The following is a 57671-nucleotide window of genomic DNA, read 5'->3' on the forward strand; positions in this document are numbered from 1 at the left end:
CATAATTTTTAATCTTTTAAGCTCCGCGTGGATTCACCCGCGGAGCTTTTTTTATTACACTCCCCTTAGATATTTTGCCCCTGTGCTCCGGATACCAGGCGTTTCAGCGTTGTTACCAATCGTCAGAAACTGTGTAATCTCCCGAGCCTGGACAGATAAATTAGAGGAGCTTTTATGAATCCGACATTGTTACGCGTAACACAGCGCATCGCTGAACGCTCGAAAGAGACCCGTGCTGCTTACCTTGCCCGCATCGAACAGGCGAAGAGTGAAACTGTCCACCGCTCACAGCTGGCCTGCGGGAATCTGGCCCACGGCTTTGCGGCCTGCCAGCCTGGTGATAAAGACGCGCTGAAAAGCATGCTGCGTAACAATATCGCCATCATTACCTCCTATAACGACATGCTCTCTGCCCATCAGCCTTATGAGGTCTACCCGTCTATCATCCGCAATGCGTTGCACAGCGTAAACGCGGTAGGTCAGGTCGCAGGCGGCGTGCCTGCCATGTGTGACGGCGTAACCCAGGGCCAGGACGGTATGGAACTGTCGCTGTTGAGCCGCGAAGTGATCGCCATGTCGGCGGCGGTTGGCCTGTCGCACAATATGTTTGATGGCGCACTCTATCTGGGCGTGTGCGACAAAATCGTCCCGGGGCTGGTGATGGCCGCGCTGTCGTTTGGTCATCTGCCGGCGATTTTTGTGCCGTCAGGCCCAATGGCAAGCGGGTTGCCAAACAAAGAAAAAGTGCGTATCCGCCAGCTTTACGCTGAAGGGAAAGCGGATCGTCAGGCGCTGCTGGAAGCGGAGGCCGCGTCCTACCATGCGCCGGGCACCTGTACATTCTACGGTACGGCCAACACCAACCAGATGGTGGTAGAGTTTATGGGGATGCAGCTGCCTGGCTCATCGTTCATCCAGCCTGATGCGCCACTGCGTAAAGCGCTGACCGAAGCCGCGGCCCGGCAGGTGACGCGCCTGACCGGTAACGGCAACGAGTGGATGCCTATGGGCAAAATGGTGGATGAAAAAGTCATCGTCAACGGCATTGTCGCCCTGCTGGCGACCGGCGGTTCAACCAACCACACCATGCACCTGGTCGCGATGGCGCGCGCGGCGGGCATTCTGATCAACTGGGATGACTTCTCTGATATCTCCTCTGTGGTGCCGCTGATGGCGCGTCTGTACCCGAACGGTCCGGCGGACATCAACCACTTCCAGGCCGCGGGCGGCGTGCCGGTGCTGATGCGCGAGCTGCTGAAAGGCGGCCTGCTGCATGAGGATGTCAACACGGTGGCGGGCTTTGGCCTGCATCGCTATACCCTTGAGCCATGGCTGAACAACGGTGAGCTGGACTGGCGCGAAGGGGCGAGCGATTCGCTCGATCCGCAGGTCATCGCTACCTTCGAACAGCCGTTCTCTCCTCACGGCGGCACTAAAGTGCTGAGCGGTAACCTTGGGCGTGCAGTCATGAAAACCTCTGCCGTGCCGGAAGAGAATCAGGTTATCGAAGCCCCGGCGGTGGTGTTTGAAAGCCAGCACGACGTTTTACCTGCCTTTGACGCGGGCCTGCTTGATAAAGACTGCGTAGTCGTGGTGCGTCATCAGGGACCAAAAGCGAACGGAATGCCAGAATTACATAAACTTATGCCGCCGCTTGGTGTATTATTGGACCGCCGTTTCAAAATTGCGCTGGTGACCGATGGACGCCTCTCGGGTGCATCCGGTAAAGTGCCTTCAGCGATTCATGTCACACCGGAAGCCTACGACGGCGGCCTGCTGGCGAAAGTCCGTGACGGTGACATGATCCGCGTTAACGGTCAGACAGGCGAGTTAACCCTGCTGGTGGATGAAGCTGAGCTGGCGGCGCGTCAGCCCCATATTCCTGACCTGAGCGCATCGCGCGTGGGTACCGGACGCGAAATGTTTGGTGCGTTGCGTGAAAAACTCTCCGGTGCGGAGCAGGGCGCAACCTGTATTACGTTTTAAGACGACTTGATTTTAACGATCTGGCGAGAGAAAACTCTGATGAAAAACTGGAAAACAAGTGCAGAAGCAATCCTGACCACTGGCCCTGTCGTGCCGGTGATTGTGGTAAACAAACTGGAGCACGCTGTCCCAATGGCGAAGGCGCTGGTGGCGGGTGGCGTTCGTGTTCTGGAAGTGACCCTGCGTACTGCCTGTGCGATGGACGCGATCCGCGCTATCGCCAAAGAAGTGCCGGACGCGATCATCGGTGCAGGTACGGTTCTGAATGCGCAGCAGCTGGCAGAAGTGACCGAAGCGGGCGCGCAGTTTGCCATCAGCCCGGGGCTGACTGAGCCCCTGCTGAAAGCCGCAACCGAAGGTTCGATTCCGCTGATCCCAGGTATCAGCACCGTTTCTGAACTGATGCTGGGCATGGACTACGGCCTGAAAGAGTTCAAATTCTTCCCGGCTGAAGCGAACGGCGGCACTAAAGCGTTGCAGGCGATTGCGGGTCCATTCTCCCAGGTGCGTTTCTGCCCAACGGGCGGCATCTCTCCGGCCAACTACCGTGACTACCTGGCGCTGAAAAGCGTACTGTGCATCGGCGGCTCCTGGCTGGTTCCTGCGGATGCGCTGGAAGCGGGCGACTGGGATCGCATCACTAAACTGGCTCGCGAAGCGGTAGAAGGCGCGAAACAGTAAGCGATTCACAGTGAGAAAAACGGGCCATTTGGTCTGATGCTGGTCACTCTATGTGACCAGCAACTCTACGTTATTTTTCTTCCCCCGATACGGTGTTCCTGCCAAAGCTACCATACAATTTATTTGCTCCGCAAAAATTCTTTTCCCGGTTCGCAAGGCTCTTATTACTCATCATAATTGAATTATCTACGCCCTCTATATATTGAATTAATCAGTTATAAATTTATTTGTGGTGAAGTTATTTAATGCATTTTTTATTTATTTCATGAATGATATTGTTTTAGCGAATTAATTTAAGGTGAACTTGGGTGTTTTAATGGCTGGGCGATGGGTGTATTGTTTTTAATAAACATTTTGTTTGTTAAAGGAATATCTTACGATGAGAGGGAAATCCGAGGCGGCTCAGCGGCAGGATACATTAAATCGGTATTTATTGTATTTTCCACGTAGCAAAAATGTTATTTCTGATGTTCATTCTTTTACAGGAAAAGAGATATTAAACGAGCCTTATCGCTATACCATTCGTTTTACCAGTCCGGATCAAAACATCGCCGTTGATACCGTACTCAATCAGAGGGTTGAGTTTATTCTGCGTGCACCCAATCTGGAAGCCTCATGGCATGGGCACACCTCCTGGCTGCCGGTGCGCCAGATTAATGGCACGATCACCCAATTTTCCCGCCTGATGTCTTCTGGTGACGAAGCACTGTATGAATGCGTGCTCGAGCATGAGCTGGCGCTGCTGGATCAAAACTATCGTTCAGCGGTGTACATGAATATGGCTGTCCCGGAACTCGTTACAAAGCTGATGAAGGACAGTGGTCACTTTGAAGGCTACAACATCGATTTTGACCAACTGAGCCACAGCTACCCGCGCCGGGAAATGATTGTTCAGTGGAAAGAAACCGATTTGCGGTTCATCCGTCGGCTACTGGCAGAGATAGGGATCTGGTTCCGTTTTGAGAATCACAACAAAGTGAAAACGGAAACCGTCGTTATTTTTGGGGATTCTGCTCGTCGTTATAACTTCAGTGACAAACAAATGCCTTATGTCCGGCATTCAGGTATGACCAGTTATAACGAATACATTACCGATCTTGAGGAACAGCACGGCCTGATCCCAAAAAAGGTGTTGGTTCGCACCTACAACTACCGTGACCCGCAATCTCCGCAGACGGAAAGAGCAATTCAGACGAGCAATATTCCCGTCGGTATAACGTCAGGCCATCACTACCACTATGCCGATCACTATCTTACTGGCGGGGATTTTCACGGCGAAGAGGCGGAAACCGCCGCATTTTACGCCCGGCTCCGTTATGAACGCCTGTTGACCGGACAGCGTGTTCTTGGTGCGACAACCAGCGATCCCGAGCTTCAGCCAGGCATTATGTTTTATCCCGCAGGGCCTGTACCTGACGGGTTTAAGTCCGGGTTTGTGATAACTGCGATGACTATCCGCGGCAGCCGTGCTGAACACTATCGCGCCGTACTTTCGGGGATCCCCTGTCTCCACGGCTATAGCTTCCGTCCTGAATACTTATCCCGGCCTGTGATAGCCGGAACGGTGCCCGCCAGAGTGATGGCTATCGGGAGAGATAAAACCTATGCCGGACTTGATGCGGTTGGGCGCTACCGGGTTAAGTTCGATTTTGACCTGGATGAAAAACGGGTCGGATTCGAAAGCGCCCTGGTACGCCTCGGTAGATTGTACGCCGGTGACACTTTTGGTATTCACTTTCCGCTGTTGGAGGGGACTGAAGTTGCCGTTGGTTTTGAAGGCGGCGACCCGGACAGACCCTTTATCGCGCATGTCATGCACGACGGCAGCCACCCGGATTTAGTCACAAACCGTAACGATACCCGAAACGTGATCCGCACAGCCGCGTTGAACAAGATCCGTCTCGAAGACCGTCGCGGGCAGGAGCACATCAAAATCTCTACGGAGTACGGCAAAGGTCAAGTGAGTGTGGGCCACCTGGTTGATGCTGAAGGCAAAAAGCGCGGGGAAGGCGTGGAGGCTCGCACCGACGACTGGATGGCGCTGCGTGCTGCCAAAGGCGTGATGATCACCACGGAGGCCCAGCCCCGCGCGGGGGGTAAGCAACTGGATATGACAGCGGCTATTGCACAACTTGAAAAGGCTTTGTCGCTGGCGATGACCCTGCAACAAAGTGCGCTTACGGCAGGCGCGAGTAATGTCGAAACCGATCGGCAAAATGCGCTCAACCAGACGCTGAGTCATCTCGCGGAGCCCGGTATTGTGGCATATGGCAAAAGTGGAATTGCGCACGTTACGCCGGACAGCCTGCAATTGTCAGCCGGGAAAGACCTGATTGCCACAGCGGGCGGGAATGCCAGCGTGAATATGGTGAAAAAATTCTCGCTGGCCGTAGGGGAAAAACTGTCGCTGTTTGCCCGCAAACTCGGCATCCAGATGATTGCGGGTGCCGGGGATATTACGACGCAGGCGCAGCGGGGCGAAATGCACATGCTGTCGCAGCAGGATTTCACGCTGACGAGCACCGACGGGAAAATGAACGGCAGTGCCAGAAAGGGAATGCAGTTTGTCTGCGGGGGCGGCGGGATCCGTATCAGCCCGACCGGACTGGTCACCATTTTCTCGCCGACGGGCATTGAACTCAAAGCGCCGAGCCTGAAATACGACGGTGCGGAAAGTGTCTCGGTACCGACGCCATCCTTTGAGAAAGGCGCCTTTAAACTTCGCTACAAACTGCACGCTGGTGATGATCCGGAGCAAATTCTGGCAAACAAAAAATTCAGGCTGACCAGTACATCCGGTCAGGTGGTGGAAGGCGTAACGGACAGCGCCGGTCATTCGCCGCTGCTCGATGCTGACGACCTCGACAGCTATAAAATGGAGATAATGGAATGACGGAGGCGAAGACAAAACCCTACGCCCCTCGGGTGGTATCCGAAGGTGATATTCCGGTACACAAAACCCTGGGCGAAGTCGCCCAGACGCGTAACGTGGCGGTGCCGCGCCCGATGCCTGGCATTGTGATCCTCGTCCATGGCGTGAACGATGTGGGTGAAGCCTACCAGAATCAGGAGAAGGGAATACTGGTCGGGTTAGGTAAGCGACTTAACAGGCAGGATTTTTACGCCCACGAATGGAAAGACTACAGAATTATCACTCCCGGGCGTTCCCCTATTATCCCGTTTTACTGGGGGTATAAACCGGTTACGCATGATGACTACCGGGCGGACCAGAAGCGCTACCGGGAAGAGGTCGGGAAGCTGAGTGACAAAGCACATCTGCCCTATGATGCGTACCAGGAAGATAACGAGACGAATAAAAAGGCGCTGGGTAATGACGGGAAAGGGCCGTTCCAGTACCAAAACGATAACTTTAAGAACGCACTTGATACGAATTTTGCCAAGGGTGGCGGGACGTTTGCCAACGCGACGACGACGATCCCGGATATGCTGGGCCCCGGCGCCGGTGGCTTCGGCGTTGCCGCTGCGGGATTTGCCTCGCTGCACTTCAATGATGGCGATTTTACCCATCCCATTTATGAAAACCCGCACCGAATTTATCAGTTTTTTGCCGCTCAACGGCTGGCGGATTTGATTATTCAGATTCGTCAGCCGTTAGTGACTCAAAACGATGTTATCAATATCGTCGCTCACAGTCAGGGCACGATTATTACTATGCTGGCAAATATGCTGGTGAAACAGGCCGGATACGATCCGGCAAACTGTGTCATTCTTAATCACTCACCGTATTCTCTTGAGTCGCGTGTGGCTGAAAATATTCAGCCGGGTTATCAACAGACCGACGACGCCAGACAGCAGACATTTAAAAATTTCTGTCGCCTGATGCATACGCAATGGAAAGGTGGCGGGAAAATGGCAGAGCGCGAATTACTGGCTCTGGAGGCCTCCTGTACCCTGCGCAAACCTTCCGATAATCCGCTGCGAACGGATGACAGATATTGCCGAAGCAACGACGGCAAAGTGTATAACTACTTTTGCCCGAACGATGGCGTCGTGTCGCTGGAGAATGTGCAGGGGTTTGGCTGGCGGGGCATTCCTCAGAATATCGCCAGTGATATACCTAATCTGTTTCAGCGCGTGTTTTACCAGCATGGTGAAGTAGGAAACATCCCTGACGCTAAACCCTTTGAGCTACCACCGCGAAATGAGGGGGATGCAAAATATGCCTTTTTAACGAACGCCAGTTACAGCGCTCGCGATGTGGTAATAAACGGTGAGGAGTTACCGGAACCTTTTATTTTCAAACTCCAGGGGGAGGATAATCATCCGGATAACGATCCTAAAACCAGTGATAAACCATATACCTATTATGTCGATCCGGACAGCCCGGACGCCTACATTTCCTATTCCGCCAAAGCCAGCGCCATTAAGCGCACAGTAACGACAACCTTTGCTGTGAACCGCTATCAAAATATTGGCTGGCAGCCTGGTCACGTTTTGTCTGCTTCAGAGCTTAAAGAAGAGAGTTTTGAACGCAAGCATGAGGTTATTTATGGTGAGGTGTCAGGTTCGCGTGATTTTCAGTTAGTTACCCTTACCTGGAAGAAAACACCGGAAGAACTGCAAGCGGAATGGCAGAAAATCGACCCGGTAGGCTACAGCCAGCACTCCTCTATTGTGATGAGCGAATTTGTACCGTCGCACGCAATGGCTTTTGATCTGGCTATTGGCCAGTGCAAATCATTCGATTATCAGGCGGGAAAATTTTGGGAAGGGTTGTTACATCGTGCGGACTGGCGCGATCCGCAGAACGGTAATCAATTTGCGAAAGATTATTACAAAACGGGGCGCCTTAATGAGCAATTTACAAAAAACTACATGAACAAACCTGACGAGGTTTTACCGACAGGAGAATTTGGCGTAAAGAACCAGTTTAACATTTCTACGACGGTTAAACCGTCTCGCGATCTGGCTATTGGAAATCAGGAAATAGCAAACCTGCAATGGGCTATGCCGAAACCCAAGAGTGAGAGTCAACTGGCTTAAGGATTGAGCATGAAAATATTATGTATGGCTCTGTCAGCAGCATTAGCTGTGGTGGCGACTGGATGCCAGGCGAAAGAACCGCCAACGCAGGTAATCTACCGATTTGATGATCATCGTTATCTCGAACTGAAGGGCTGGGGTTGCGAAGGTGAACTCTGGTTTAGCGATACTAAGCAAGGTATCCATTCTCAAATTGCCAGTCAGTTTTATCGAATCTTCACCAAAAGATTCGTGCATCCTTCAAAGCACTATCTTGCTATTCCATGGTGGGGAAATGTTACTGGTGGTTTTTCAGTATCAAAAGACTATGGGAAAACGTGGGAAAGAGGGGGGGCATCTATGTCACCTGGGAGCAATGAACCTGATGGAAGTAATGCTCCTTATTATGATGATGTCATATCTTTCACCGTCGTCAACGATCAGGGCTTTTTACTAACCAAACACCGGCTGTATATGTCGTCAAAACCGTTTGAAGACCCGCGGATTCTGCCCGGTGGGCCGGGTATTGCCTATATCGTGGATGACGGAATGGGGAATAAAGTCAGCGGGAAGCTGGAACCGCGTTCCCCTGGCTGGGCCTGGGGAATGGTCTACATGACTAAGCAAGGACTTGAGGGCAGCACGCAGCAACTTAAGACAAACTGGCAAAATTTACCCGACAGTGTACCCGAAGTGAAGGGGTACACCGGCTGGGATCATATGCGCTGTGATATGGATGCGGGGCGATAACTGATGAAAGGATTATATACCGTTCTCGCAGCTACGTCCGTTGTGCTGGCGACCGGATGCCAGGCGAAAGAACCGCCAACGCAGGTGGTGTACCGGTTTGATGATCATCGTTATCTCGAACTGAAAGGCTGGGATTGCGAAGGGGAACTATGGTACACAGATACTCGGCGGGGTATTCATACCAGACCCGTCAGTCAATTTTATCGAATTTTCACCAAAAAATTTGTTCATCCTTCTGAACAGTATATTGCCATACCCACCTGGGACGACCCAGGAACAATCATTTCAAAAGATTATGGTAAAACATGGTCTCCACAGTTTTTTTCGGTAGGCTCTAATGAGCCCGATGGTACTAACCAACCATCCTATGAGGATATTATTTCTTTCACCGTCGTCAACGATCAGGGCTTTTTACTAACCAAACACCGGCTGTATATGTCGTCAAAACCGTTTGAAGACCCGCGGATTCTGCCCGGTGGGCCGGGTATTGCCTATACCGTGGATGACGGAATGGGGAATAAAGTCAGCGGGAAGCTGGAACCGCGTTCCCCTGGCTGGGCCTGGGGAATGGTCTACATGACTAAGCAAGGACTTGAGGGCAGCACGCAGCAACTTAAGACAAACTGGCAAGATTTACCCGACAGCGTACCCGACGTGAAGGGCTACACCGGCTGGGATCATATGCGTTGTGATATGGATGTGGGAAAATAGGGAGATAAAGCGATGAAAGGCGTCATTCGATTAAACGATCCGTTGATAAGCGGAGGAAAAGTCACTAAGGCCTCTGGTGCAGACTTTATGGGTCAGCCCGTGGCCTTAAAAGATGATCTGGTGCAGTGCCCGCTCCATAAAGGGACATTCCCAATCAACGAATGTCACCCAAACTGGACAATGCATGGCCGTGGGGTTGTGGTAGAGGGCTGTCGCGCGGCGTGTGGATGCGAAATCAAAAGTACCTTATCTGTGGCAGGAGCTTCGTAATGAGCGCGTGGTGGTTATATAAAAAACAGCCAGACACAGATACTACAGTACCTGTCGCCATGATTGTTTTCCTCTATGTGATAGTCGTCGCAACGGGCCTCGCGATCCGGGCTCTCACCTGGCCTGAACAAGAACACGTAACGGCTATCTTTTTTGTACCTTCAGTTATTCTGCCCATCTGTCTGGTGTCGTTTTTAGTATTTATTGGTTTTATATTTCATGATGCCAACATTCATTATGCTGAAACCCGAAAATTCATAGCAAAAGAGCAAGAGATTAATTTAAAGGCGTATGCGCGGAAAAATATGGCTATTGCAGCATGGTCTTCAATCACTCCCCTGGAGCAACCCGCACTGAATATGTTGAAGCTGGAAGGCGAATTTCCGCTGGCACCGAAAACACCAGTTAAAATTCAGCTGGAAGATCGCTTCGATCAGACCAGGAGTGAACAGATGTTTTACCGCTTGCTGGCCCCGATGGCAGAAAAATTGAAGGGTAATAACTATCGTATTTTTGAAGCTGTTGTTTGGGTTCGCGGAGGGAGTGAGTCCGTCATTGATGAACTGAGGCGCACTCTGGAGCGGTTGGGTGTTGAAACTGCCAGCACGTGTAAAATTGAGTCCAGCATGGAATGCCCTGACTACGCGATCGTTAGCCAATGGATGAACTTATCAGATTACAGAGCCGAGAACCGGTTGATTATTATCGTTGATCTACATGAAGAAAGCGGCGAATCAAAGAGTATGGAAAATGCGTGTGCGTTCCTGCTGACCAGCCATTATGTCCAGGAGGAGGGCAAAAAACCGGTATATCTTTATCAGCCTATGTCTGACGTGACCGATGTAGAGGAAAAGATGGCGATTTATCTGATGGCAGGTTCGGTGCTTACGCCGAAAAATCTCTGGTATACCGGGCTGTCCCGTATTGAAAAATATCCATTAATGCAGGCACTGGACGAAAAAGCACTCTCTATGGAACGGCTGGATATAGATGCCTCTCTGGGTGCAAAGAGTGCCGGGTATCGGTGGCTGGCACTGGCATTTGCAGCGGATGCGGTAAAATATGCCCAAGGGGAGCAACTCGTAGCTTATTCTGACAAAAACAAATTTTGTATTACTGCGCTTTCCTCCAGGAAGACCGCTATTCCGAAAAAGCTTGTCTGGTGCAACTGGAATCATCCCCTTTATCCTGCGGGGATGGCGGCTTTATTCAGCGTATTATCCCTCATTGCCTATCGTATCAGTTTCCCGGCGCAAAATGATCCGCCGGCAATCTGGGCGCTGATGGCGAGTATATTTATTCCCTTCGTAATTTTTATTGGCATGGGTATTTTTATTTTCATATCGAAAACTAATGCAGCCTATGAGGATATGGAATTCTAATGGGAGCGATGGAATGATAAAAAGTTAATAATGCAATGCGGCTGGTCACCAAGGTGACCAGCCTTTAGTTATTTATCCTGTCACGTTCACCGCTTTGGCCGCTTTTTTCGCTCTCGCGACGGCGTCGCCCACGTTATCCCCGGTGGCTAATGCCACGCCCAGACGGCGGCTTCCGTCGATCTCCGGTTTGCCGAACAGTCGGACCTGCAAACCTGCACCAACCGCACCTTCGACGTTATCGAAGGTGACATTCTGGCTGGTCAGCTGCGGCAGGATCACCGCCGAGGCTGCCGGGCCGTATTGACGGATACCGCCAACCGGCAGGCCGAGGAAAGCACGTACGTGCAGCGCGAACTCGGAGAGATCCTGTGAAATCAGCGTAACCATCCCGGTATCGTGCGGGCGAGGGGAGACTTCACTGAAAATCACTTCGTCGCCGCAAACAAACAATTCCACACCGAACAGGCCGTAGCCGCCCAGCGCCAGCACCGTCTTGCGGGCGATCTCCTGCGCGCGTGCCAGCGCCAGCGCGCTCATCTGCTGCGGCTGCCAGGATTCGCGATAATCGCCGTCTTCCTGTCGATGCCCAATCGGGTCGCAGAAATGAACGCCGTCCACGGCGCTGACGGTGAGCAGGGTAATTTCAAAATCAAACTTCACCACGCCTTCCACGATGACGCGCCCGGCACCGGCACGGCCGCCCTGCTGGGCATAGTCCCAGGCCTTGTCCAGCGTGCTGCTGTCGCGGATAAAGCTCTGCCCTTTGCCGGAGGAGCTCATTACCGGCTTAATGATGCACGGGTAGCCAATCTCTTCTACGGCCTGAAGAAACGCGGCTTTATCCCCGGCAAAACGGTAGCTGGAGGTCGGGAGCTGTAATTCTTCTGCCGCCAGGCGACGAATGCCTTCCCGGTTCATGGTCAGTTTTGCCGCTGTGGCGCAGGGCACCACGCGCTGGCCTTCCTGTTCAAGGGCAACCAGCATCTCAGTCGCAATGGCTTCAATTTCAGGTACCACGAAATCCGGTTTTTCGTCAGCAATTAACGTGCACAGGGCGTTACCGTCAAGCATATCGATGACGTACGCGCGGTGCGCGACATGCATGGCAGGCGCATCCTTATAACGGTCAACCGCAATCACCTCGACACCCAAACGCTGACACTCAATGGCCACTTCTTTACCCAGTTCACCCGATCCCAACAGCATGACGCGCGTCGCGGCAGGACGTAGCGCAGTTCCTAAACGAGTCATAAAAATCCCCCTGAAAAAGATGCGGGCAGTATAAACGAAAACGTTTGCGTCTGTCTTGTATGGGAACAGCGACAGTAGGGGTGAAATTTGCGCTTCTTTAGTACTGACAGACATTTCCTGACACCCGCTCGCTTAGGCTGTGAAGGTTACGCACTGTTACGTGAGGAAAAATATGTCAGGCTGGATGAATCAACTGCAATCCCTGTTGGGACAAAAAGGCTCGTCGTCCGGCGAGCAGGGTCTAAGCAAGCTGCTGGTGCCGGGGGCGCTCGGCGGGCTGGCCGGTTTGCTGGTGGCCAATAAATCATCGCGGAAACTGCTTACCAAATACGGTACCGGCGCGCTGCTGGCGGGCGGAGGGGCTATTGCAGGCTCCGTCTTGTGGAACAAATACAAAGACAAGGTGCGCAACGCGCATCAGGATGAACCGCAGTATGGGCAGCAGGTGTCACCGTTGGATTTACGCACCGAACGCCTGATCCTTGCTCTGGTCTTTGCGGCCAAAAGCGACGGACATATCGATGCCAGTGAACGTGCCGCAATTGAACAGCAGATGCGGGAAGCGGGCGTTGAGGAGCAGGGCAGGGCGCTGGTGGCGCAGGCCATCGAACAGCCGCTCGATCCGCAGCGTCTGGCGCAAAGCGTGAAAAACGAAGAAGAGGCACTTGAACTTTATTTTCTGAGCTGTGCCGCCATCGATATCGATCACTTTATGGAGCGTAGCTACCTGAACGCCCTGGGCGATGCGCTGAAGATCCCACAGGACGTTCGCGAGGGAATTGAGCAGGATATTCAGCAGCAGAAACAGACCCTCGCGGGCTAGAAGGCCATGTTTCGCTTGCATCATACGCGTGTTTTGCCAACCTTATAGGATGTAAAACGAAAAAGTAAGAATGCCATGCCTCCAAAAGCCCGACGTACTCCTTATGCGATCACCACGCATGGCGATACGCGTATCGATAACTACTACTGGCTGCGGGACGATTCTCGTTCCCGGCCAGAAGTACTCGACTATCTGCACGAGGAAAACGACTATGGCCGTCAGGTCATGGCCAGCCAGCAGGCGCTTCAGGATCAACTTCTGAATGAAATGGTGCAGCGTATCCCCCAGCGTGATGTCTCTGCCCCATGGTGCAAAAACGGTTATCGCTATCGCCATATTTATGAGCCGGGAAACGAATATCCCATCTACCAGCGCCAGTCTGTGCTGAGCGCCGAGTGGGATGAATGGGAGATCCTGCTGGATGCCAACAAACGTGCGGCTCACAGTGAGTTTTATACGCTGGGCGGCATGTCCATTTCCCCCGATAACGCCATTATGGCGCTGGCTGAGGATTACCTCTCCCGCCGCCAGTACGGTTTGCGTTTCCGTAACCTGGAAACGGGGAACTGGTATCCCGAAATGCTGGATAATGTCTCCCCCGATTTCGTCTGGGGTAACGATTCAGAAACGGTCTATTACGTTAAAAAGCATGCGTCTACGCTGCTGCCTTATCAGGTCTGGCGCCATACGGTCGGGACCGATTCCGCCGACGATGAACTGGTTTATGAGGAAAAAGACGAGACGTTCTACGTCAGCCTGCATAAAACGTCATCTCGCCACTACGTGATCATTTTCCTCGCCAGTGCCACCACCTCCGAAGTACTGCTGCTGGATGCCGAGCTGCCGGATGCCCAGCCGCTGTGCTTCCTGCCGCGGCGCAAAGATCATGAGTACAGCCTGGATCACTTCCAGCACAGCTTTTATCTGCGTTCGAACCGCGAGGGCAAAAACTTTGGCCTCTATAAAACCAAAGTGCGCGATGAACGTAAGTGGGAAGTATTAATTCCCGCGCGCGATCAGGTGATGCTGGAGGGGTTCACCCTGTTTACCGACTGGCTGGTGGTGGAAGAGCGGCAGCGCGGGCTGACCAGTATCCGCCAAATCAACCGCAAAACCCGCGAAGTGGTGGGCATTGCGTTCGATGACCCGGCTTACGTGACGTGGATCGGCTTTAATCCGGAACCGGAATCGTCCCGGCTGCGGTACGGCTATTCGTCGATGACCACCCCGGATACGTTGTTTGAACTGGATATGGACACCGGGCAGCGTCAGGTGATTAAACAGGCGGAGGTCCGGGGGTTTGAGTCGGAAAATTATCGCAGTGAGCACCTGTGGGTGACCGCACGCGACGGCGTCGAAGTCCCTGTGTCGCTCGTCTATCACAAGGCGCACTTCAATAAAGGCAAAAACCCCATCCTCGTCTATGGCTATGGCTCCTATGGATCCAGCATGGACGCCGATTTCAGCAGCAGCAGGCTGAGCCTGCTCGACCGCGGTTTTGTGTATGCGATTGCCCATATTCGCGGCGGCGGCGAGCTGGGTCAGCACTGGTATGAAGAAGGAAAATTCCTCAAAAAGAAAAATACCTTCAATGATTACCTTGATGTCTGCGACGCGCTGATCGCGCAGGGTTATGGCGATCCGCAGCGCTGCTTTGGCATGGGGGGCAGCGCCGGAGGTATGCTCATGGGCGCCGTGATCAACCAGCGGCCTGAACTGTTTAAAGGCGTAATCGCCCAGGTGCCGTTTGTGGACGTGGTAACGACCATGCTGGATGAGTCCATTCCGCTGACCACCGGCGAGTTTGAGGAGTGGGGGAACCCGCAGGATGAGACCTATTACCGCTACATGAAAGAGTACAGCCCGTACGATAACGTCGAGGCAAAAGCCTATCCGCATATGCTGGTGACCACCGGCCTGCACGATTCCCAGGTGCAGTACTGGGAGCCTGCGAAATGGGTGGCGAAACTGCGTGAGCTGAAAACTGACGATAATCTGCTGCTGCTCTGTACCGATATGGACTCGGGGCACGGGGGGAAATCAGGGCGATTTAAATCCTATGAAGGGGTGGCGCTGGAGTACGCCTTTTTGATTGGCCTGGCGCAGGATACGCTGCCAGGCCAGGCGGGAACTCAGGCTTCGCCTAAATAATGCTTCAGCGTCAGGCGCAGTTCCGGGCTCATTCTGTCGAGGTTGTTATAAAGCCAGCGCAGGTAGCCCGGATCTTTATCCGCCACTTCCGATACCGGTTTCCCGCGATATTTACCGAACGTGAAGGTGGTCAGTAGCGCGGGGCGCCCGGTAATGGTTGCCATATCGTCTGGCGTCCAGCCGGAAGTTTTCACGATATCAATCAGGAGCGCCGCGGTGATGTAGCAGTCATAGAGGGCGCGGTGATGATGCAGCCCTTCCGGCGTCCGTACGCTAAGTTTGCGCGACTTATACAGCGCCATATTGCTGTATTTGATCCCCGGCCACAGACGGCGCGCCAGCTTCATGGTGCAAATCCATTCGCCGGGCATCTCTGGCAGCACGCGGCGGTCAAAGCTGGCGTTATGGGCCACATACCACTGACTGCCGTGGTAGAGAGGGATGATCTCTTCAATCCACGGCTTGTCCGCCACCATCGACTCCGTAATGCGATGTATGGCCATCGCCTGCGCACTGATGGGGCGATCCGGGCGCACCAGGTGGCTCATTGGGTTGACTATTTTTCCGTCAATCACGTCGACAGAAGCGACTTCCACAATTCCACCCTGCAAATCGCAAGTTTCGGTATCGATAACGCGCAGCATTGATCGCTCCTGATCCTAAAATGCCTAGCCTAATGGAATGATATCGCCTTGCCAACCCTGTCGGCCTAAAGAACCGGTTAACAGCAGCTCTCCCTTATCGGCACGCACGATCAGCTGACCTTTTTCATCCCATAATGCGCTACCGCTGCGCGCGTTCGCCATTAACACCGCGATGGCGTATTTGTGCGCGAAGCGTTGCAGCGAACCGATGGATTGCCGCCAGCGGTGCTCGCCCACCGCCAGGCTGCTGGTGAACAGCGTTGCCTCCGGGTCCAGTTCCGGGGCGTCTGTCTGGTTATCCACGATGGTGAGCCGTTTATCGCCAGGGATGACGCCCGCCCCGTTACCCTGCGGATAACGCCGGATGGTTGACAGACTGGGCGCGAAAAGCGCGAGTCCTTTCTGACGCAGGTCGTGTTGCTGGAGCGTAATACCGGCAATCACCGTGATGAAACGTGTCTGCGCGGCGTGAAGGAGGGGAGCAAGCTGCAAATCGTCAGGGGGGGGGGGTAAGGTTGTTCCGCCGGGACCGGTAAGCGAAAGTTCCGGAAAGACGATTAAATCACACCCATGCCAGGCAGCTTCGGCAATGAAGTGCAGGTGGTGTTTTACGTGCTCATCAACACAGCTGTGCCGCGGAGCATACTGGGCCGCGGCAATATTCCATCGGGACATCGTGACTTCCTTATACACTGAGTCGCTGGGATTTTAAGATTACACCTAAATTTATCAGGGTTTTCTTATCCTGCCACATAACGCGTAAGGAAGTGTAACGAGACGTTAAGCTTATTTAACTTTAGGTTCGTACGGCAGGCGCGAGAGATTGACGGAGGCGAGGCGATGCGCAATCAGACGTTCGCGAAACCAGTCACGCAGATGCGCGGGTTGTTCACGCTCTACCACTTCAGCCACGACGGGCATATTGTAACGCTCTTTGAATGCGACCCCTGCGGCGGCGAGATCGACATTCACTTTGTCCATCTCGTCCTGAGGAAGGGCGGCCAGGTTAACGTTCATTTCCTTCTCCTTTTTCTGCGGCGGCAACGTTACCGCGATTGTGCAACGATGACAAGGGAGCAAAGGATGTTCCTCGACTCGTTAATTATACAGAGTTATTCTTTAGCATTCAGGCATAACGAAAAGGAATGATTGTGATGCATTTTACCCCTTCCCGTATCGCGTGCGCGCTGGTCTTTCTGCTCTCTTCGGCCATCACGCCCGCAGTTCTGGCCCATGCGCATCTTAAGCAGCAATCCCCGCAGGAAAATACCGTCGCGGTGGCACCCGAGGTCATTACCCTGAACTTCTCGGAAGGCATTGAGCCAGCTTTTAGCGGCGTTGTTGTGACGAATGCGCAGCAGCAGAAGATCAAAACCGGCGCGGTGAAGCGTGACGAGAAGGATAATGCAAAGCTGATTGTTCCCCTTGAGAAACCGTTGACGACCGGCACCTATACGGTGGACTGGCATGTGGTCTCCGTGGACGGCCACAAAACCAAAGGCAGCTATCACTTTAGCGTGAAATAGTATGCTGGCCCTGAGCTACGTCGCGTTACGCTTTATCCATTTTGCGGCGCTGATCCTGCTTTTCGGCAATGCGCTTTACAGCGTCTGGTTTGCGCCGTCTTCGTTGCAGCGCCTCATGACGCAGCGTTTCCAGCGGCAGCAGAACATCGCGGCCCTGGTCAGCCTGATGGCGGCCCTGCTGATGTTCGGCCTGCAAAGTGGGTTAATGGGCAACGGCTGGGGTGATGTCATTCGCCCGGCGGTCTGGCACAGCGTGCTGGGAACGCAATTCGGTGGCGTCTGGTTGTGGCAAATGGTGCTGGCCGCTGTGACGGCGGGCGCAGCATGGCTTACCCCGCAAAAAGGCTCACGGCTGTTACTGCTCGCGATGGGGCAACTGGTGCTGCTGGCGGGCGTGGGACATGCCGCGATGAACGGTGGCGCGACGGGCGCGTTGCATCGTCTGAACCATGCGCTTCACCTGCTCTGCGCCGCGACCTGGGTGGGCGGTTTACTGCCGCTGCTGTATTGCATGCAACTGGCGAAAGGCCGCTGGCAGCCAGCCGCAATCTTTACCATGATGCGCTTCTCCCGGGTGGGGCATTACGCCGTGGCGGGCGTACTGCTGACCGGGATAATCAATACGCTCTTTATTGTTGGCATAAACGTGCCGTGGCAGGCGCCTTATGTCCAGCTGTTGTTGTTCAAATGTGCTCTGGTGATGATGATGGTGGCAATTGCGCTGGCGAATCGGTATTTTCTTGTGCCACGCTTTCGCCCTGAGACCGGGCGGGAACAACAGATTTTTATCAGGATGACACAGGCAGAAGTGGTGCTGGGCGCGCTGGTACTGGCGGCCGTCAGCCTGTTCGCGACCTGGGAACCCTTCTGACAAGGTTAAATAGACATATGAAAAAGACACTGCTTTCTCTTTTACTTCTCACCTGTGCCAGCAGTGCGCTGGCCGCGCCGCAGGTTATCACCGTCAGCCGGTTTGAAGTGGGCAAGGACAACTGGGCATTTAATCGTGAAGAGGTCATGCTCACCTGCCGTCCCGGTCACGCGCTGTATGTCATCAATCCCAGTACGCTCGTGCAGTATCCGTTAAATGGCGTGGCGGAGCAGCAGGTCGCCAGCGGGAAAAGTAACGGACAGCCCGTCAGCGTGATCCAGGTCGACGATCCGGCAAACCCCGGGCAGAAGAAGAGTCTGGCACCGTTTATTGCGCGCGCTGAAAAGCTCTGTTAGCGGTCAGGTTTCCAGTAAAAAAAAACCGCAGGTGCTTGTAAAAGCTCTGCGGTTTTTCACATTTAGTGATGTTCTGACGCTTTTTTTCAGGCCACTTTTACTGTGGACTGGAAAACCTGACGTCGTCATCTATTCTTAAAGGGCAAGGCGATTGAGCCTGCATTAATGCCAACTTTTAGCGCACGGCTCTCTCCCAAGAGCCATTTCCCTGGACCGAATACAGGAATCGTATTCGGTCTCTTTTTATCTGCATGAAAATAAACGATAAATTCCGGTTTTCGTCTCAGCAGGAGGTTCACTTCCTGTGCGCCTGCTTCAAACATACCACAACCCGGCAGGCGTAAGTCCAGTCCTTTTTGGCTGTTTTGTTAAATTTTTGTTTGTTTTTTGCCTTGGACGACTGTCGACTCAATCCGCGCATGTACGGAAGCTGCAATATCATCAAGTAACGCAAAGCGGCGACGGTATTCGGCGCGCTTTTTACTGGCAATCTCCTCCAGCGCTTTACGCTCAATCTGGAGCGGCAACTGCCAGCAGAAGGGGGAAAGTTTCTTTCCGTTCAGGCCTTCCCAGAACTCGTCGTAGCTGGCGTGGAAATGACGGCCTTTGCTCAGACGGTAGCGCAGCGCGCGGAAAACATGTCCCTCATCGCTGACGGCAAAAATAGCACTGATGTTCGAGCGTGACGCAAGCTGGAAGATCACCTCCATCAGTACGCGTTTCGGGAACAGACCATGGCAGGCACGGGTGGCCTGTTTAATCACCTCCCGAGAAACATGACGACGCGGACCCTGAAGGCCGCCGATCACCAGCACCGTACGGCCGTTAGTGCGTGCGACACAGAACGTCAGGCTGGCCAGCAGCGTATTGTCATTGTCATGCAGCCAAAGCGTGCTTTCGCCTTCGCGTTCGGCCTTACCTGCGGACGAGGCGTGGACGGTATAAATTTCGCCGTTTTTTGCCTCGAACCGGATAACTGGCAACGCCTGTGGGCTGGTCAGCGCGTGGGCGAGTGCAGTGTTTTTCAGACTATCAATCCAGTGATAGTGGCTGACGATAGCATCGGCCCGGTCGTGAGAGGTCAGGCCGCGCATCAGATACTGACGGTGAGTTTTGCTCGGCAACGTGATTTGAGAGGCCAGCAGCCTGTCGAAATCATCGCGTCCGGATAGCGCCTCCAGCATGCGATGGGTGGAGGACCAGAATAAGAGCGAGCGCAGAAGAAACTTTAAACGGTAATCACGTTTGTGCCAGATAGGGCCAGGAACGCGTTTCCCGCTCACCAGTTCAGAAATAATATTTGTGCGATGCGGATAATAAACATCGTTTTGCAGGTGTATGTTTGACACGTAAAAATCCCTCTATTTATTCCGCTCTATCTTAAGGGCCAGGGAATAAGGGATTAATAGCGCAGCGATCTTTATTTCCGGCTGGTTGATGGTTTGTTTGGATTCGCGATATCTCACGCCCGCTTATGACATTTTCTGTGGCAGCTATACTTCTTACAGGAGGCGTTATGTATCAGAAAATTGAGGGAGACCACTGGCGCCATGTCTGGGTTGTCAGCGATATTCATGGTTGCTATCAGTGGCTTATGGATGAGCTGAAAAAGCGGCATTTTAATCCTGACAGAGATCTGCTGATCTCGGTGGGGGATATTATCGACCGCGGGCCGGACAGCGTAAAATGTTTAGAGCTGATGCAGGAAAAGTGGTTTTATGCGGTACGCGGTAATCACGAACAAATGGCATTAGATGCGCTTGAAAATAATGATTTTAGTCTCTGGTCGATTAATGGCGGTATGTGGTTTACCGGCCTTAATGCGGCTAAACAAAAACAGGCGAAGGGTTTACTCGACGCGTGTCGGGCCTTACCGCACATCATTGAAATAACCTGCAAGAATGGTCTGAACGTGGTGGCTCATGCGGATTATCCCTCCGCTGAATATGCCTGGCATAAGCCGGTAGATGCCCGGCGCGTGTTGTGGGATCGCGATCGCTTAATGGGCTTTATGGTGGGTAAAGGGCAGGGCATAAGTGGTGCGGATCACTTCTGGTTCGGACATACCCCCGTGGACAAGCGATATGATTTCAACAATCTGCACTACATCGATACGGGGGCGGTGTTCGGAGGCTTTCTGACGCTGGTGCAGCTTCAGTAATAAATAACCCGCCTTCGGGCGGGTTCTCTTTGGGTCAGGCAAGACGCAAGACCCAGGCATCGGTTTTACTGTCGTAATGCTCACGGTACAGAACGGAATGTTCCCCATCAAGGATCGCCGGAACGCTGGTATCGGCATCCCAGGCGTCCAGCTGCATGCACAAATCCGGATCGGATTTGCAGGGAATACTTAACGTTCGTTCGCCTTGTGCTTCGCCGCGCAATTCAGCGTCGTCGATTTCAAAAGCGCCAATGCGTACGCTGGTTTTCGTCATAATGCTCTCCGGTTTGTTGCCCAAAATCTGGTATGACCAGTGCAGTCACCCATTTTTGATCCTAGACAAGGAGAGCGAAATCGCCAGTAAAAAAATGCGTTTTTTTCAGGCAGTGCGGTTGTTACCGGTAAACAGGCGACCATCGCGTACCAGTTCGCGCGGATAGCTGTTTTTTAGCCGCGAGCCGACTTTTTTTGCCAGCCCCAGCGGAAAGCCCTGATACGTCACGATCACTTCATCCTGCGCCGGGCTGTTCTCCGGGTAAACGTCACGACCGCGATACCACTCTTCCGCTTCCTGATGCGTCAGGGCGAAGGTGTTCTCATCACCTGCCAGCGCAATGACCGCTTCGTGCTGCCAGCGATAGCCCTTGTTGTGGATCTCCGCCAGGCGAATACCGAGGCGGGAGAAACGCACTTTACCTATCAGCGGTTCGATAGTGGTCGGGAACAACCACAGCTCTTTGTCACGCATCCAGAGGCGCAGGCTCTCATCCCAGTGCAGGCCCACTTTGCTCGCAGCCGCTTGCACCTGTGCCGCTTCACGGCCTTTGACCGGCGCGAACGGGAAGTTGCCGACCTTAAACGCAGGCGCAGGCAGGGGATCGACGGCACGGGTTTTACGCAGACGCGCAACAAAGAAGCCCTCGCAATCGTAAATCTGTGGGAAGACGTGCAGGAAGCCTTCAGGCGTGGCCGCATGACTGGCCGAGTCGAAGAGGGTGTCCAGCGGCAGAAACTCGACGGCATCCGCATAGCGTTGCTTCAGCCACAGGCAGACATCCTCGTTTTCATCGCGATTAAGCGTACAGGTGGAATAAACCAGCGTCCCGCCTGGGCGCAGGGCATGGAACGCACTGTCGATCAGTTCACGTTGCGTGGCGGCGATCTCCAGGTTGCTTGCAACAGACCAGTTTTTTAATGCATCAGGATCTTTGCGCACTACGCCTTCGCCGGAACAGGGCGCGTCGAGCAGGATGGCATCAAAGGCTTCCGGCAGGGCAGCCCCAAACACGCGACCGTCGAAGTGCGTCAAGGCGACGTTGTGGATCCCGCAGCGGCTGATATTGGCATGCAGAACTTTGACGCGGCTGGCAGAAAATTCGTTAGCGAGGATCGCGCCGCGGTTATTCATCCGGGCAGCAATCTGCGTGGTTTTGGAGCCAGGCGCCGCCGCCACGTCCATGACCCGCTCAGGCTGGTTATCATCGGCAAACAGCGCGGCAACCGGCAGCATGGAGCTGGCTTCCTGAATATAAAACAGCCCGCTCAGGTGCTCGGCGGTGCTGCCGAGCGGCAAGCTCTCTTCGTCATCCCGCTCGATCCAGAACCCTTCTTCACACCACGGCACCGGCGTCAGTTGCCAGCCGTAGGGGGAGACGAGATCCAGAAACGCCCCGACGCTGATTTTTAGCGTATTGACGCGAATACTGCGGCGCAAAGGGCGCTGGCAGGCGGCGACAAAATCGTCGAAAGAGAGATGAGCAGGAAGCGCCTCGCGCATCTGTGCGAGGAATTGTTCAGGAAGAAATACGGAGTTTTGAGCCACGGGCACACCACAGGGAAACATTCAGGTGCGCAGTGTAACATAAAGGCTCCGGCGCGTTGACACCGGAGCCTGCGAGATTAACGTGGCAGCGCCGTTCCCCATTCGCGCCACTCTTTCGGTTCACTTTCCAGCAGCAGGAAATGTTTTCCTGCCTGCGCCTTAGGTGCCAGAGGCGTACCCGGAGGCGTCGCAAAGGCTATGCCGCCGCGAATGAACTGGTTGAAGGTCCCCGTTTTGACCACGCCACCGGTCAGGCCGAAGTCCAGCGAGTAGCCTGAAGCCAGCCAGAACACCGAGTTGTTGCGAACCAGATGCTGATAACGCTGGCTGATGCGCAGGCCGACCATCACGCGATCGGAAAGATTACCCAGCGTCAGGCTCGTGACCGTCCCCACTTCAATGCCGCGGAACAGCACCGGCGTGCCGATGCCCAGCGAACCGGCTTCCGGCACTTCAACCACAATGCTCAGACCGTCCAGATAACGGGAGTCGGTGATGGTTGCCTCCTGCAACTCAAATTCGCGACGTGCGTTGCCGCGACCCGGTTCAACGTTAATGTACGGCTGAAGAATGGTGTCGAGGTGCTCAACCCCTGCGGCAGAAATTTGCGGCGTAACCACCGAGAAGCGCGAGCCTGCCCGGGCAAAGGTCTGCACATATTCCGGATAAAGCACGGCGGTAGCCTGGACTTCATTGCGCGCGGTGATCAGCGTCAGCTTCTGGACCTGCCCGATATCAATGCCGAGATAGCGGATGGGCATGCCTTCCGCCAGTTTACCGGCGTCAAAAGTGTGTAGGGTAATCTGACCCCCGACGGCGCGCGCCGCGGTTTCAGACGGGAAGAGGATCCGCTTGTCACCTTTACGCATGTTGCCGCCCGCGCCGCTCAGGTTATCAAAGCTGATCGCACCGCGCAGGGCACGGGAGAGGGGAGAGGCCTGTACGGTCAGCCCGTTGCCGTTAAGCTGCACTTTCGCGCCGCCTTCAGCCCAGAACACGCTGTTTGGCGTGAGCAGCTTGCGGTATTCCGGTTTGATATGCAGCTCGATATCAAACGCGTCCGCACGGGGACGAACGGTGATCACTTCCCCGACCTCAAACTTACGATAAAGCACGACGGAGCCTGCCTGGACATCCGGCAGCGTTTCAGCGCTTAAGGTCAGCGTGGTGGTCGGCAGGTCGCCCAGGCTGTTTTCAATGGCCTTGTCCAGATTGGCGAACAGCGGATAGCTCTCGCGCAGCGCACCTTTGCTGCCCGGCAGAATGCGGATCCCGCCGTTAACCCATTCGCTGGCGCTGGCGCCGAGGAACTCAACCCCGTCCAGACCCACCTTCACGTCGACCCGGCTGTTAACCACAAATTTACTGTCGCCGTGGACCAGGTTGCTGTACTGCGGATCGATGGCGGCGGAGAAGGAGACCCCTTTTTCCGACAGCTTACGTTCGAGAACCTGGCCCACCTGCACACCGTGCAGGATCAGCGGTTGCCCGGCTTCGATACCATAGCTTTCCGGCGCATTCAGCGTCACCGTCAACACACCTGGTTTTTGCAGCAGGGCTTTATCCGCTGGTGCGATAACGAAGTTTTTATTCGGCGCACCTTCACCGGGGATCAGTTCAAAGGTACTGCCCGTCAGCAGAGAACTGATGCTGACGTCGCTGAGGGAGAGCTTCGGATTACGCAGTTCAATGCGCGTTTTTTCCCGCAGGAGATCCACCACGCTCGGATCCACCGTCATTTCGCCGGTAACGGAGCCGCCCGCATTGAGGGTTAGTTTTGTCAGCTGACCGACCTCTAATCCCTGATACATCAGCGGGGTCGAACCGGCTTTCAGGCCTTTGGCATCCGGCAGGGTCAATTTGACGATGACTCCGCGCTGGCTGTGCGCAAGGTCAGCGTACAGGCCAAAGGTATCTTCTGCCTCGGCAGGGCTGGAGTCAGCAGGTGAGTCGAAGGCGATAGCGCCATTCACCAGCGCCGCCAGGCTCTCAAGCTTCACTTTCGCGCCGCTTAAGCTCAGGTCGGCATCGACGCCGGAGACGTTCCAGAAGCGGCTGCCTTTTTTCACCAGGCTGGTAAAACGCCGTTCGATGAGTACATCAATGGTCACGCCATCTTTGTTCGGGTTAATGGCGTAATCGTAAACGCGGCCCACCGGAATTTTGCGGAAATAGACCAGAGAACCACTGTTCAACGAGCCGAGATCCGGCGCGCGGAGGTGGATCATCAAATCGCCGTTATTCAGCCGGTATTTCGGCTGGGTATCCAGCGCAACAAAGTGATCCTGTGGCTCACCTTTCCCGGGCATCATGCCGATATAGTTACCGCCGACAAGCGCATCCAGCCCGGAAACGCCAGCCAGGGAGGCTTTAGGCGTGACCAGCCAGAACTGCGTTTCGGCGCGCAGGGCATCCTGCATGTCAGACTTAATGCTCGCCCGGACCTGGATTTTGTTCAGCCCTTTGCCGAGGGAAATATCCTGCACGGTGCCCACTTCCACCCCCTGAAAGCGAACGGGGGTGCGTCCGGCGACAATGCCGTCCGCAGACTGGAAATCAATCGTGATGGTACTTCCGCGATCTTCATAGGTCGTCCAGATAAGCCAGCCTGCGATCATCAGCGCGATGACAGGCAGCAACCAGAATGGCGAAATGCGGCGTTTTGTTTTAATTCTCGCTTCAGTCGGCGAAGCGGGCGTTTCCTGACTCATGTGCGTCCCAAAGTAAGCGGCTGTCCAGCCATTCCACTGCAAGAATAGTCAATATCACCGCAGAGCCGAAATAAAAAGCTGCGGGTCCCATGGTAAAAGCAAGTAACTGATCGCGATTGATGAGCGACATCATCAGCGAAATCACGAACAGATCCAACATCGACCAGCGACCAATCCAGGTCACGAATCGCAGAAGCAGGATGCGGGTGCGTAATCCTTGTTCGCATTTAAAGTGAATGCTGATAAGCAGCGTAAACATCACCACCACTTTGGTAAAGGGCACCAGAATACTGGCGATGAAAACGATGGCGGCGACCCCCACGTTACTGTGCGCCAGAGAGATAATCCCTGAAAGGATAGTATCTTCCTGACGGGCGCCGTTCACATAAATCACGGAGATCGGCAGCATATTGGCCGGGAACAAAAAGACCAGAGAGGCAATAAGCGCCGCCCAGCATTTTTGCAGGCTGTTGTTGCGCCGCAATCTTAACGGAATGTGGCAGCGCGGGCACCTCCCGCGTTTATCCGGGAAACCGGTGTAATGACACCCCAGGCAGACGCGCAGGTTTTCATCAGGTCGGGTCGCGGGGCGCTGAGGGTAAAATCGCTCCCAAAGCTGTTCAACATTCAGATGAATCAGGGTCAAAATACTCAGCAGGACCAGCGAAATAAACGCGAAAAGGCCAATGCCAGGCTGTAAAAAAGCATAGTCCTGCACCTTGATGGAGGCCACACCCACGCCGACCAGATAGATGTCCAGCATGACCCACTCTTTGAGCTTTTCCAGCATCAGCAGGACCGGGCGCAGGTTCATCCCCAGGATGTTGCCAAACCACAGGTAGGCAATTGCCGCGACCAGTACCAGTGGGGCGCCGACGACGCAGAACAGCACCATGGCGGCCGTAAGCGGATCGCCCTCGCGCGTCATCTGCCAGATCCCCTGCAACACGTTAGCGTCAATACGCACGCCAAGGAGGTAGAGCTTTAACAGCGGCTCGGTCCAGGCGAAGGGCATCAGCAGCAGCATGGTGACCGCCATGGCCGCCAGCCGCGTCAATGACCAGTCCCGACCATCGCGAATTTTGGCATCGCAGCGAGGACAAAAAGCGCTTTGGTGCGATTTCATCTTCGGCAACATAAAAAGCGTATCGCACTGCGGACAACGCTGATAATGTGCACGAGGCAGAGCCTGGCTTACCGTACGGACAACGATCTTTCGTGTCGGCGTAATTTGGGGTGTTTTTAGGGCCATCAGTCGCACACAGATAAGTATTGTTGAAAGTTATAATAACTCATGAACGGATTCATCTTGAGCATGAGCGCATTTAATGCTTATTTTAATAGGCTATGCGGTAAATATGTAAGTTAACTAAGTGATTGAATAATGAACAAAACAGAATTCTACGCGGATCTGAATCGCGATTTTAAGGCATTAATGGCGGGGGAAACCAGTTTCTTAGCCACTTTGGCAAATACCAGTGCGTTACTGTTCGAACGCCTTTCTGACGTGAACTGGGCGGGCTTTTATCTGCTCGAAGGTGACACGCTGGTGCTGGGGCCTTTCCAGGGGAAACTCGCCTGCGTGCGTATCCCGGTAGGTCGCGGCGTGTGCGGTACCGCAGTGGCGACCCGGCAGGTTCAGCGTGTCGAGGACGTTCATGCGTTTGACGGCCACATTGCCTGCGATGCCAGCAGCAATTCTGAAATCGTACTGCCGCTGGTGGTTAAAAATCAGATTATTGGCGTTCTGGATATCGACAGCACGGTCTTCAGTCGCTTTACTGCCGAGGATGAGCAGGGGTTGCGCGCGCTGGCGGCAAACCTGGAAAATGTTCTGGCAGAGACCGATTATCATAAATTCTTTGCGAGCGTCGCAGGATAATCAACGGATAACGTAGCATTTACTGATAGCGTCATTATAATGTCGCCTGTTCATGCCTGCGCTTGTTGGCAACGTCCGTTGTAATCAGGAAATTTCATGGAAAATCAACCTAAGTTGAATAGCAGTAAAGAAGTTATCGCATTTCTGGCCGAGCGTTTCCCGCAGTGCTTCAGCGCTGAAGGTGAAGCGCGTCCTCTGAAAGTCGGTATCTTTCAGGATTTGGTCGCGCGCGTTGAGGGGGAGATGAACCTCAGCAAAACGCAGCTTCGTTCTGCCTTACGCCTTTATACCTCGAGCTGGCGTTACCTGTACGGTATCAAGCCGGGTGCGACCCGTGTCGACCTCGATGGCAACCCGTGCGGTGAGCTGGACGAGCAGCACGTAGAACATGCGCGTAAGCAGCTTGAAGAAGCCAAAGCTCGCGTGCAGGCACAGCGTGCGGAACAGCAGGCGAAAAAACGCGAAGCCGCAGCGGCTAACGGTCAGGAAGACGCCCCTCGTCGCGAGCGTAAACCGCGCCCGGCACCGCGTCGTGCTGAAAATAACGATCGCAAACCGCGTGCTGACAAACCAGCAGCTAAAGCCCCACGTGCGCCGCGCGAAGAGCCGCGCCACACCCCGGTTTCTGACATCAACGCGCTCAGCGTGGGTCAGTCTCTGAAGGTTAAAGCGGGTAACAACGCGATGGACGCCACCGTACTGGAAATCACCAAAGATGGCGTTCGTGTACAGCTGACTTCTGGTATGTCAATGATTGTACGCGCAGAACACTTGTTGTTCTGAAACGGAGGCCGAGCCTGGCATGAACACTTTTTTTAAGCTCACCGCGCTGGCTGGCCTGTTTGCTATAACAGGCCACGCTTTCGCTGTGGACGATATTACGCGTGTAGATCAAATTCCGGTTCTCAAGGAAGAGACTCAGCACGCGACGGTGAGTGAGCGCGTGACGTCGCGCTTTACTCGTTCGCACTATCGTCAGTTCGATCTCGATCAGGCCTTTTCGGCCAAAATCTTTGACCGTTATCTGAACTTGCTGGATTACAGCCATAACGTACTGCTGGCCAGCGATGTCGAACAGTTCGCTAAACGCAAATCCGACGTGGGTGATGAGCTGCGCTCCGGAAAGCTGGATCTGTTCTACGATCTGTACAATTTATCGCAAAAGCGCCGTTTTGAACGTTATCAATACGCGCTGAAGGTGCTGGAACGTCCGATGGACTTCACCGGCAACGACACCTTTAATCTGGACCGCAGCAAATCGCCATGGCCGAAAGACGAGGCTGAACTGAATGCGCTGTGGGACGGAAAAGTCAAATATGACGAACTGAGCCTCAAGCTCACGGGCAAAGACGAAAAAGAGATTCGTGAGACGTTAAACCGTCGCTACAAATTCGCTATTCGTCGTCTGGCGCAGACCAACAGTGAAGATGTTTTCTCACTGGCGATGACCGCGTTTGCGCATGAAATTGATCCGCACACCAATTATCTCTCTCCACGCAACACCGAACAGTTCAATACCGAAATGAGCCTGTCTCTGGAAGGCATTGGTGCGGTGCTTCAGATGGACGATGACTACACCGTGATCAACTCCATGGTGGCCGGTGGCCCTGCGTCGAAAAGCAAAGCGATCAGCGTAGGCGACCGTATTGTCGGTGTCGGTCAAACCGGAAAGAGCATGGTGGACGTGATTGGCTGGCGTCTTGATGACGTTGTTGCGCTGATCAAAGGGCCGAAGGGCAGCAAAGTTCGCCTGGAGATCCTGCCAGCCGGTAAGGGGACCAAAACCCGTATCGTTACTCTGACCCGTGAGCGTATCCGTCTGGAAGATCGCGCGGTGAAAATGTCGGTGAAAACCGTGGGTAAAGAGAAGGTTGGCGTTCTGGATATCCCAGGCTTCTACGTTGGCCTGACCGACGATGTGAAAGTGCAGCTCCAGAAGCTTGAGAAGCAGAATGTCAGCAGCGTGATCATTGACCTGCGCAGCAACGGCGGCGGGGCATTGACCGAGGCCGTCTCGCTTTCCGGGCTGTTTATCCCGTCTGGCCCGGTGGTACAGGTGCGTGATAACAACGGTAAAGTGCGTGAAGATGCCGATACCGATGGCGTGGTTTACTATAAAGGTCCGCTGGTGGTGCTGGTCGATCGCTTCAGTGCCTCTGCATCGGAAATCTTCGCTGCTGCCATGCAGGATTATGGCCGTGCGTTAATCGTCGGCGAACCGACGTTTGGCAAGGGCACCGTGCAGCAGTACCGCTCTCTGAACCGTATTTACGACCAGATGCTGCGCCCTGAATGGCCAGCGCTGGGTTCAGTACAGTACACCATTCAGAAGTTTTACCGCGTCAACGGCGGCAGTACCCAGCGCAAAGGCGTTACGCCGGATATCCTGATGCCGACAGGTACTGAAGAGACGGAAACGGGCGAGAAGTTTGAAGATAACGCGCTGCCGTGGGATAGCATTGATGCCGCGACATTCGTGAAATCGGGTGATATGAAACAGTTCGGACCGGAACTGCTGAAAAATCACAACGATCGCATCGGGAAGGATCCGGAATTCCAGTACATCATGAAGGACATCGCACGTTTCAACGCGCTTAAAGCGAAACGGAACATTGTCTCTCTGAACTACGCCCAGCGTGAAAAAGAGAACAATGAAGATGACGCAACACGTCTGGCGCGTATCAACGATCGCTTCAAACGTGAAGGCAAGCCTCTGCTCAAAAAACTGGACGATCTGCCGAAGGATTACCAGGAGCCCGATCCGTATCTGGACGAGACGGTGCATATCGCGCTTGATCTCGCGAAGCTGGAGAAAGAGAAGCCAGCCGTGCAACCTGCTCCGGCAAAATAATCCCCCAACAGGCACAAGAAATTGTGCCTGTTTCTTTTTGTTCCTCATCCTTCCGTCAGACAGATTTCCAATTGTGTAAAGTTGTGTCTTTCTGGTGACTTACGCCGTCTGGATGCTTGAAAATAGCCGCAATACCCATACGATGTGGGTAATCGCATAGTGCGTTTTGTTAAACTGAGGTTAAAAGAATATTATGATGCGAATCGCGCTCTTCCTGCTCACCAACCTGGCGGTCATGGTGGTATTCGGGCTGGTGCTAAGCCTGACGGGAATTCAGTCGAGCAGCGTTCAGGGTCTGTTGATTATGGCGCTGCTGTTTGGTTTCGGTGGCTCTTTCATTTCACTGCTGATGTCAAAGTGGATGGCACTGAAATCCGTTGGCGGTGAAGTTATTGAGCAACCGCGTAACGATATGGAACAGTGGCTGATGAGCACCGTTGCTCAGCAGTCAAAACAGGCGGGCATTGCCATGCCGCAGGTAGCCATCTACCACGCGCCGGATATCAACGCATTTGCTACCGGTGCGCGTCGTGACGCGTCCCTGGTGGCCGTCAGTACCGGTCTGCTGCAAAACATGAGCCGTGACGAAGCGGAAGCGGTTATTGCTCACGAGATCAGCCACATCGCCAACGGCGATATGGTCACCATGACCCTGATCCAGGGTGTGGTGAACACCTTCGTTATCTTTATTTCCCGTATTCTGGCGCAAATTGCTGCCGGGTTTATGGGAGGCAACCGCGATGAGGGTGAAGAGAGCAACGGCAACCCGCTGATCTATTTTGCTGTTTCGATGGTGCTGGAGCTGGTGTTTGGTATCCTGGCAAGCATCATTACCATGTGGTTCTCCCGTCACCGTGAGTTCCACGCGGATGCCGGTTCAGCGAAGCTGGTGGGCCGTGAGAAGATGATTGCCGCGCTGCAACGTCTGAAAACCAGCTACGAGCCGCAGGAAGCGAACAGCATGATGGCCTTCTGCATCAACGGTAAATCAAAATCGCTGAGCGAACTGTTCATGTCTCACCCGCCGCTGGATAAACGTATTGAAGCGCTGCGTAGCGGCGAATACCTGAAGTAACGTAATCGGGTAGAAAAAAACCGGGCAGGAGAGCTTCTCCGCCCGGTTTTTTTATGCCTGCGCCTTTGGCTGGGTGACACGAAGGCCGCTGATGATCGCCGCGAGTGTCGCCAGTGTCCCAGCGGTAACCAGCGCAACGTGTGTCGCATTCTGCCCGGCAAGGTTAAACATCAACGCCACCATCGCGGCCCCGGTGCTTTGCCCTAACAATCTTGCCGTACCCAGCATCCCGCTGGCGCCACCGCTGCGATGACGTGGGGCCGAGGTGATGATCGTATGGTTATTGGGAGACTGGAACAGTCCAAAACCGGCCCCGCAGAGGATCATGCGCCAGATAATATCCAGATCTCCCGGTGAGGAGGGCAGGAGCGCCAGCGCAAACAGTCCCACCGCCATGACGACCAGCCCAATCGCCCCCAGCAGTCCGGCATGAACTCGCTCAATAAGGTAACCCGCCAGCGGAGCCATCACCATGGTTGCCAGAGGCCAGGGGGTGAGCAGCAAGCCTGTTTCCACTTCCGAACGACCAAGCACGCTCTGTAAAAAGAACGGCAGCGCAACCAGCGCCAGCATCTGGGCGCAGAACGAACAAATGGAGGTACAAATGGAGAGCGAAAACAGCGGAATACGCAGTAAATCGACAGGTAATAATGGCACAGGCAGGGCCAACTGACGCCACACGAAGAAAAAGCCGATGGTGAGCATGGCAACGATTTCTGCGGCGATCAGCGTCAGAGACTGCCCCTGAGCAAAGCCGCTGAGCGCGGTAATCAGCAGGCCGAACGTCAGCGCGTTCATCACCGCGCTGGGCAGATCAAAACGCGGCATAGCGCTTTTCGGGCCATTTTCCGGCAAATAGCGCAGGGCGAAGAAGATCGCCACAACGCCCAGCGGCACGTTAATGGCAAACAGCAACTGCCACGAGGCAACGGACAGAATGGCGGCGGCAATCGTCGGCCCGGCGGCAGACGACACGGCAACAATAAAGGAGTTAATGCCCATGCCGCGCCCAAGATGGCGATGAGGATAGATGAGTCGTATCAGGGCCGTATTCACGCTCATCAGCGCCGCGCCGCCAAAGCCCTGTGCGATACGCGCAAGCGTAAGGGTGTGCAGAGAATCGGAAAGAGCACAGAAGAGCGAGGTGAGGGTAAAGACCACCAGCCCGCACTGGTAAACCCGGCGATAACCAAACATATCGCCCAGGAATGAGAGTGACAAAAGGGAAATCACAATCGCTATCTGATACGCATTAACAATCCAGATGGAGCTTGCGGGAGAAGCATTAAGGTCTTTGGCAATGGTAGGAAGCGCCACGTTGGCAATCGCACCGTCAAGGACAGCCATCGAAATACCGATGACAATAGTGGCAATTGCCCCATACCGCTGCGGTAAGGGCAGGCCATCAGAAACGTTTTTTTGCATGGGAAAAGAATGACTCAACGTGAAATTATTTTCAGGGTAACTATTTTAGCATCGTTATTTCGGTTTTATGTCGCAGATTTGTAACGAAGTAAAGCCAGACAGATTGCAGCACGCATCACACGAATTTATAATAAAAACCGGTTCTGATTTTTATAAAACACTCTCCATGAGGTGATAAATGGCAATCGCAGATTTGGATAAGCAGCCAGATTCTGTTTCTTCCGTGCTGAAGGTGTTTGGCATCTTGCAGGCGCTCGGAGAAGAGCGTGAAATTGGTATTACAGAGTTGTCGCAGCGTGTGATGATGTCGAAAAGCACCGTTTATCGCTTTTTGCAGACGATGAAATCATTGGGTTATGTCGCGCAGGAAGGAGAATCAGAAAAATATTCTCTGACCCTGAAACTGTTTGAACTGGGTGCCCGCGCCTTGCAAAACGTGGATCTGATCCGCAGCGCTGACATTCAGATGCGCGAACTTTCGCGGCTGACGAAAGAGACCATTCACCTTGGCGCACTGGATGAAGACAGCATTGTTTACATCCACAAAATTGACTCCATGTACAACCTGCGCATGTATTCACGCATCGGTCGTCGTAACCCGCTGTACAGCACCGCAATTGGTAAAGTGCTGCTGGCCTGGCGCGATCGCGAAGAGGTGAAGCAAATCCTTGACGGTGTGGAATATAAACGCAGCACCGACCGCACGATTACGAGTACGGATGAACTGCTGAGCGTGCTGGATCAGGTGCGTGAGCAGGGTTATGGGGAAGATAACGAAGAGCAGGAAGAGGGGCTGCGTTGCATCGGTGTGCCGGTATTTGACCGCTTCGGCGTTGTCATTGCGGGCCTGAGCATTTCGTTCCCAACGCTGCGTTTCTCCGAAGAGCGTCTTCATGAATATGTGGCGATTCTGCATACCGCAGCGCGCAAAATTTCAGAGCAGATGGGCTATAACGACTATCCGTTCTGATCGACGACCCAACAAAAACGCCGCAACAGTGCGGCGTTTTTGTAAGCAAAATTCAGCGCTGATTAGCCGTTATCAACCACAACAGATGATTTTCGCAGCACAGGACAGTTGGTTAACCCGATGACCCCGCTGTCTGAATGGATGTACTGTGCCGTGCTTACCCCCTGGGCGGTGAGATATTTACACTGGATACCCAGACCCGCGGCATTTTCTTTGCTCCCCATAAGTACGCCATACCCACTTAATAACAGGCCGATCCACACAATGGCCAGTACAATTACCGTACGAATAAGTAAACGCATCGTTGCCTCTTTTTTCTTTGTTGTCATGGAGTAAGCGTAACGGGTTTACGCAGTGAAACAAGTGCACGATTCCGAAAAGAGTCTGTTGAAGGTACAGTTAGCCCCTGTTTAAGATAACCGTGATAACCTGGCTGCATCAGGTCATAAGACGGAGTGTGGAGTGAAAAAAATACGCTGGGTAATTCTGATTATCGTGTTGATAGCATGCGTGGTGCTGTGGACGCAGACTATCAATGTGATGTGCGATCAGGATGTACAGTTCTTTAGCGGCATTTGTTCAATCAATAAATTTATCCCCTGGTAGAGGCCATTTTTACGCTGAGTGATGTCCTTACGTGGCGGCAGTGGTAAAATGGCGGTTTTTACTGAGGTGGTGAAATGGGTGAGTTACTGAATTCGGGGCTGCTGAGCATTGCATCCCTGGTCATGTCTTTGGTGGTGCTGGTCGTTGGGCTGGTGCTGTGGTTCTTTGTTAACCGCGCCAGCTCCCGCACCAACGAGCAGGTTGAGCTGCTGGAAGCATTGCTCGATCAGCAGAAACGGCAGAATGCGTTGCTGCGTCGTTTGTGTGAAGCCAACGAGCCGGAAGCGAAAGAGGTAGCGAAGGACGCCGTTGCTCAACAAGACGAGGAAGACTTCATTCGCCTGGTAGCCGAACGATAGTCTGCCCGGAGCGGGGAGGTGGCCTGACGTACGGCGTAAATCCCCTCCCTGATCAAATGTGCCCCTCAACATCTCTGCATGTAATTAAGCAGCCGTTAACTATTGTTTCAGCATACTGAAAATTGGCGAATATTTATCCTTATTCAACAATTACGGTTTCGTTGAATAAAGAGTGTGCTTTATCTTTCCTGAAGTGTTTTATTTTTATCGAAACGTTTTGCTTGCCTTCTTTTGAGGCAGAGTCATAAAAATTTCATTATTTTGGTGCAGAATAACGCTTATTAAATGGTGGATTTTAATACAGTTAGCAAAATGGAATTAACATCGTATATTCCCTGTCACACATTGGTGCGTTGCAATGTTTTCAGCATAACTTTTCACAAAATGTTCTAACTCAGTCATTACTTTTAAGAAAAACAGGGATTGGGATGGACGCTTTGAAATGATTGAGCTATGTTTAAAAAGTCTTTGATTACAGGGCGCGTCATTGCACCCTGCGGGCAGTCAGGTCAGGTGGTGCTTCATTCGACAATTCGCATAACTGTGCAGATTGTTAGAAGTAAAGCCTGAATTTGTGCGGCGGATCGAGACACGTTTAAAAATGGCTTGCCATATTAAACGTTGTGTGTGATAACACGTTTTGGGTCAAACGAGGTACAGTTCTGTTTATGTGTGGCATTTTCAGTAAAGAAGTCCTGAGTAAACACGTTGTCGTTGAATACCGCTTCTCTGCCGAACCTTATATTAGTGCCTCAAGCAGTAATGTCTCAGTTTTATCTAAGTCAAAGCCTGCGGGCTAAGAAAACACTCTAAGGAATTTTGCAAATGGCAAAGATTAAAGGTCAAGTTAAGTGGTTCAACGAGTCTAAAGGTTTTGGTTTCATTACTCCTGCTGACGGCAGCAAAGACGTGTTCGTACACTTCTCTGCAATCCAGGGTAACGGCTTCAAAACTCTGGCTGAAGGCCAGAACGTTGAGTTCGAAATTCAGGATGGCCAGAAAGGCCCAGCTGCGGTTAACGTAACTGCTATCTGATCGAATCACTGCTGACTGAAGCGCCCGGCGCTTCGATCTCAGACATAAGCCTCGCCGATGCGGGGCTTTTTTATTCGCTTATTTTTCAAAATATTACGTAATCCTCCTCTGTTATTATCTTGTTGCAAAGCCGCGAGGTTATTAGCATTGTTTTCCCGCCTGATTAGCCGTTTTTCCCGTTAAATCAGGGCGTTGATCAACAGCCCTGGGGTTAAGGTGAAAAAAAATACAATAACGACCAACGGAAACTTTACTCCGGCACGTTTTGCACTGCTGTGTCTCGCCATCTTTTGTAGCCTTGCATTTCTGCTGGGCCGCGTGGCGTGGCTACAAATTATCAAACCGGATAATCTGGTAAAGCAGGAGGATATGCGTTCTCTGCGCGAAGTGGCGATAGACGCCCCGCGTGGGATGATTGTAGACCGTGAAGGGCGTCCCCTTGCGGTAAGCGTCCCTGTCCAGGCCGTCTGGGCCGATCCTAAAACAGTGCTGGAAAAAGGAGGGGTCGGTTTTGACTCGCGCTGGCAGGCTCTGGCAAATGCCTTACACCTTTCTCTGAGCACGCTCGCATCACGAATCAACAGCAACCCGCACGGGCGATTTATTTACCTTGCCCGTCAGGTTGATCCCTCCCAGGCAAAGTGGATCGATAAGCTGCGTCTTCCCGGCATCAATCTCCGCGATGAGTCCCGCCGTTTTTATCCTGCCGGACATGTGGCGGCTAACCTGATTGGCTTCACGAATATTGATGGTCAGGGCATTGAGGGCGTCGAGAAAAGCTTCAACACGCAGCTTACCGGCAAGGCAGGCGTGCGGCTGGTCAGGAAAGATCGCTACGGACACGTGGTTGAAAACCTCACGGAGGTGGCTCCCGTACCTGCACATAATATCCAGCTTAGTATCGATGAACGCCTGCAAACCATCACCGAAGACGCGCTGGATAACGCCGTGGCGTGGAACAAAGCCGAATCTGGTGCGTCGGTACTGATTAATATCCAGACGGGCGAAATACTGGCGATGGCGAGCTTCCCCGACTTCAACCCCAACAACCGGGAAGGGGCAACGCTGGATGATTTTCGCAATCGTGCGATCAGCGACACCTTTGAACCAGGCTCTACCGTTAAGCCTCTGGTGTTAATGACGGCGCTACAGCAGGGGCTGGTTCAGCCTGACAGCGTGATAGACACGCATCCCTACACCATTGATGGTCATCGTATTCGTGATGTGGGTTACTACCCCGAGCTGACGATGACCGGGATTTTGCAAAAATCCAGCGACACAGGCGTATCCCGTCTTTCGCTGGCGATGCCCGTGCAACGGTTACTGGATACCTATAAAAACTTTGGTTTTGGCGAGAGTACCGGGCTTGGTTTAACGGGAGAAAGCGCAGGTTTACTGCCGCAGCGAAAATTCTGGAGTCAGTTAGACCGGGCGACCTTTGCCTTTGGTTATGGCCTGATGGTCACCCCTCTCCAGTTGGCGCATGTGTATGCCACCATCGGCAGTTATGGTATTGAACGGCCTCTGTCCATCACCCGTATCGATCCGCCGGTGATTGGCAAGCGGGTGATGTCCGAGGAAATTGTTCACGAGGTGGAACACATGATGGAGAGCGTCGCGTTACCCGGCGGTGGGGGGATCAAAGCGGCGGTGCGTAACTATCGCGTGGCGATAAAAACCGGGACGGCCAAAAAAATCGATGAGCATGGGCAGTATGTGGATAAATACGTCGCCTATACCGCAGGCGTTGCGCCTGCCAGCGATCCCCGATTTGCGCTGGTGGTGGTGATTAACGATCCGCAAAACGGCGCCTATTACGGCGGGGCCGTTTCCGCACCCGTATTCAGCGAAATTATGGGCAACGTTCTGCGCCTGGAAAACGTGAAGCCAGACGGGCTGCCGGCAGATTCTGACCATCTGATCGTGATGCGCCACCCAGCCGTTTATAACCCTGGCGAATAGCGGTACACTTCGCCTTTCGGTTTACGCCCTGGAGTTGTCATGTCTTTCAGTTGTCCCCTTTGCCACGCGCCGCTGACGCGCGCGGAGAAAACGTTTATCTGTCCACAGGGACATCAGTTTGACCGGGCGAAAGAAGGCTATGTGAATCTTCTGCCTGTACAGCACAAGCGTTCCCGGGATCCGGGTGACAGCGCAGAGATGATGCAGGCGCGCCGGGCGTTTCTTGATGCCGGGCACTATCAACCGCTCAGGGATGCGGTTGTCGCCTTACTCCGTGGATCTCTGACAGAAGGCGCATCCGCTATGCTGGATATCGGCTGCGGTGAAGGCTATTACACTGCCACGTTTGCTGACGTGGCGGCTGAGAAGGGCGCTGAAACTTACGGGCTGGACGTCTCGAAGGTGGCTATCCGTGCGGCAGCCAAACGCTACTCAGCGGTAACGTTCTGCGTGGCCTCCAGCCACCGCCTGCCGTTTGAGGAGGCGAGTATGGACGCCGTGGTGCGTATCTATGCGCCGTGCAAGGCAGAGGAGCTGGCGCGCGTCGTTAAGCCCGGCGGGTGGGTTATCACCGTCACGCCCGGGCCACGTCACCTGCTGGAGCTGAAAGGGCTGATCTATGATGAAGTCCACCTGCATGCGCCTCACTCTGAACAACTGGCGGGCTTTGCGTTAAAGCAGGCGCAGTCGGTGGCGTATGACATGACGTTACAAGGAAGCGAAGCGGTGGCGTTACTGCAAATGACGCCCTTTGCATGGAGGGCAAAACCAGAGGTGTGGGAAACGCTGGCAGCACAGACTGAATTTTGCTGCCAGACGGATTTCAGCATCCATTGCTGGCAGCGCGAAGGTTAACCCGCGAAGTGTGCCCAAAGGATTTGGGCACCAATCCCGATCAGTACGATACCGCCCAGTATTTCGGCACGTTTACCCAACAGCGGGCCAATGAAGCGACCCACCATCATCCCCAGCGTTGACATGATCAGCGTGGCGCAGCCAATCGCCAGCGCGGTGGCGATAATATTGACCTGCAAAAACGCCAGACCAACACCCACGGCCATTGCGTCCAGGCTGGTTGCGATGGCGGTTGTCACCAGAAGCCAGAAGCCGTGACGTTGCAGCGGCGCGTCATCTTCATCGCTGTTGCCACGAAACCCTTCAATCACCATGCGTCCGCCGAGGAACACCAGCAGCACGAAGGCAATCCAGTGGTTCCACTCCAGCACGAACTGGCTGGCGAGCATTCCCAGACCCCAGCCGATAAGCGGCGTCAGCGTTTCGATAGCGCCAAAGATGAGACCGGTACGCAGGGCTTCGGAAAATTTAGGTTTATGGAGGGTAGCACCTTTACCGATAGAGGCGGCAAACGCGTCCATGGACATGCCAAAAGCCAGAAGGATTGTAGCGGAGATATTCATAAGAGCGTCCAGACCGGGGATATCCATATGACACATCACTGCCCCCAGTAAACAGCAGTTGATGTATCTATGGTCTCGCCTGATCACTTCTGCACAGTAAGTGTGCTGAAAGCGATCCGTACGCGCCACGTTTTTCAACGAGTATGTTGACACGTACATTTCCTGTAAGCAGGAAATCGGCTACTCCCCAACGACGGGCGCAACCTTAACATATTTTGAGAATATAAAACAACAACGAAGAAGGCTTTATTTAGCCACTTCGTTGATAACGATTTTCATTTAGATTTATGCGTGAAAATATCGTTAATAAATATAAGTTAATTAGCAGAGAAGATATAGCAACGGCTATATTGCGCATTGAAGAATAATGCAATATATAGCCGATGCTATAATATTAACTCATTGAGTTTTAAGGAGTAATTTGTAGATCTTTTCCAGGTCATCAATATTTTTAACCCGGATGAGCAGGCGGCGTTGTTCTAATTGCATCACCAGTACCCCGTCTTCAGATAAATTCATCTCTTTAATACGGTTATATTCTATCCAGACATTGGCGAAGAAAAATCCGTGTTTTTTAAAAATGAGTTTAGGCGCGCGGATCCAGAACAGGTAAATGGCCATTAATGCCAGCGCACATAATAACCATGTGGTTAATATTGCACCGTGGCTGGTCACGTTATTGTAAATCAGGATGACTACCAGACCCGCGAAGATAAACGCATCAACGCGTCCACGGCGTAAAAGGGGAAGGGTCAGCAGCGTCTCGCCGTGGCGGCGAGGCATAATGAACTCGTCATAGATCGCGTAAGCCAGTAGGGCAACAATAAATAAAACCAGTACGGTGTCCGTGACAGTCATTCATCCTCCAGATAAAAAGACCGGGGGCAAGCCCCCGGTCGGTAACGCATTTTATTACAGACCCAGCAGGCCGACGGCGTAGCCCGCGATACCGATGACGAAGAAGCCAACGATGATCCACAGCGGGTTCACTTTTTTACGCAGCAGCCACATACAGGCGAAGGTTAACAGCAGCGGGACCAGGCCCGGCATCAGCTGGTCCAGAATAGTCTGCACGGTGGTGACACGGGTCTGACCATCCTGACCGGTGATCGTCGAAACCACCAGCGGGATGTTCACGTGCGTCCACTTGTTCACCAGGGCTCCCATTACAAACAGGCCGAGGATTGACGCCCCCTCAGTCAGTTTTTGCAGGAAGCCGCCGCCCATATCCTTAACGATATCCACCCCTTTACGGTAACCGTACGCCACGCCGTAGTAACGGGTCAGCAGACGCACCGCGTTGAACAGAATGAAGAACAGCAGGGGACCGAGCAGGCTGCCGCTCATGGCGATCCCGGCGCCCAGTGCCGCAAAGACCGGACGCACCGTACCCCAGAAGATCGGGTCGCCCACGCCTGCCAGCGGCCCCATCAGACCGACTTTGATACCGTTGATAGCACCATCGTCGATCTCAGCCCCGTTCGCACGCTGCTCTTCCATCGCCAGCGTCACGCCCAGAACAGGCGCTGCAACATAAGGATGGGTGTTGAAGAATTCCAGGTGACGCTTAATTGCCTGACGGCGTGCTTCGTTGTTTTCCGGATACAGGCGTTTGATGGCCGGTACCATGGAGAAGCAGAAGCCGAGCGCCTGCATACGTTCGAAGTTCCATGAACCCTGAAACAGGTTAGAACGGATGAACACGCCACGAATATCACCCGGAGTGAGTTTTTTCTCAGTGGTAGTTTTAGTCATATCAACCATTTCGCTCACCTGTTAGTCCAGTTCGTTATCGAGATCGTTGTTACCAGCTGCCTGCGCAGGGGCACCCGCGACGCGGTTGTATTTCGGGCTGAGCTGGATATAAAGAATCGCCATCACCGCACCAATCACACCCAGCGCAACCAGGTTGAAGTTGGTGAACGCAGCGGTAACGAAGCCGAGGTAGAAGAATGGCATCAGGTAGCCTGCGCGCATCATGTTGATGACCATCGCATAACCAACCACCACGATCATGCCGCCCGCAATGTTCAGACCGCTGGTGACCACTTCAGGGATCGCATTCAGCATGCCCTGAACTTCGCTGGTGCCGACAGAGATCGCCACGATAACCGCAGGGATCGCGATACGCATCGCTTGCAGGAACAGGGAAGACACGTGGATCCAGGAGAGCGCGGTGAGGTTGCCGTTTTCGGCCGCCTTATCCGCCGCGTGCTGGAAGGCAACGGTGATAGTACGAACGATGATGGTTAGCACCTGACCCGCTGCGGCCAGTGGGATAGCCAGCGCGATACCGGCACCAATACTCTGGTGACCAGCGATAACCAGAACGGTTGAAATAATGGACGCCAGCGCGGCATCTGGCGCCACTGCCGCACCGATGTTCATCCAGCCGAGGGCGATCATTTCCAGGGTACCACCGATGATGATACCGGTTTTCATGTCACCGAGAACGGCGCCAATCAACGTACAGGCCACCAGTGGACGGTGGAACTGAAATTCATCAAGTACGGACTCCATACCCGCAATACATGCGACGATGAACACCAGTACAATCTGAAGAGTAGTAATCTCCATTGCACTTCTCCTATTACATAAGCTCTATATGAAAAACCGGCCCGGGCTTATTTCCCCACCTTGCCGATCAAATCCATCATTTTCAGTTTCTGATCCGTGGAAACCTTACGGGCTTCCAGTTCGATACCGCGGGCATTCAGTTTATTGAAGGCCTCGATATCTTTCGCATCTACTGAAATCGCGTTGTTGACCTGCGTTTTGCCCTGACGGAATGCCATACCGCCAATGTTAACGGAGGTGATTTTCACGCCGCCTTCAACAATGCGTTCGACGTCTGTCGGGTTGGTGAAGAGAAGCATCACGCGCTCGCCCGCATATTTCGGGTTGTTGTAAACGCGGATCATTTTGGCGACATCCACGACGTGCGCGGTGACGCCCGGCGGAGCAACCTGGGTGAGAAGGGTTTTACGGACAGTGTCGGCGGCCACTTCGTCACTGACCACGATGATGCGTTGTACGTTGGTCTCTTTGGTCCAGCGTGTCGCCACCTGGCCGTGGATCAGACGGTCATCAATACGCGCCAGGCCGATAACCATGTAATCGTTCGGACCCATCGGTTTTGCGGGTGCCGCCGCTTTTGGCGCTGCCGCAACAGGGGCTGGTTTCTCAACCGGCTGCGCTTTCAGTGCTTTCACACCTTCGCGACCGGTTTCAACCGCCAGTGCCACCAGTTCATCAAAGGCTGGGTTATCGTCGCGCGCCATAAAGGTTTCCACCAGCATAGGGATGTTAACCCCGGCGACGACTTCATAATGCTCTTTATCGACGACAATGCGGCTGGCAGCGTTGAATGGGCTGCCGCCCCATGTATCCACGAGAAATAGCACGCCCTTGCTGGTATCCAGCTTCTCAAGCTGAGCAGTGTATTTTTCAATCAGCGTCTCGGCATTTTCACCGGGAACGAAATCGATCCAGCCGACGTTTTCCTGCTCGCCCAACAGCATTTCTGCTGTTTTGAGTAACTGCTCCGCAGCCCAACCATGTGTGCCTATGACAATAGCAATGGTCACTTGCTACCTCCTTTTATTATCATTTATACGTCTGCCAGGCAGGCGTACTGAGAATCGTATTGGCGAACCGAATCGATTCAGATAAGGGTTAGAGTTAAAAAAACTAAGACTTCCGCGAATTATTTTAGATAGTGAAAAAATAATTTATGTGATGAAGATCCGTAATTTAGCTACGCCTTACAGATTTTTCTCTAAGATAATCCGCGTGTGTTACAGAAGTTTGCAAAGGAACGTAAATCTTTGCTAAAAACCAATTGTCTCTGATATGTTTAGCGTCCGTTTAATTATTCAGGAGTATAGGGCTACAGCCCACTATATGGACCGTCACCGACGTCAGTCATCTTCCAGGCCATCCCGCGCCTTATTCACCGGCGATCTTCGCCACGCATCGACTCTCTTTCCCTTTGAAATGCCCGTCAGTAGCGGGGCACCGTTTTGTCATTCCTTTAGCAGGAGCGTGTCATGGAATTCTTAATGGACCCGTCAATCTGGGTAGGCTTGCTTACGCTGGTCGTGCTGGAGATCGTTCTCGGTATTGATAACCTGGTGTTTATCGCCATCCTCGCGGATAAACTGCCGCCGAAACAGCGTGATAAAGCCCGTCTGATCGGCCTCTCGCTGGCGCTGATCATGCGACTGGGCTTACTGTCTGTGATCTCGTGGATGGTCACCCTGACGAAGCCCCTGTTCACCGTCATGGATTTCACCTTCTCCGGCCGCGATTTAATCATGCTGGTGGGGGGACTGTTCCTGCTGTTCAAAGCCACAACAGAGTTGCATGAACGGCTGGAGAACCGGCAGCATGATGACGGTCACGGTAAGGGGTATGCCAGCTTCTGGGTGGTTGTTCTTCAGATTGTGGTGCTTGATGCGGTCTTCTCGCTGGATGCGGTGATTACGGCGGTCGGTATGGTGAACCATCTGCCGGTGATGATGGCGGCGGTTGTGATTGCGATGGCGGTCATGCTGCTGGCGTCTAAACCGCTGACGCGTTTCGTCAACCAGCATCCGACGGTCGTCGTGCTGTGTCTGAGCTTCCTGCTGATGATTGGTCTGAGCCTGGTGGCAGAAGGTTTCGGCTTCCATATTCCGAAAGGCTACCTGTACGCCGCGATTGGCTTCTCGATTCTGATTGAACTGTTTAACCAGATTGCGCGTCGCAACTTTATTAAACAGCAGTCGAATCAGCCGCTGCGAGCCCGTACCGCAGATGCGATTCTGCGACTGATGGGCGGGCGTCGTCAGGTGAACGTGCAGGCTGATAACGAGAACCGCAACCCGGTTCCGGTGCCGGAAGGCGCGTTTGTGGAAGAAGAACGCTACATGATCAATGGCGTGCTTTCGCTGGCTTCCCGCTCCCTGCGCGGCATTATGACCCCGCGCGGTGAAATCAGCTGGGTGGACGCCAACCTGAGCGTTGATGAAATTCGTCAGCAGTTGCTCTCCTCGCCGCACAGCCTGTTCCCGGTCTGCCGGGGTGAGCTGGATGAAATCATCGGTGTCGTGCGCGCAAAAGAGATGCTGGTAGCCCTTGAAGAGGGGGTTAACGTCGAGGCCGTTGCGGCCGCGTCGCCTGCGATTGTCGTGCCGGAAACGCTGGATCCGATCAACCTGCTGGGCGTATTGCGTCGTGCCCGCGGGAGCTTTGTTATCGTCACCAACGAATTTGGTGTGGTACAGGGTCTGGTGACGCCGCTGGACGTGCTGGAAGCGATTGCCGGTGAATTCCCTGATGCGGATGAAACGCCGGAAATCGTTGCCGACGGTGACGGCTGGCTGGTGAAAGGTACTACCGATCTGCACGCGCTCTCGCACACGCTGGGCGTGGAAAACGTGGTCAATGACGATGAAGACATCGCCACGGTGGCAGGGTTGGTGATTGCCGTTAACGGGCAGATCCCGCGCATCGGTGATGTGCTCGAACTGCCGCCGCTGCAAATTACCATCGTTGAAGCCAACGACTATCGCGTGGACATGGTGCGTATTGTTAAAGAGCACTCTGCACACGACGAAGAAGAGTAACGCTATCTAGCGTAGCGGCAATAAGGGCACGATGTGCCCGTTATGACGGGCTGGCGGAGAGTGACTTTCCGCCAGCCATTTCGGAAATTCCCGCAGCGGCATCGGCCGCGCATACAAATACCCCTGCAAAATATGCACGCTGTGACGGCGCAAATAGCGTGACTGTTCCTCCGTTTCAACCCCTTCCGCAACCAGTTCAATATTCAGCCGCTGACCCAGCGCAATAATGATATCCGTTACCGTTGAGTTCACGGCGTCGGTGCCGATCGCGGTGGTGAAGGATTTATCAATTTTCAGCACATCCGGGTGAAGTTTTTCCAGCCACGAAAGTGAACTGTTGCCGGTACCAAAATCATCTATCGCCAGTTTCACGCCTTTGCGGTGAAGCTCACGCACGATGCGGTAATCCACATCAAGCAATGCATCGCGTTCGGTTAACTCCACAATCAGCTGTTGAACAGGGTTCGCGTTAAACCAGATGCGGTTGAGATCGCGGATCAGCACCGCGCGGCGAAAATGGCTGGCAGCCACGTTGATACCAATATGAAAATCCCGTGAGGCCGGGAAATAGCCTATCTGACGCACCGTTTCGCTGATGACATAGCGGGTAAGCGGAACAATCAGGTTATGTTCTTCGGCCAGAGGGATAAAAACATCGGGCGAAATCCATCCCTGACGCGGGTTGTTCCAGCGCAGGAGGATCTCGACGCCGACGCACTCCCGGGTGCGGGCATTCACCAGCGGCTGGCAGAAGAGTTCAAACTCCCGTGCCGCAATGCCCAGATTAATTTCCCAGGTAAAACTCATGCGCCGCGCCGTGGCGAGCCAGGCGATATAGCCCATCAGTAAACTGAGTATCAATGCCAGCGGCAGCTGGGTGGGCAGCGTTTTCAACGCCATTTCGCCTGGCCCCGGGCCGCTCACCGTGACGCTGAATGGGTAATGCTGTGACGACTGCTCCAGCAGGGAGGCGTTTTCATTGATAGTCGGCGTATTCGTCACCTGTTGCCCGTCGCGGAGGAACTTATCACCCACTTTCAGGACAACGTCGGTGATCTGCGGCCGCTGCGGCTCCAGAATCATTTTAGTGATGAGATCGATGTTCACCACCTCCATCACCCCGTCATTGCCGTCGCTCGGGAGGGGAGACCACTGAATCAGTACCGGGCTGCCTTTTACCAGCCACCGATCGGTCAACAGCAGCAGCCTGGATTCACTGACCGGAAGCAGGGGCACAAACTCACTGACGGGCACATTTCGGCTGCCATAGACGCTTGAGCAATACAGTATTCCATCTTTAACGAGGGCGATGGAGCGAACGGTCTGGAGGATCGCCGCCTGTTTTCGCAGGATCAGATTCGCCTCAGAACAGGGTATGCCAACCAGAGAAAGCAGCATTTCGCGCTGGGCCTCTAACGAGAGAAGCACCTTATCAAGCGCGCGCACGGTGTGGAGAGTAAAGTCGTGGATCCGATCCTGATTTATGTTGCGCTGTGAAATAAAGCGAATGCCCAGCGTCAGGACGAGCGTAACGAGCGCAACCGTGACACAGACGATAACGCGTTTTCGGCGATAGTCTTTTATGATCGTTTGTGCAGTTTGCATGAACGGTCGCCTGATAAGCATCGGCCAGAAAAGCCAGACGCAACAGTGACAGTGTAGTGGGGAATACGTAAAGCGACGAGACGAGAGGGGAAAATTCGCCCATCCGTAGCAGATGGGCGAAAGGAAGGCTTAGTCGCACTGCACCTTAATAGCCAGACCGCCGCGCGAGGTCTCACGGTACTTCGCGTTCATGTCTTTGCCGGTTTCGTACATGGTTTCAATCACCTTATCCAGCGACACGCGTGGCTCGCTGGTACGGCGCATTGCCATACGCGAGGCGTTGATCGCTTTGACGGAGGCGATGGCGTTACGCTCAATGCATGGCACCTGCACCTGGCCGGCAACCGGATCACAGGTCAGACCGAGGTTGTGCTCCATGCCGATTTCCGCCGCCACGCACACCTGCTCAGGGCTTGCGCCCAGCAGCTCCGCCAGACCCGCTGCCGCCATGGAGCAGGCCACGCCCACTTCACCCTGACAGCCCACTTCGGCGCCGGAGATAGAGGCATTCATCTTGTACAGCGCGCCGATAGCGCCTGCCGCGAGGAAATAACGGATATAGATGTCCGGCGTCACAGGCTCGATAAAGTGATCGTAGTAGGCCAGCACCGCCGGAACGATGCCGCACGCGCCGTTGGTTGGTGCCGTCACAACGCGACCCCCCGCCGCGTTCTCTTCGTTAACCGCGAGGGCAAACATGTTGACCCAGTCAACCACGTTCATTGGGTCATTGGAGAACTTGTCGGTGGTGACCAGCATGCGGCGCAGGGCAGAAGCACGACGCGGGACGCGCAGTGGTCCAGGCAGAACGCCTTCGGTGTTCATCCCGCGGTCAATGCAGGCGCGCATGGTTTGCCACACGTTAGCAAAATAGTCTTCGATCTCTTTCTTGCTGTGCAGCGCCAGTTCGTTCTTCATCACCATGCCGGACAGGGACAGACCGGTCTCTTTGCAGTAGCCCAGCATCTCAGTGGCCGATTTAAACGGATAGGGCACATTCACATCGCCCGCGCTCTCTTTGCCAAAGTGTTCTTCGTCAACGATAAAGCCGCCGCCGATGGAGTAGTAGGTTTTGCTGTAGATCTCTTTTTCGCCGTTCCAGGCGTGGATGGTCATGCCGTTTTCATGCAGCGGCAGGTTGTCGCTACGAAAACGCATCCCGTCATCCTGCGGGAAGTCCACTTCGTGCTGACCGTTAGCCAGCAGCAAACGACCGCGCGTTTCCACGTCGCGGATAAATGCCGGAATGGCATCAATATCAACGGTGTCCGGCATATTGCCCGCCAGACCCATAATTATGGCGATATCGGTGTGGTGGCCTTTACCCGTTAATGACAGTGAACCGTAAACGTCTACGGCAACACGGGTAACGCTTTCCAGTAATCCTTTTTCGACCAGATCATCGACGAACTGTTTACCGGCCTTCATCGGCCCTACAGTGTGGGAAGAAGACGGACCAATCCCCACTTTGAACATGTCGAATATACTAATCACTTTCACACTCCTGACAGGGTTACTGGGGTTCCAGTAACGATGTTATAACTGCGCATAGTGTAAGAGGGAACACCCACCTCGGCTTAACTATTCACATGAATTAAACTAATGGTTAACGATGGTTTTGCTAATAGCGCGACGCCGATCGCAAACCTGCCAGAAAAGGGTGGAATGTAAAGTATAGTCAAGGCTTCAGGCCGATTTGCAGGGCCAGCTCACGAATGATGCCTGCCGTCATGCCCCAGACAAAATAATGCTGATACCAGGACAACCAGACCCGATGATCGTGCCCGCGGCGGTGAATATCCAGAGGATGATAGCGGCCCAGACGAAGGGCCTCTTCCAGCGGCATTTCGAACACCGCTGAAACTTCATCGACGCTGGCATGATACTGAAGATCGGGCGGAATAATGCCGACGACCGGCGTGACCTGAAAACCGGTTACGCTGTCAACAGGCGGCAGCACGCCGATGACTTCGACCGACGCCGGGGGGATGGCCACTTCCTCATGCGCCTCGCGCAGCGCGGCGGCAATCAGGGAAGCATCGGTGCTGTCCACCGCGCCGCCGGGGAACGCAACCTGACCGGCGTGTTTTCGCATATGCGGTGAGCGCTGGGTAAGCAACAGACCCGGCTGTTCACGACGCACGACCGGGATCAGCACCGCCGCCTGACGTTGATTCAGCGTGGCGCGGTTAACCTGGGGCCGCAGAAGCTGAAAGCGCGACAGAAAATCATCCAGCGTCAGGTTGTCTTTCTTCACCGTGAGTTCTCCAGTTGTTTCAGGATACGATTCACTTTATCAAAGGTTTCCTGATATTCCGCCTCGGCCTGACTGTCGGCCACAATGCCACCACCTGCGGAACAGTAGAGGCTGCCGTCGCAGGCCGTCAGGGTGCGAATGGTGATGCTGGTATCCATGGTGCCGCACAGGCTTATATAGCCGATGCTGCCGCACCAGGCATTGCGGCGATGCGGTTCCAGTTCGTCGATGATCTCCATCGCACGGACCTTCGGCGCGCCGGTGATGGAGCCGCCCGGAAACGCGGCGCGGAGCAGATCGCAGGCGGTTCGCGAGGACGGCAAACGCGCGGTAATGGTGCTGACCAGATGATGCACCGCCGGGAAAGGCTCGACGACAAACAGTTCCGGCACGCGCACGCTGCCTGGTTCGGCGACCCGGCCAATATCGTTCCGCATCAGATCGACAATCATCAGGTTTTCAGCGCGATCTTTCGGTGAGACCGCCAGCTTCTCCGCCTGCTGGCGGTCGGCGTCGGCATCGGCAAGGCGTGGCAGGGTGCCCTTTATCGGGCGGGTCTGAATAATACCGTCAGCCAGGTGAATAAAACGCTCAGGCGACAGGCTGAGGATGGCGCCGTGCTCAAGGCGTACAAATGCGCTGAACGGGGCCTTATTGCTGGCATTAAGGCGAGTAAACGCCTGCCACTCATCCCCCTGATACGTCGCCTGAAAACGCTGGGCAAGATTGACCTGATAACAGTCACCGCTGTGCAGATACGCCTGCACGCGGGAGAATTTTTCCGCATACTCCGGCGCGGTCATATTCGAGCGCCAGCCGGAGGTCAGCATAAAGTGTTCCGGTGCGGCGGGACGTTGCGCCTCAAGCCAGGCCAGACGCGCCTGCACGTCATGATGGCTCAGCAGAGAAACCGTTTTTTTCTGGTGATCCACAATCAACGCCCAGTCATACAGCCCCACCGCCATATCCGGCAGGGGAATATCCGCCTGCGCATGCTCGGGCAGCTTTTCGAAACGGCGCCCCAGATCGTAACCAAACAGGCCCAGCGCGCCCCCCTGGAAAGGCAGATCCGGATCCGGTGTGGCAGATAAGCCCAGAGCATGGATCTCATTCTGAAGCTGCATCAGCGGATCGTCCGTTGGCGAAAGGTCATCGGTTTTCAGCGTTTTTACCGGATCGGCCACCAGAATATCGAAGCGGCTGTAGGGGTGATCCGCATGGCCAGAGTGCAGCAGCATGGCAAAAGGAAGGTGGCTCAGACGGGCAAACCAGAACTCGGCGGCATCTGCACGCCAGGGCAAGGTCATAACAGTGGGGAAGCGCATGTTCATGTATGGCATACTACCGGGTAGCGTGAAATAATTAGCGCGAATAATTTAGCAGGAGTTAACGATGTTTGCAGGTTTACCTTCTCTCAGCCATGACCAACAGCAGAAAGCCGTTGAACGTATTCAGGAGCTGATGTCCCAGGGGATGAGCAGCGGACAGGCAATTTCACAGGTCGCGGAAGAACTTCGCGCCACGCATACCGGCGAGCGGATCGTGGCGCGCTTTGAGGATGAAGATGAAGAATAAGCGGCTTACACTGCCGCGATAATCTTGATCTCAACCTTATATTCCGGTTTCATCAGCGTGGCCTGTACGGTGCAGCGTACAGGCGCGTGACCCGCCACAACCCACGCATCCCAGGCTTTATTCATCGCCGCGAAATCGTCTTTATTCGCCAGAAAAATCGTCGCATCCAGAATGCGGGATTTGTCGCTGCCCTGTTTTTCCAGTACGGCGTCGATCTGCGCCAGAGTGTTCGCCGTCTGCTCGAAGGCATCGGCGTCCAGATTGGCAGGGACACCGGTGTAGTACAGCGTCTGGTTATGGATCACCACATCAGACCAGCGGGCTTCGGCATCAATGCGCGTAATTGTCATAAACGTATCCTCGTTATCTTTCGTCGTCAGGCGGCAAGACTGCCATATTGTTCCGCCGTCGTCACTATTTGGGGTGGCACCGGAGAGAAGGGGCTGACATAATCCCTGTGCAAAAATACAGTGAGAGAACACCGTGGCAGACGATTTTTCCCCAGAAGGTCAGTTAGCACAGGCTATTCCCGGTTTTAAACCGCGTGAACCCCAACGTCAGATGGCGCACGCCGTCGCGCATGCCATCGACAAGGCGCAGCCGCTGGTGGTGGAGGCCGGAACCGGGACGGGGAAAACCTACGCTTATCTCGCGCCTGCGCTGCGGGCGAAAAAGAAGGTCATCATCTCTACCGGGTCAAAAGCGCTCCAGGACCAGCTCTACAGCCGCGACTTACCGACGGTGGCGAAAGCGCTAAAATACAAAGGGCGTCTGGCCTTGCTGAAAGGGCGTTCTAACTACCTGTGTCTGGAGCGTCTCGAACAGCAGGCGCTGGCGGGTGGCGACCTGCCGGTACAGACCCTGAGTGATGTGATCGTCCTGCGCGCCTGGGCCAACCAGACGGAAGAGGGGGACATCAGCACCTGCGCGAGCGTGCCGGAAGACTCCCCGGCCTGGCCGCTGGTGACCAGCACCAATGACAACTGCCTTGGCAGCGACTGCCCGCTGTATAAAGACTGTTTTGTGGTAAAAGCGCGTAAAAAGGCGATGGACGCCGACGTGGTGGTGGTGAACCATCATCTGTTCCTTGCAGATATGGTGGTCAAGGACAGCGGGTTTGGTGAACTGATCCCGGAGGCGGAGGTGATGATCTTTGATGAAGCCCATCAGCTCCCGGACATCGCCAGCCAGTATTTCGGCCAGTCGCTCTCCAGCCGTCAGCTTCAGGATCTGGCGAAAGATATCACCATTGCCTATCGCACCGAACTCAAAGATACCCAGCAGTTGCAGAAGTGCGCGGATCGCCTGGCGCAAAGCGCGCAGGATTTCCGCTTACAGCTTGGCGAGCCGGGCTATCGCGGCAACCTGCGTGAACTGCTCGCAGACAACAATATCCAGCGCGCGCTGCTGCTGCTCGATGATGCCCTTGAACTCTGTTACGACGTGGCAAAGCTGTCCCTCGGACGTTCAGCACTGCTGGATGCCGCCTTCGAGCGCGCCACGCTCTACCGTGGACGGCTGAAACGGCTGAAAGAGATCAACCAGCCGGGCTACAGCTACTGGTATGAATGTACCTCGCGCCACTTCACCCTGGCGCTCACGCCGCTGACCGTTGCCGATAAATTCAAAGAGGTGATGGCGCAAAAGCCCGGCACCTGGGTCTTTACCTCGGCCACGCTGTCGGTCAATGACGATCTGCACCACTTTACCGAGCGTCTCGGCATTGATCAGGCAGAATCACTGCTCCTGCCCAGCCCGTTCGATTATGAAAAACAGGCGCTGCTCTGCGTGCCGCGCAATCTGCCGCTGCCCAATCAGCCGGGGGCGGCGCGCCATCTGGCAGCTATGCTGAAGCCGATGATCGAGGCCAACAACGGGCGCTGCTTTATGCTCTGTACCTCACACGCCATGATGCGCGATCTGGCCGAACAGTTCCGCGCCACCATGACGCTGCCGGTCCTGTTACAGGGGGAAACCAGTAAAGGGCAACTGCTCCAGCAGTTTGTCAGCGCCGGTAACGCCCTTTTGGTGGCGACCAGCAGCTTCTGGGAAGGGGTGGACGTGCGCGGCGATACGCTCTCGCTGGTGATTATCGATAAGCTGCCGTTCACATCGCCGGACGATCCGCTTCTGAAAGCGCGTATGGAGGATTGCCGCCTGCGGGGGGGCGATCCGTTCGACGACGTTCAGTTGCCGGACGCGGTCATTACCCTTAAACAGGGGGTAGGGCGTCTGATCCGCGACGTCACCGACCGCGGCGTGCTGGTTATCTGCGACAACCGCCTGGTGATGCGTCCCTACGGCGCCACCTTCCTCGCCAGCCTGCCGCCCGCGCCGCGCACGCGGGATATTAAACGCGCGGTCCGCTTCCTGGCGAACCCAACGGCGGAGTAATTTTCCCCAGAGTGTGTTAAGATGCGCGCCATTTTGTGACTGACCATTGCGAGAGCGCGACGACTGATGCGAATTCTGGCTATTGATACCGCGACAGAGGCCTGTTCCGTTGCCCTGTGGAACGACGGTACGATTTTTGCTCATTTCGAAGAGTGCCCACGGGAACACACCCAACGTATTCTGCCCCTGGTAAAAACCATTTTGACCGAGGGCAACACCGCCCTGACTGACCTCGACGCGCTGGCCTATGGCCGTGGCCCGGGCAGCTTTACGGGCGTACGTATCGGGATTGGCATCGCGCAGGGGCTGGCGCTGGGCGCTGACCTGCCGATGATTGGCGTCTCAACCCTGGCGACCATGGCTCAGGGGGCCTGGCGCATGACCGGCGCCACCCGCGTACTGGCCGCGATTGATGCCCGCATGGGTGAAGTCTACTGGGCGGAGTACACCCGTGACGAAAACGGTGTCTGGCACGGTGAAGAGACGGAAGCGGTGCTTAAGCCTGAAGCCGTTACTGAACGCCTGAAGCAGTTGTCCGGCGAGTGGGCGACGGTCGGCACGGGCTGGGCGGCGTGGCCGGAGATGGCGAGCGGCACCGGCGTGACGCTGGTGGACGGTAACATGCTCCTGCCTGCCGCCGAAGATATGCTGCCGATTGCCTGTCAGCTACTTGACGTAGGAAAAACCGTGGCGGTTGAACACGCTGAACCGGTTTATTTACGAAACACCGTCGCGTGGAAGAAACTTCCTGGCCGCGAGTGAATCTCAGTAACAGGAACTGAGAAAAAGGAGTCGCATCATGGCGGTTCAGTCTAAAGTTGTACGCTTTCTTATGGCAGGCGCGGTTGCCATAGCACTGAGCGGGTGCGTCACCGTTCCTGATGCGATTAAGGGCACCAGCCCGACGCCACAGCAGGATCTGGTACGCGTGATGAATGCCCCGGAGCTGTATGTCGGGCAGGAAGCGCGGTTTGGCGGCAAGGTGGTTGACGTCGTCAACCAGCAGGGGAAAACCCGTCTGGAGATTGCCACCGTCCCGCTGGACAGCGGCGCGCGGCCTGTTCTGGGTGAAGCCTCGCGCGGGCGGATCTACGCTGACGTCAGCGGCTTCCTCGATCCGGTCGATTTCCGCGGGCAACTGGTGACCGTCGTCGGGCCGATTACCGGTTTGGAAGCGGGTAAAATCGGCAATACGCCCTACAAATTTATGACCATGCAGGTGAACGGCTACAAACGCTGGCGTATCACCCAGCAGGTGGTGATGCCGCCACAGCCAATCGATCCGTGGATGTGGGGTCCGCATCCGTATCGTTACGGCTACGGTGGCTGGGGTTGGTATAATCCAGGCCCTGCACAGGTTCAAACAATCGTAACTGAGTAAGTTACTGTTATTGTTAGGAAAGAGACAGCGGCTCAGCCGCTGTCTCTGTTTTTTTACGGATAAAACGAAAAAAAAGAGTGACGCGCTTCGCAACCTGCAATCTGAACAATTAATAAACTGGTACGCTGAGTTAATATAATGTTAACAAACTGTTTATTATCGGGGCTGTGATGACGACGAACACTCATTTCAGAGGTGATGCATTGAAAAAGGTTTGGCTTAACCGTTATCCCGCGGATGTCCCTGCGGAGATCAATCCTGACCGTTATCAATCCCTGATTGAATTATTTGAACACTCGGTACGGCGCTACGCTGACCAGCCCGCGTTTGTGAATATGGGCGAAGTGATGACCTTCCGTAAGCTGGAGGAGCGCAGCCGGGCGTTTGCGGCCTACTTACAGGAAGGGCTGGGCTTGCAGAAAGGGGATCGCGTCGCGCTGATGATGCCAAACCTGCTGCAATACCCGGTGGCGCTGTTCGGGATCCTCAGGGCAGGGATGATCGTGGTTAACGTTAACCCGCTCTATACCCCGCGCGAGCTGGAGCATCAGTTGAATGACAGCGGGGCGGCGGCGATTGTGATTGTCTCCAACTTTGCCCACACGCTGGAAAAAGTCGTTGACAGAACCCAGGTTAAACACGTCATCCTGACGCGCATGGGCGACCAGCTCTCTACCGCGAAAGGAACGCTGGTCAACTTTGTCGTTAAATACGTTAAGCGACTGGTGCCGAAATACCACCTGCCGGATGCCATCTCCTTCCGCCGCGCGCTGCATGCGGGCTACCGGATGCAGTACGTGAAGCCGGAAATCGTGTCCGAGGATCTGGCCTTCCTACAATACACCGGCGGCACCACCGGCGTGGCCAAAGGGGCGATGCTGACCCACCGAAATATGCTGGCGAACCTTGAACAGGTAAATGCGACTTACGGGCCACTGTTGCACCCGGGCAAGGAGCTGGTGATCACCGCGCTTCCGCTGTATCACATTTTCGCGCTGACCATGAACTGCCTGCTGTTTATCGAGCTTGGCGGTCAAAACGTACTGATCACCAACCCGCGCGATATTCCGGGGCTGGTCAAAGAGCTGGCGAAATATCCGTTCACCGCCATGACTGGGGTGAACACCCTGTTTAACGCCCTGCTCAATAATAAAGAGTTTCAGCAGCTCGATTTCTCCACGCTGCACCTCTCGGCGGGCGGCGGGATGCCGGTTCAGCAGGCGGTTGCCGAGCGCTGGGTGAAACTCACCGGGCAGTATCTGCTGGAAGGCTATGGTCTGACGGAGTGCGCCCCGCTGGTCAGCGTCAACCCGCATGACATCGACTACCACAGCGGCAGTATCGGGCTGCCGGTCCCGTCGACCGAAGCAAAACTGGTGGATGATGAGGATAACGAAGTGCCTCATGGCGAGCCGGGGGAGCTGTGCGTCAGAGGGCCGCAGGTAATGCTGGGCTACTGGCAACGTCCGGATGCCACGGATGAGATCATCAAAGACGGCTGGCTGCATACGGGCGATATCGCGGTGATGGACGATGAAGGCTTCCTGCGCATCGTCGATCGCAAGAAAGACATGATCCTGGTGTCAGGGTTTAACGTCTATCCGAACGAAATCGAAGACGTGGTGATGCAGCACAGCGGCGTGCTGGAAGTGGCGGCGGTGGGCGTTCCCTCCGGCAGCAGCGGCGAAGCGGTGAAGATATTTGTGGTCAAGAAAGATCCTTCTCTTACCGAGGATGCGCTGATAACGTTTTGTCGCCGTCAGCTGACGGGCTATAAAGTGCCGAAGCTGGTGGAATTCCGCGATGAGCTACCGAAATCCAACGTCGGGAAGATATTACGACGAGAATTACGTGACGAAGCCCGTGCCAAAGTGGACAATAAGGCCTGAGCTTCACGTTAATCGCCCAGACGCCGGTTAAGCCGGCGTTTTTTATGGGCGCAAACAAAAGAGAGTCCGATTTGAATTACCAGATGATCACTACCAACGACGAGCTGGCTTCGCTGTGCGAGGTGACGCGTGATTTTCCCGCTATCGCCCTGGATACGGAATTTGTCCGCACCCGAACGTACTATCCGCAGCTGGGTCTGATTCAGATGTATGACGGCAAACACGTGTCGTTGATTGACCCACTCGACATTACCGACTGGGCACCAATGCGCGAACTGTTGCTTGATACCGCCGTGACCAAATATCTGCACGCGGGCAGTGAAGATCTGGAAGTATTCCTCAACACCTTTGGCATCATGCCGCAACCGCTGATTGATACCCAGATCCTCGCGGCGTTCAGCGGTCGTCCGCTCTCCTGGGGCTTTGCGGCGATGGTGGAAGAGTACACCGGTCTGACGCTGGATAAGAGCGAATCGCGCACCGACTGGCTTGCGCGACCGCTCACGGCGCGTCAGCTTGACTATGCCGCGGCAGACGTCTTCTACCTGCTGCCGATCGCAGGCCAGCTGATGAAAGAGGCGGAGGCTTCCGGCTGGCTGTCTGCTGCCCTGGACGAGTGCCGCATGACGCAGCAGCGTCGTCAGGAAGTGGTTGACCCGAAAGAAGCCTGGCGTGACATCACCAACGCCTGGCAGCTGCGCACCCGTCAACTGGCCTGTCTGCAATTGCTGGCTGACTGGCGTCTGCGTAAAGCGCGCGAGCGCGATCTTGCGGTCAACTTCGTGGTGCGTGAAGAACACCTGTGGGCGGTGGCGCGCTATATGCCGGGTAGCCTTGGTGAACTGGACAGCATTGGCCTTTCCGGAAGTGAAATCCGCTTCCACGGCAAAACGCTGCTCGCGCTGGTGGAGAAAGCCCAACAGCTGCCGGAAGAGGCACTGCCAGAGCCGCTGCTTAACCTGATGGACATGCCGGGCTACCGCAAAGCGTTTAAAGATATCAAAGCGCTGGTGCAGACGGTGGCGGGTGAAAGCAAACTGAGTGCCGAACTGCTGGCTTCACGTCGTCAGATTAACCAGCTGCTGAACTGGCACTGGAAGTTGAAACCGCAAAATGGTTTACCGGAACTGGTCGCCGGATGGCGAGGGGAACTGATGGCCGAACGCCTGAATACCCTGCTGGAAGGCTATCCACGCTAAAAATTGTAGCCCCGGTAAGCGCAGCGCCACCGGGGAAATTGCCGGGCAGCGCAATGCTTGCCCGGCCTACACGACAAACCACAAACGGTTTAACGCGACTCTTCCGCTTCCGGAAGCGTCACGTTCAGCTCCAGAATCGAAATATCCCCGTCTTTTTGCTCCAGCTGAACGGTGACCATTTCCGGGTCAATCTGCACGTATTTGCAGATCACTTCCAGAATGTCTTTGCGCAGCTGCGGCAGGTAGTGCGGTTCGGCGTCGCTACGACGACGTTCCGCCACGATGATTTGCAGACGTTCTTTTGCGATGTTGGCGGTGCTTTTTTTCCGCGAGAGAAAAAAGTCCAGTAATGCCATAACTTATCCTCCGAACAGGCGTTTGAGGAAACCTTTCTTCTCTTCTTCAATGAAGCGGAAAGGACGTTCTTCTCCCAGCAGACGGTCAACGGTATCCGCATACGCTTTACCCGCGTCTGCCTGTGTATCCAGGATCACTGGCTCGCCCTGGTTAGAGGCGCGCAACACGGACTGATCTTCCGGGATCACGCCAACCAGTTTAATGCGCAGGATCTCCAGCACGTCTTCCATGCTCAGCATGTCACCTTTATTCACGCGGCCCGGGTTGTAGCGGGTCAGCAGAAGGTGCTCTTTGATTGGCTCCTGGCCATTTTCCGCGCGACGGGATTTCGAGGCCAGAATGCCGAGAATACGGTCGGAGTCACGTACTGACGAGACTTCCGGGTTGGTGGTGATGATGGCTTCATCCGCGAAGTAGAGCGCCATCAGCGCGCCGGTTTCGATACCGGCCGGGGAGTCGCAGACCACGAAGTCGAACTCCATCTTTTTCAGATCGTCGAGCACCTTTTCCACGCCTTCGCGGGTCAGGGCGTCTTTATCACGGGTCTGGGATGCCGGGAGAATGTAGAGATTCTCGGTGCGCTTGTCTTTAATCAGCGCCTGGTTAAGGGTGGCATCGCCCTGAATGACGTTCACGAAGTCATAGACCACGCGACGTTCGCAACCCATGATCAGGTCCAGGTTACGCAGACCAATATCGAAGTCGATTACGACGGTTTTCTTTCCCTTCTGGGCCAAACCAGT

Annotated in this window: 55 protein-coding genes, 1 pseudogene and 1 riboswitch (1 of these 57 cut by a window edge); of the genes and pseudogenes, 32 read left to right on the forward strand and 24 right to left on the reverse strand. The window is 54.4% G+C overall.

Annotation, left to right across the window (positions count from 1 at the left end; translation table 11 throughout):
* Positions 1–174: 174 nt before the first annotated feature.
* The 8 genes from edd (at position 175) to BH712_RS00415 (ending at position 10763) form a co-directional block, all read left to right on the forward strand.
* Positions 175–1986 carry a phosphogluconate dehydratase gene (gene edd, locus BH712_RS00380; RefSeq protein ID WP_006811026.1) on the forward strand — a complete coding sequence of 604 codons (1812 nt, stop codon included), beginning with the start codon at positions 175–177 and terminating at the stop codon, positions 1984–1986.
* Between the two features lie 39 nt (positions 1987–2025).
* Positions 2026–2667 carry a bifunctional 4-hydroxy-2-oxoglutarate aldolase/2-dehydro-3-deoxy-phosphogluconate aldolase gene (gene kdgA / locus BH712_RS00385; RefSeq protein ID WP_006811025.1) on the forward strand — a complete coding sequence of 214 codons (642 nt, stop codon included), beginning with the start codon at positions 2026–2028 and terminating at the stop codon, positions 2665–2667.
* A 379-nt stretch (positions 2668–3046) separates the two neighbouring features.
* A complete protein-coding gene (locus BH712_RS00390) occupies positions 3047–5560 on the forward strand; it encodes a DUF2345 domain-containing protein (protein ID WP_006811024.1) in 2514 nt (837 codons plus the stop codon).
* Positions 5557–7671 (forward strand): T6SS effector phospholipase Tle3 domain-containing protein, encoded by a 2115-nt coding sequence (locus BH712_RS00395; RefSeq protein ID WP_006811023.1) that lies wholly within the window; start codon positions 5557–5559, stop codon positions 7669–7671. Before BH712_RS00390 ends, BH712_RS00395 begins: the two co-directional genes overlap by 4 nt.
* A gap of 9 nt (positions 7672–7680) precedes the next feature.
* Positions 7681–8400 carry a T6SS immunity protein Tli3 family protein gene (locus BH712_RS00400; protein ID WP_071850017.1) on the forward strand — a complete coding sequence of 240 codons (720 nt, stop codon included), beginning with the start codon at positions 7681–7683 and terminating at the stop codon, positions 8398–8400.
* Between the two features lie 3 nt (positions 8401–8403).
* Positions 8404–9111: a T6SS immunity protein Tli3 family protein gene (locus tag BH712_RS00405; protein WP_039274018.1), complete on the forward strand. Its 708-nt coding sequence runs from the start codon at positions 8404–8406 to the stop codon at positions 9109–9111.
* Between the two features lie 87 nt (positions 9112–9198).
* Entirely contained in the window at positions 9199–9381 is a 183-nt protein-coding gene (locus BH712_RS00410; RefSeq protein WP_395035248.1) for a PAAR domain-containing protein, read from the forward strand.
* Complete coding sequence (locus BH712_RS00415) at positions 9381–10763, forward strand: hypothetical protein (RefSeq protein ID WP_032673902.1); 1383 nt, start codon at positions 9381–9383, stop codon at positions 10761–10763. Before BH712_RS00410 ends, BH712_RS00415 begins: the two co-directional genes overlap by 1 nt.
* Before the next feature lie 72 nt (positions 10764–10835).
* Here BH712_RS00415 and purT read toward each other — a convergent pair whose 3' ends face one another.
* Positions 10836–12014: a formate-dependent phosphoribosylglycinamide formyltransferase gene (gene purT, locus BH712_RS00420; RefSeq protein WP_032673900.1), complete on the reverse strand. Its 1179-nt coding sequence runs from the start codon at positions 12012–12014 to the stop codon at positions 10836–10838.
* A 172-nt stretch (positions 12015–12186) separates the two neighbouring features.
* Between purT and BH712_RS00425 the strand changes: the two genes are divergently transcribed.
* Together BH712_RS00425 and ptrB are read left to right on the forward strand one after the other, a co-directional pair.
* Positions 12187–12837, forward strand: coding sequence for a tellurite resistance TerB family protein (locus tag BH712_RS00425; protein ID WP_006811019.1), 651 nt, complete (start codon positions 12187–12189; stop codon positions 12835–12837).
* A 75-nt stretch (positions 12838–12912) separates the two neighbouring features.
* Positions 12913–14988 carry an oligopeptidase B gene (gene ptrB / locus BH712_RS00430; protein ID WP_006811018.1) on the forward strand — a complete coding sequence of 692 codons (2076 nt, stop codon included), beginning with the start codon at positions 12913–12915 and terminating at the stop codon, positions 14986–14988.
* On the opposite strand, the gene exoX is transcribed toward ptrB, so the two are convergent.
* From exoX to BH712_RS00445, 3 genes are all read right to left on the reverse strand, one after another.
* Entirely contained in the window at positions 14970–15632 is a 663-nt protein-coding gene (exoX, locus tag BH712_RS00435; protein WP_006811017.1) for an exodeoxyribonuclease X, read from the reverse strand. The two genes, ptrB and exoX, sit on opposite strands and share 19 nt — an antisense overlap.
* A gap of 24 nt (positions 15633–15656) precedes the next feature.
* Positions 15657–16307 (reverse strand): nitrilase-related carbon-nitrogen hydrolase, encoded by a 651-nt coding sequence (locus tag BH712_RS00440; protein ID WP_071850019.1) that lies wholly within the window; start codon positions 16305–16307, stop codon positions 15657–15659.
* Between the two features lie 111 nt (positions 16308–16418).
* Complete coding sequence (locus BH712_RS00445; protein WP_003859784.1) at positions 16419–16649, reverse strand: DNA polymerase III subunit theta; 231 nt, start codon at positions 16647–16649, stop codon at positions 16419–16421.
* A gap of 137 nt (positions 16650–16786) precedes the next feature.
* On the opposite strand from BH712_RS00445, the gene yobA reads away from it, so the two are divergent.
* Genes yobA through BH712_RS00460 form a run of 3 tightly spaced genes read left to right on the forward strand, consistent with a single transcriptional unit; the run spans position 16787 to position 18385 of the window.
* Entirely contained in the window at positions 16787–17158 is a 372-nt protein-coding gene (gene yobA / locus BH712_RS00450; protein ID WP_032673899.1) for a CopC domain-containing protein YobA, read from the forward strand.
* Between the two features lies 1 nt (position 17159).
* Entirely contained in the window at positions 17160–18029 is an 870-nt protein-coding gene (gene copD, locus BH712_RS00455) for a copper homeostasis membrane protein CopD (RefSeq protein ID WP_006811014.1), read from the forward strand.
* A 17-nt stretch (positions 18030–18046) separates the two neighbouring features.
* On the forward strand, positions 18047–18385 hold the full coding sequence (locus tag BH712_RS00460) for a YebY family protein (RefSeq protein WP_006811013.1): 339 nt from the start codon (positions 18047–18049) through the stop codon (positions 18383–18385).
* A gap of 125 nt (positions 18386–18510) precedes the next feature.
* On the opposite strand, the gene BH712_RS00465 is transcribed toward BH712_RS00460, so the two are convergent.
* Positions 18511–18708 carry a hypothetical protein gene (locus BH712_RS00465; RefSeq protein WP_000460990.1) on the reverse strand — a complete coding sequence of 66 codons (198 nt, stop codon included), beginning with the start codon at positions 18706–18708 and terminating at the stop codon, positions 18511–18513.
* Positions 18709–18753: 45 nt separating this feature from the next.
* Positions 18754–19734: a VirK/YbjX family protein gene (locus BH712_RS00470; RefSeq protein ID WP_006811012.1), complete on the reverse strand. Its 981-nt coding sequence runs from the start codon at positions 19732–19734 to the stop codon at positions 18754–18756.
* 167 nt (positions 19735–19901) lie between these two features.
* Here BH712_RS00470 and pphA point away from each other — a divergent pair, with 167 nt between their 5' ends.
* Positions 19902–20546 carry a protein-serine/threonine phosphatase gene (pphA, locus tag BH712_RS00475; RefSeq protein WP_032673898.1) on the forward strand — a complete coding sequence of 215 codons (645 nt, stop codon included), beginning with the start codon at positions 19902–19904 and terminating at the stop codon, positions 20544–20546.
* Between the two features lie 34 nt (positions 20547–20580).
* On the opposite strand, the gene BH712_RS00480 is transcribed toward pphA, so the two are convergent.
* From BH712_RS00480 to yebS, 4 genes are all read right to left on the reverse strand, one after another.
* Complete coding sequence (locus BH712_RS00480; protein WP_006811010.1) at positions 20581–20820, reverse strand: YebV family protein; 240 nt, start codon at positions 20818–20820, stop codon at positions 20581–20583.
* A gap of 105 nt (positions 20821–20925) precedes the next feature.
* Complete coding sequence (gene rsmF, locus BH712_RS00485; RefSeq protein WP_420890504.1) at positions 20926–22323, reverse strand: 16S rRNA (cytosine(1407)-C(5))-methyltransferase RsmF; 1398 nt, start codon at positions 22321–22323, stop codon at positions 20926–20928.
* Between the two features lie 122 nt (positions 22324–22445).
* Positions 22446–25079 carry a PqiB family protein gene (locus tag BH712_RS00490; protein ID WP_006811008.1) on the reverse strand — a complete coding sequence of 878 codons (2634 nt, stop codon included), beginning with the start codon at positions 25077–25079 and terminating at the stop codon, positions 22446–22448.
* Positions 25048–26331, reverse strand: coding sequence for a membrane integrity lipid transport subunit YebS (yebS, locus tag BH712_RS00495; RefSeq protein ID WP_032674115.1), 1284 nt, complete (start codon positions 26329–26331; stop codon positions 25048–25050). Before yebS ends, BH712_RS00490 begins: the two co-directional genes overlap by 32 nt.
* Positions 26332–26463: 132 nt before the next feature.
* Between yebS and BH712_RS00500 the strand changes: the two genes are divergently transcribed.
* The 4 genes from BH712_RS00500 to htpX all read left to right on the forward strand — a co-directional run bounded on the left by BH712_RS00500 (position 26464) and on the right by htpX (position 30887).
* Positions 26464–26961, forward strand: coding sequence for a GAF domain-containing protein (locus BH712_RS00500; protein ID WP_006811006.1), 498 nt, complete (start codon positions 26464–26466; stop codon positions 26959–26961).
* 96 nt (positions 26962–27057) lie between these two features.
* The gene (gene proQ, locus BH712_RS00505) at positions 27058–27744 is read left to right on the forward strand and encodes an RNA chaperone ProQ (RefSeq protein WP_006811005.1); all 687 of its coding nucleotides are present in this window, start codon (positions 27058–27060) and stop codon (positions 27742–27744) included.
* 19 nt (positions 27745–27763) lie between these two features.
* Positions 27764–29812 (forward strand): carboxy terminal-processing peptidase, encoded by a 2049-nt coding sequence (gene prc, locus BH712_RS00510; RefSeq protein WP_006811004.1) that lies wholly within the window; start codon positions 27764–27766, stop codon positions 29810–29812.
* A gap of 193 nt (positions 29813–30005) precedes the next feature.
* Positions 30006–30887, forward strand: coding sequence for a protease HtpX (gene htpX / locus BH712_RS00515; RefSeq protein WP_003859899.1), 882 nt, complete (start codon positions 30006–30008; stop codon positions 30885–30887).
* 51 nt (positions 30888–30938) lie between these two features.
* Here the strand turns inward: htpX and BH712_RS00520 are convergent, their stop codons facing one another.
* Positions 30939–32312, reverse strand: a complete 1374-nt coding sequence (locus BH712_RS00520; RefSeq protein WP_006811003.1) for an MFS transporter — start codon at positions 32310–32312, stop codon at positions 30939–30941.
* Positions 32313–32490: 178 nt separating this feature from the next.
* On the opposite strand from BH712_RS00520, the gene kdgR reads away from it, so the two are divergent.
* On the forward strand, positions 32491–33282 hold the full coding sequence (gene kdgR, locus BH712_RS00525; RefSeq protein WP_006811002.1) for a DNA-binding transcriptional regulator KdgR: 792 nt from the start codon (positions 32491–32493) through the stop codon (positions 33280–33282).
* A gap of 62 nt (positions 33283–33344) precedes the next feature.
* On the opposite strand, the gene BH712_RS00530 is transcribed toward kdgR, so the two are convergent.
* Positions 33345–33584, reverse strand: a complete 240-nt coding sequence (locus tag BH712_RS00530; protein WP_032673897.1) for a YobH family protein — start codon at positions 33582–33584, stop codon at positions 33345–33347.
* 160 nt (positions 33585–33744) lie between these two features.
* On the opposite strand from BH712_RS00530, the gene mgrB reads away from it, so the two are divergent.
* The 6 genes and pseudogenes from mgrB to rlmA all read left to right on the forward strand — a co-directional run bounded on the left by mgrB (position 33745) and on the right by rlmA (position 38099).
* Positions 33745–33888, forward strand: a complete 144-nt coding sequence (gene mgrB, locus BH712_RS00535) for a PhoP/PhoQ regulatory lipoprotein MgrB (RefSeq protein WP_003859906.1) — start codon at positions 33745–33747, stop codon at positions 33886–33888.
* A 74-nt stretch (positions 33889–33962) separates the two neighbouring features.
* A complete protein-coding gene (locus BH712_RS00540) occupies positions 33963–34247 on the forward strand; it encodes a YebO family protein (protein ID WP_006811000.1) in 285 nt (94 codons plus the stop codon).
* Between the two features lie 668 nt (positions 34248–34915).
* Positions 34916–35060, forward strand: a pseudogene (locus tag BH712_RS00550) (DUF2627 domain-containing protein).
* A gap of 12 nt (positions 35061–35072) precedes the next feature.
* On the forward strand, positions 35073–35282 hold the full coding sequence (gene cspE, locus BH712_RS00555; RefSeq protein ID WP_001062678.1) for a transcription antiterminator/RNA stability regulator CspE: 210 nt from the start codon (positions 35073–35075) through the stop codon (positions 35280–35282).
* 216 nt (positions 35283–35498) lie between these two features.
* Positions 35499–37244, forward strand: a complete 1746-nt coding sequence (gene ftsI, locus BH712_RS00560) for a peptidoglycan glycosyltransferase FtsI (protein ID WP_032673896.1) — start codon at positions 35499–35501, stop codon at positions 37242–37244.
* Between the two features lie 39 nt (positions 37245–37283).
* On the forward strand, positions 37284–38099 hold the full coding sequence (gene rlmA, locus BH712_RS00565) for a 23S rRNA (guanine(745)-N(1))-methyltransferase (protein WP_006810997.1): 816 nt from the start codon (positions 37284–37286) through the stop codon (positions 38097–38099).
* Here the strand turns inward: rlmA and mntP are convergent.
* The 5 genes from mntP to manX all read right to left on the reverse strand — a co-directional run bounded on the left by mntP (position 38096) and on the right by manX (position 42249).
* Positions 38096–38662 (reverse strand): manganese efflux pump MntP, encoded by a 567-nt coding sequence (mntP, locus tag BH712_RS00570; RefSeq protein WP_032622454.1) that lies wholly within the window; start codon positions 38660–38662, stop codon positions 38096–38098. The genes rlmA and mntP overlap by 4 nt on opposite strands.
* A gap of 1 nt (position 38663) precedes the next feature.
* A riboswitch (yybP-ykoY riboswitch) is annotated at positions 38664–38863 on the reverse strand.
* A gap of 198 nt (positions 38864–39061) precedes the next feature.
* Positions 39062–39520 carry a DUF986 family protein gene (locus BH712_RS00575; RefSeq protein WP_006810995.1) on the reverse strand — a complete coding sequence of 153 codons (459 nt, stop codon included), beginning with the start codon at positions 39518–39520 and terminating at the stop codon, positions 39062–39064.
* Positions 39521–39574: 54 nt separating this feature from the next.
* Positions 39575–40426, reverse strand: a complete 852-nt coding sequence (locus tag BH712_RS00580; RefSeq protein ID WP_006810994.1) for a PTS mannose transporter subunit IID — start codon at positions 40424–40426, stop codon at positions 39575–39577.
* Positions 40427–40438: 12 nt separating this feature from the next.
* Positions 40439–41239 (reverse strand): PTS mannose transporter subunit IIC, encoded by an 801-nt coding sequence (gene manY, locus BH712_RS00585; RefSeq protein ID WP_003859914.1) that lies wholly within the window; start codon positions 41237–41239, stop codon positions 40439–40441.
* 47 nt (positions 41240–41286) lie between these two features.
* On the reverse strand, positions 41287–42249 hold the full coding sequence (manX, locus tag BH712_RS00590) for a PTS mannose transporter subunit IIAB (RefSeq protein WP_006810993.1): 963 nt from the start codon (positions 42247–42249) through the stop codon (positions 41287–41289).
* 462 nt (positions 42250–42711) lie between these two features.
* Between manX and yoaE the strand changes: the two genes are divergently transcribed.
* On the forward strand, positions 42712–44271 hold the full coding sequence (gene yoaE / locus BH712_RS00600; RefSeq protein WP_006810992.1) for a CNNM family cation transport protein YoaE: 1560 nt from the start codon (positions 42712–42714) through the stop codon (positions 44269–44271).
* 6 nt (positions 44272–44277) lie between these two features.
* On the opposite strand, the gene BH712_RS00605 is transcribed toward yoaE, so the two are convergent.
* The 4 genes from BH712_RS00605 to pabB form a co-directional block, all read right to left on the reverse strand.
* Positions 44278–45876, reverse strand: coding sequence for an EAL domain-containing protein (locus tag BH712_RS00605; protein ID WP_032673894.1), 1599 nt, complete (start codon positions 45874–45876; stop codon positions 44278–44280).
* A gap of 129 nt (positions 45877–46005) precedes the next feature.
* Positions 46006–47370 carry an L-serine ammonia-lyase gene (gene sdaA / locus BH712_RS00610; protein ID WP_006810990.1) on the reverse strand — a complete coding sequence of 455 codons (1365 nt, stop codon included), beginning with the start codon at positions 47368–47370 and terminating at the stop codon, positions 46006–46008.
* A gap of 184 nt (positions 47371–47554) precedes the next feature.
* On the reverse strand, positions 47555–48133 hold the full coding sequence (locus tag BH712_RS00615) for a CoA pyrophosphatase (protein WP_006810989.1): 579 nt from the start codon (positions 48131–48133) through the stop codon (positions 47555–47557).
* On the reverse strand, positions 48130–49464 hold the full coding sequence (gene pabB, locus BH712_RS00620; RefSeq protein ID WP_032673893.1) for an aminodeoxychorismate synthase component 1: 1335 nt from the start codon (positions 49462–49464) through the stop codon (positions 48130–48132). The genes BH712_RS00615 and pabB overlap by 4 nt, the downstream gene beginning before the upstream one ends.
* 61 nt (positions 49465–49525) lie before the next feature.
* Between pabB and BH712_RS00625 the strand changes: the two genes are divergently transcribed.
* Positions 49526–49708 carry a YoaH family protein gene (locus tag BH712_RS00625; protein WP_003859925.1) on the forward strand — a complete coding sequence of 61 codons (183 nt, stop codon included), beginning with the start codon at positions 49526–49528 and terminating at the stop codon, positions 49706–49708.
* A 5-nt stretch (positions 49709–49713) separates the two neighbouring features.
* On the opposite strand, the gene BH712_RS00630 is transcribed toward BH712_RS00625, so the two are convergent.
* Positions 49714–50058: a RidA family protein gene (locus BH712_RS00630; RefSeq protein WP_003859927.1), complete on the reverse strand. Its 345-nt coding sequence runs from the start codon at positions 50056–50058 to the stop codon at positions 49714–49716.
* Positions 50059–50191: 133 nt separating this feature from the next.
* Between BH712_RS00630 and yoaA the strand changes: the two genes are divergently transcribed.
* The 5 genes from yoaA to rnd all read left to right on the forward strand — a co-directional run bounded on the left by yoaA (position 50192) and on the right by rnd (position 56571).
* Positions 50192–52102 (forward strand): DNA repair helicase YoaA, encoded by a 1911-nt coding sequence (gene yoaA, locus BH712_RS00635; protein ID WP_006810987.1) that lies wholly within the window; start codon positions 50192–50194, stop codon positions 52100–52102.
* A gap of 66 nt (positions 52103–52168) precedes the next feature.
* Entirely contained in the window at positions 52169–52864 is a 696-nt protein-coding gene (gene tsaB, locus BH712_RS00640) for a tRNA (adenosine(37)-N6)-threonylcarbamoyltransferase complex dimerization subunit type 1 TsaB (protein ID WP_006810986.1), read from the forward strand.
* A 37-nt stretch (positions 52865–52901) separates the two neighbouring features.
* A complete protein-coding gene (locus tag BH712_RS00645; RefSeq protein ID WP_006810985.1) occupies positions 52902–53483 on the forward strand; it encodes a Slp family lipoprotein in 582 nt (193 codons plus the stop codon).
* 203 nt (positions 53484–53686) lie between these two features.
* Positions 53687–55372: a long-chain-fatty-acid--CoA ligase FadD gene (gene fadD / locus BH712_RS00650; protein ID WP_125359005.1), complete on the forward strand. Its 1686-nt coding sequence runs from the start codon at positions 53687–53689 to the stop codon at positions 55370–55372.
* An 83-nt stretch (positions 55373–55455) separates the two neighbouring features.
* Positions 55456–56571 carry a ribonuclease D gene (rnd, locus tag BH712_RS00655; protein WP_126506768.1) on the forward strand — a complete coding sequence of 372 codons (1116 nt, stop codon included), beginning with the start codon at positions 55456–55458 and terminating at the stop codon, positions 56569–56571.
* Between the two features lie 89 nt (positions 56572–56660).
* Here rnd and minE read toward each other — a convergent pair whose 3' ends face one another.
* A complete protein-coding gene (minE, locus tag BH712_RS00660) occupies positions 56661–56927 on the reverse strand; it encodes a cell division topological specificity factor MinE (protein ID WP_003859937.1) in 267 nt (88 codons plus the stop codon).
* Between the two features lie 3 nt (positions 56928–56930).
* Positions 56931–57671 carry the 3' portion of a septum site-determining protein MinD gene (minD, locus tag BH712_RS00665; RefSeq protein ID WP_003859938.1) on the reverse strand. Its footprint extends 72 nt past the window's final position, so 741 of the gene's 813 nt are visible here — the last part of the coding sequence; its start codon lies beyond the right edge, outside the window — the gene reads right to left on this strand; it ends in the stop codon at positions 56931–56933.

Origin of the sequence: Enterobacter hormaechei ATCC 49162 (assembly GCF_001875655.1) — a bacterium.
Classification (GTDB): domain Bacteria; phylum Pseudomonadota; class Gammaproteobacteria; order Enterobacterales; family Enterobacteriaceae; genus Enterobacter; species Enterobacter hormaechei.

What these genes read in the sequence shown, in the direction of transcription:
- BH712_RS00630 (WP_003859927.1), bottom strand. Translation starts at nt 50,058, where the DNA reads ATGACAATTACGCGCATTGATGCCGAAGCCCGCTGGTCTGATGTGGTG.
- BH712_RS00465 (WP_000460990.1), bottom strand. Translation starts at nt 18,708, where the DNA reads ATGTTTGAAGCAGGCGCACAGGAAGTGAACCTCCTGCTGAGACGAAAA.
- rlmA (WP_006810997.1), top strand. Translation starts at nt 37,284, where the DNA reads ATGTCTTTCAGTTGTCCCCTTTGCCACGCGCCGCTGACGCGCGCGGAG.
- pabB (WP_032673893.1), bottom strand. Translation starts at nt 49,464, where the DNA reads ATGAACATGCGCTTCCCCACTGTTATGACCTTGCCCTGGCGTGCAGAT.
- BH712_RS00500 (WP_006811006.1), top strand. Translation starts at nt 26,464, where the DNA reads ATGAACAAAACAGAATTCTACGCGGATCTGAATCGCGATTTTAAGGCA.
- kdgR (WP_006811002.1), top strand. Translation starts at nt 32,491, where the DNA reads ATGGCAATCGCAGATTTGGATAAGCAGCCAGATTCTGTTTCTTCCGTG.
- BH712_RS00575 (WP_006810995.1), bottom strand. Translation starts at nt 39,520, where the DNA reads ATGACTGTCACGGACACCGTACTGGTTTTATTTATTGTTGCCCTACTG.
- exoX (WP_006811017.1), bottom strand. Translation starts at nt 15,632, where the DNA reads ATGCTGCGCGTTATCGATACCGAAACTTGCGATTTGCAGGGTGGAATT.
- rsmF (WP_420890504.1), bottom strand. Translation starts at nt 22,323, where the DNA reads ATGCGCGAGGCGCTTCCTGCTCATCTCTCTTTCGACGATTTTGTCGCC.
- rnd (WP_126506768.1), top strand. Translation starts at nt 55,456, where the DNA reads ATGATCACTACCAACGACGAGCTGGCTTCGCTGTGCGAGGTGACGCGT.
- BH712_RS00530 (WP_032673897.1), bottom strand. Translation starts at nt 33,584, where the DNA reads ATGCGTTTACTTATTCGTACGGTAATTGTACTGGCCATTGTGTGGATC.
- manY (WP_003859914.1), bottom strand. Translation starts at nt 41,239, where the DNA reads ATGGAGATTACTACTCTTCAGATTGTACTGGTGTTCATCGTCGCATGT.
- proQ (WP_006811005.1), top strand. Translation starts at nt 27,058, where the DNA reads ATGGAAAATCAACCTAAGTTGAATAGCAGTAAAGAAGTTATCGCATTT.
- BH712_RS00580 (WP_006810994.1), bottom strand. Translation starts at nt 40,426, where the DNA reads ATGGTTGATATGACTAAAACTACCACTGAGAAAAAACTCACTCCGGGT.
- BH712_RS00490 (WP_006811008.1), bottom strand. Translation starts at nt 25,079, where the DNA reads ATGAGTCAGGAAACGCCCGCTTCGCCGACTGAAGCGAGAATTAAAACA.
- BH712_RS00520 (WP_006811003.1), bottom strand. Translation starts at nt 32,312, where the DNA reads ATGCAAAAAAACGTTTCTGATGGCCTGCCCTTACCGCAGCGGTATGGG.
- htpX (WP_003859899.1), top strand. Translation starts at nt 30,006, where the DNA reads ATGATGCGAATCGCGCTCTTCCTGCTCACCAACCTGGCGGTCATGGTG.
- BH712_RS00480 (WP_006811010.1), bottom strand. Translation starts at nt 20,820, where the DNA reads ATGACGAAAACCAGCGTACGCATTGGCGCTTTTGAAATCGACGACGCT.
- cspE (WP_001062678.1), top strand. Translation starts at nt 35,073, where the DNA reads ATGGCAAAGATTAAAGGTCAAGTTAAGTGGTTCAACGAGTCTAAAGGT.
- BH712_RS00390 (WP_006811024.1), top strand. Translation starts at nt 3,047, where the DNA reads ATGAGAGGGAAATCCGAGGCGGCTCAGCGGCAGGATACATTAAATCGG.
- BH712_RS00605 (WP_032673894.1), bottom strand. Translation starts at nt 45,876, where the DNA reads ATGCAAACTGCACAAACGATCATAAAAGACTATCGCCGAAAACGCGTT.
- BH712_RS00645 (WP_006810985.1), top strand. Translation starts at nt 52,902, where the DNA reads ATGGCGGTTCAGTCTAAAGTTGTACGCTTTCTTATGGCAGGCGCGGTT.
- pphA (WP_032673898.1), top strand. Translation starts at nt 19,902, where the DNA reads ATGTATCAGAAAATTGAGGGAGACCACTGGCGCCATGTCTGGGTTGTC.
- BH712_RS00415 (WP_032673902.1), top strand. Translation starts at nt 9,381, where the DNA reads ATGAGCGCGTGGTGGTTATATAAAAAACAGCCAGACACAGATACTACA.
- BH712_RS00440 (WP_071850019.1), bottom strand. Translation starts at nt 16,307, where the DNA reads ATGTCCCGATGGAATATTGCCGCGGCCCAGTATGCTCCGCGGCACAGC.
- BH712_RS00400 (WP_071850017.1), top strand. Translation starts at nt 7,681, where the DNA reads ATGAAAATATTATGTATGGCTCTGTCAGCAGCATTAGCTGTGGTGGCG.
- minE (WP_003859937.1), bottom strand. Translation starts at nt 56,927, where the DNA reads ATGGCATTACTGGACTTTTTTCTCTCGCGGAAAAAAAGCACCGCCAAC.
- BH712_RS00410 (WP_395035248.1), top strand. Translation starts at nt 9,199, where the DNA reads ATGGGTCAGCCCGTGGCCTTAAAAGATGATCTGGTGCAGTGCCCGCTC.
- BH712_RS00395 (WP_006811023.1), top strand. Translation starts at nt 5,557, where the DNA reads ATGACGGAGGCGAAGACAAAACCCTACGCCCCTCGGGTGGTATCCGAA.
- BH712_RS00625 (WP_003859925.1), top strand. Translation starts at nt 49,526, where the DNA reads ATGTTTGCAGGTTTACCTTCTCTCAGCCATGACCAACAGCAGAAAGCC.
- ptrB (WP_006811018.1), top strand. Translation starts at nt 12,913, where the DNA reads ATGCCTCCAAAAGCCCGACGTACTCCTTATGCGATCACCACGCATGGC.
- kdgA (WP_006811025.1), top strand. Translation starts at nt 2,026, where the DNA reads ATGAAAAACTGGAAAACAAGTGCAGAAGCAATCCTGACCACTGGCCCT.
- yoaE (WP_006810992.1), top strand. Translation starts at nt 42,712, where the DNA reads ATGGAATTCTTAATGGACCCGTCAATCTGGGTAGGCTTGCTTACGCTG.
- BH712_RS00460 (WP_006811013.1), top strand. Translation starts at nt 18,047, where the DNA reads ATGAAAAAGACACTGCTTTCTCTTTTACTTCTCACCTGTGCCAGCAGT.
- yobA (WP_032673899.1), top strand. Translation starts at nt 16,787, where the DNA reads ATGCATTTTACCCCTTCCCGTATCGCGTGCGCGCTGGTCTTTCTGCTC.
- BH712_RS00405 (WP_039274018.1), top strand. Translation starts at nt 8,404, where the DNA reads ATGAAAGGATTATATACCGTTCTCGCAGCTACGTCCGTTGTGCTGGCG.
- BH712_RS00540 (WP_006811000.1), top strand. Translation starts at nt 33,963, where the DNA reads ATGGGTGAGTTACTGAATTCGGGGCTGCTGAGCATTGCATCCCTGGTC.
- BH712_RS00445 (WP_003859784.1), bottom strand. Translation starts at nt 16,649, where the DNA reads ATGAACGTTAACCTGGCCGCCCTTCCTCAGGACGAGATGGACAAAGTG.
- BH712_RS00425 (WP_006811019.1), top strand. Translation starts at nt 12,187, where the DNA reads ATGTCAGGCTGGATGAATCAACTGCAATCCCTGTTGGGACAAAAAGGC.
- copD (WP_006811014.1), top strand. Translation starts at nt 17,160, where the DNA reads ATGCTGGCCCTGAGCTACGTCGCGTTACGCTTTATCCATTTTGCGGCG.
- tsaB (WP_006810986.1), top strand. Translation starts at nt 52,169, where the DNA reads ATGCGAATTCTGGCTATTGATACCGCGACAGAGGCCTGTTCCGTTGCC.
- yebS (WP_032674115.1), bottom strand. Translation starts at nt 26,331, where the DNA reads ATGGCCCTAAAAACACCCCAAATTACGCCGACACGAAAGATCGTTGTC.
- edd (WP_006811026.1), top strand. Translation starts at nt 175, where the DNA reads ATGAATCCGACATTGTTACGCGTAACACAGCGCATCGCTGAACGCTCG.
- purT (WP_032673900.1), bottom strand. Translation starts at nt 12,014, where the DNA reads ATGACTCGTTTAGGAACTGCGCTACGTCCTGCCGCGACGCGCGTCATG.
- mntP (WP_032622454.1), bottom strand. Translation starts at nt 38,662, where the DNA reads ATGAATATCTCCGCTACAATCCTTCTGGCTTTTGGCATGTCCATGGAC.
- prc (WP_006811004.1), top strand. Translation starts at nt 27,764, where the DNA reads ATGAACACTTTTTTTAAGCTCACCGCGCTGGCTGGCCTGTTTGCTATA.